The following is a 56683-nucleotide window of genomic DNA, read 5'->3' as shown; positions in this document are numbered from 1 at the left end:
GGAGGTTCAGGAGCTGCCATTGCCGGCGCGTGACGCCATGCTCCTCCAACGAGGCGGCGAACTGCTCGGAAATGAGCGAGTCCACCAGCTTGAGCCAGTATCCGATCGGTCGCTGAGCGTTCATGCCTTTCACCCTAGCCCGGGAGCGTCCGGCTGTCTCGCCTCCGACGCGGACACCGGCCGGGGGTGGCCGCCGCACTAGAATGGGGGCCATGTCCTCGAACAACGACGCCCGCGCCCGCCTGCTCGAACTCATCCAGGAACTTGCCGTGGTGCGCGGCAAGGTCACGCTCTCCTCCGGCAAGGAAGCCGACTACTACGTCGACCTGCGCCGCATCACCCTGCACCATGAAGCCGCGCCGCTGGTCGGTTCGGTCATGCTCGAACTGCTCGACGCGGCGGGCATCGACTTCACCAACGCCGGTGGGCTGACCATGGGCGCCGATCCCGTCGGCACCGCGCTGATGCATGCCGCCGGGCAGGCCGGTCGCGCGGTCGACGCCTTCGTGGTCCGCAAGGCGCAGAAGTCCTACGGCATGGGCCGCCAGGTCGAGGGACCGGACGTGGCCGGACGCAACGTCGTCGTCCTCGAGGACACCTCCACCACCGGCGGATCGGCACTGGCCGCCGTCGAGGGCGTGCGCAACGCCGGCGGCAACGTGGTCGCCGTGGCCGTCATCGTGGACCGTGACACCGGGTCGAAGGAACGCATCGAAGCCGAGGCCGGAGTCCCCTATCTGTTCGCCTTCGGCAAGGACGAACTCGGGCTCTAATCGCGCGAGGGCCCGTTGCCGGAATCGGGCCCGGACGGGTTTGTTTCCGCAGTGTCCTCGTCCGTCTTCGCATCCGTGTGCAGGGTGGTGAACCCGGCTGGATTCGCTGCCCGGATGACCGTCTGCTGCACCAGCGGGATCCGCACCCCGGCGGCGTCGAGGTCGGCCTTCAGCTGGGCACGCATGGCCCGGGCCACGGCCCACTGCTGGAGCGGCTGGGTGCGGAACACGAGCCGGATCTTCATCGACTCGCCGCTCAGGTCCTGCACGCCCCAGATCTCCGGGTCGTCCAGGATCTGGTGGGACCACTGCGGGTCCTTCTGCAGCTTGCGGGCGGAGTCGAGGATCATGTCGCTGACCTGCGAGACGTCGGAATCGTAGGGGACCGGGACGTCCAGCACGGCGCGCGCCCAGCCCTGGGAGAAGTTGCCCACGCGGAGGATCTCGCCGTTGCGCACATGCCACAGCGTCCCGTCCACGTCGCGGACCTGGGTAATGCGCAGTCCCACCGCTTCCACAGTGCCCGCAGCCTCCCCGAGGTCTACATAGTCGCCGATCCCGAACTGGTCCTCGGCCACCAGGAAGATCCCCGACAGGTAGTCCTTCACCAGGGCCTGGGCGCCGAAGCCCAGGGCCACGCCGACGATGCCTGCGCTGGCCAAGATGGGCCCCATGTTGATGCCCACCTGCGAGAGCACGGTGAGCAGCACCACCGTGGTGATCACGATCGTGGTGACCGAGCGCAGCACCGAACCGACGGTCTGCGCGCGCTGGGTCCTGCGGGCGACGGCGATGGGCGACTCCTGTACCAGCCAGCGGCGCCCGCCCTTTTCGGCCTTGCGCCGCTCCTTGGTCAACGCGGCGGCCTCGCCGGCGGCAATGTGGTCGGTCGTGCGGCGGATCAGGCGTCGGACCAGGTAGTTCAGCACGATGGCGACGACGACGATGACGACGATCTTCAGCGGCCGGTCCAACCAGAAGGACCAGTCGAACAGGGGCGAAGCGTCTTGGAGCAGGGGGAGGGAAGCTACCGGGGACATGAGACGAGGTTATGGGCCGCTTCGGGAGAGGGGCAAACTGACGGGACACCTGTGGCCCGTAACGACGCCCCGGGGCCGACCGCGCTGGCGATCGGTCCCCGGGGCACCGCTGGCGGGGCGGCTCAGTAGGTCAGGCCGTACCCGAAGGGGTAGAGCGCGCCATCGGTGGTTTCGCGGTAGCCGGGCAGGTCGCTGAACTGCTCGTCGATGGCCTCCGCCGTGCCGGCCAGGGCAAACGGCATCCGGCCCTGCGGGGCGACCTTGCCGGAGAGGATGTCGAACAGCGCGGTGTCGCCCATGCCGAAGCCGGCGACGATCGCACCGGCATCACGCAGCCCGCTGGCCTCGTCCATGACGAACGGCTGGCGGAAGTAGACGTGGAGGACGACCTTGTCGGGGTCGTCCACCTCGTCCATGACCTGCTGGATGGTGTCCAGCGACGGGCTGACCTCCCACGATTCCGAGGCGGCCATGCCCGTGAAGTCCAGGGTGCCGGCCTCCCAGGGCAGGGCACCGCCATAGGGCAGCCCGTCATCGGTGCACTCCTCGGCTCCCTGGGTGACGCAGGCGTCGGCGGCGCCGTACGGGCTGTTGCCGTCGAGGCCCTCCACGCCCTCGAGCGTGACCGGGTTGGTGTGCTCCGGGCTCATCCCGGAGTCCGAGCCGTTGCTGGTGTAGGTGCTGGTGTTCGTGTTGTTGACCGTGACGTTGATGACGGCGTAGTCGCTGCCCTTCGCACTCGGGCGGTCCGCCGGGTCCTCGGTGTTGCCGTTCACCACGTCGTAGTCGTAGCCGGCGACGGTCTCCTCGTCGGCGTCGCCCAGCAGGTAGATGGTGGAGTCCGGCTTCAGCGGAAGGACTTTCGATCCGTCGTCGGTTTCCTTGTTCTGCAGCAGGACGGCCGACTTGCGCTGCAGGTCCAACCCGACCTCGCGGTGCTCCTGGCTGCCCACCGTCGCGGTGGCGGCTTCCGGGTCGACGTAGGGATTCTCGAACAGGCCCAGTCGGAACATCGGCTTCGTCAGCCTCAGGGCTGCCGTGGTCACGCGCTCCTCGGTGACCAGTCCGTCGGCGACCAGGTCCGTGATCGTCTTGACGTCGTGGAACCCCGAGAGGGTGTCGGTGCCGCCGTTGACCGCTGCTGCGACGCGTTCGGGAACGCTCTTGCCCTCCAGCCCCCAGGCGCGGTCGGTGACGATGCCGGTGTCCGAGTTGACGTAGCCGGCGAAACCGAGCTTGCCGCGCAGCAGGTCGTTGACGATCTGCTGGGAGAAGGCCATGCCCGTCTGGTCGTAGGTGACGCCGTCGTAGGTGAGGTTCACCGGTGCCCCGTAATACGGCATGATCGCCGAGACGCCGGCGTCGATGGCCGCCTCGAACGGCTTGAGGTGCTCGCCAAAGGCGCAGCCGGGGTAGACCTGCGTCTTGCCGAACGAGTAGTGGGCGTCCAGGCCAAGTTCCTGGGGGCCGCCTCCGGGGAAGTGCTTCATGGTCAGGGCCACCGGCGAATCGGGGGTCAGGGAGACGCCGTCGTCGTCCACCGGTCCCTGCAGGGTGCCCACGAGAGCGGACATGATGTTGGCGTCCAGGTCCGCGTCCTCGGTGAAGGTCTCGTGCACGCGGTACCAGCGCGGCTCGGTGGACAGGTCGGCCATGTAGCCGTACATGCCGCGCAGGCCGATGGACTTCCACTCCTCGCCCATCACCCCGGCGAAGTCCTCGACCACGGACATGTCCCCGGTCGTGGGGACCTCGCCGGTGTTCTGCGACTCCTGCCCCAGGGCTGCTGCCGCGATGCCGGCTTCCTTCGGGAAGGCGGTGAAGGCGCCGGCGGATTCGTTGATCCCGGCGCGGGCATTGGGATCGATGTGGTTGCGCGCGTTGGACTTGTAGAGGACCGGGATGCCCAGCCGGGTGGCCTCGGCGAGCTCCTGGATCGAGTTCATGTACCGGGCCGCCTCGCCGGGGGTGAGGGACGTGCTGGCCCGAAATCCGCCGTCGGGTCCACCGCAGACCGCCTGGTCCGGGCTGGTCACGGTGTTGCGGAAGATGAAGCGGTGCATCTTCTGGTCGTTCACGTAGCCGGCGGCCGCCGGATCGAGGGTCCCCCGGGTCCCGGTGTCCTGGTCGCAAACGGCGTTGAGCGTGTCGATCAGCATCAGGCCGGCCTTTTCCTCGAGCGTCATCTGGGAGACCAGGTTCTCCGCCCGCTGCTCGGCCGGAAGCCGCCAGTCCTCGTAGGGGTCCAGGCGCCCATTGCCGTTGAGGTCCTTGAAGGTGCGTCCCTTGACCTTGAGCGTGTTCTTGGAGCGGGCGTCAACGCGGGGAGGCTTGCCGTGGTTGCCCTCGTCGTGGCGGGCAGCTGGGGCCCCTTGGCCCGGGTGGGCTGCCGGGGGCATCGCCGCCGCGGCGGGCAGTCCCAGCACCAGGGCCAGCGGTACGGCGAGGGCGGCCGCTGCGCGGTGTCGTCTCGCGGTGGGCGGGAATTTTCGTGTCAAGGTGTCCTCCATCGGGTAGCGGTGCGGAATCGGTCCGGGCCGGCGGGGATTCCGTCAGCCCGGCCCCACTGTGACCCGGGACACCGGCGGAGGGCCCGTGGTTGCCGTCAATTGCACCGAAGTTGTGAAGCTCCGTCGTGACGCGAAAACCCCCTGCAGGCCGGGCCTGCAGGGGGTTTTCGGGATCGGGGTGCCGGTCCTGCCGCTATGAACCGGCCAGACCCAGCAGTTCCGGAAGCCACATGGACAACTGGGGGATGAAGGTCACCACGAAGAGCATGATGACCAGGGCGATGAAGAACGGGATCAGCGACTTGATCACCGGTTCCACCCGGAGCTTGGCGATCTTCGCCCCGACGAAGAGCACGTTGCCGACGGGCGGGGTGATCGTCCCCAGGCAGAGGTTGAACGTGACCATGATGCCGAAATGGATGGGATCCACGCCGAATTCGGTCACGATCGGCAGGAAGATCGGCACGAAAATCAGGATGGCCGGGGTCGGGTCCATGAAGGTGCCCACGATCAGCAGGATGACCATGATCAGGATGAGGATCACCTCGGGGTTGTCGGTCAGGCCCAACAGTGCGTTCGAGATCGCCCCGGGGATGCCGGAGAAGGCCATGACCCACGACATGATTGTCGAGACGCCCACCAGGAGCATGACGATCGAGGTGGTCCGTGTCGCATCCAGGATGATTCCGGGCAGGTCCCGGACCTTCACGGCGCGGTAGATGAAGCCGAGGACCAGGCAGTACACGACGGCGATGGCGGCCGATTCGGTGGGGGTGAAGATGCCGGCCAGAATGCCGCCGATGACCACGACGATCATCAGGATCGAGGGGACGGCACGCCACAGCGTCAGCAGGGCCAGCTGCAGCGGCACCCGTTCGGTGATGCCGACGCCGGGACGACGGCGCACATAGAGCCAGACGATGAACATGCAGGCCACGGCCCACAGGATGCCGGGGATGTAACCGGCCACGAACAGGGTGGCGATCGAGGTGCTGGAGACCAGCGAGTAGACGATCAGGGTGTTGCTCGGCGGGATCAGCATGCCCGAGGGGGCCGAGGCGACGTTGACCGCCGCGGAGAAGCTCCGGTCGTAGCCTTCCTTGGCCTGGCGGGGGCCGATGACGCCGCCGACCGCTGCGGCCGATGCTACGGCGGCGCCGGAGACGGAGCCGAAGAGCGCATTGGCCACCACGTTGGTCTGGGCCAGCGATCCGGGCATGCGCCCGACGAGGACCTTGGCCGCATCGATGAGGCGCCCGGCGATGCCTCCGTTGTTCATCAGCACGCCGGCCAGGATGAAGAACGGGATGGCCAGCAGGGTGAAGGAGTTCACGCCGGTGAACAGGCGTTGGGCCGCGACGAAGGAGGCCTTTTCCATGCCGATGACGGCCGCGACGGCCGCGAAGGCCGAGAAGCCGACGGCGACGGCGATCGGGATCCGCGCCAGCAGGAGGACGGCGATGCCGACCACCAGGATGATTCCTGCAACGAGTGCTGCATCCATGGTCAGACCGCCTCCCTGATTTCCTCGTCGGCACCGGGCAGGCCGCGTCCGCGGAACGCCTCGGAAATGTGGAACAGCGCGTAGAAGGCCATGATCACGCCCGAGATCGGCAGCGCCAGGTACATGGTGCCGATGTTGACCGGCAGCCCCGACACCTTCTGCGTCCAGGTCAGGTCGACGCCACGGATGCCGCCCCACACGAGGATGAGGACGGCGAAGGCGAGGATGACGACGTTCACGGCGATCTCCATGCCGCGGGTTCCGTTGATCCGGACCAGACGGGTCAGGAAGTCGACGGCGATGTGCTCCTTCTGGGTAAACACCCACGCCGAGCCGAACAGGGCGAGCCAGACGAAGAGGTACTGGGCCACGGACGTCGTCCACGTGGCGGGGGACTGGACGACCTGGCGGCTGAAGACCTGCCAGACGACCACGAGCACGAGCGCGGCGAAAAGGATGATGCAGAGCCAACGCAGGGCGACGTCGAGCGCGTTCTTGACGGGGGTCACTGGTTGGCCTCCTGGATGGCTTCGTACAATTCATGGTCGGCCGGGCTCTTGAGGTATTTCTTGACCACCGGCGCCAGCGCCTTCGTGAAGGCCGCCTCGTCGACGTCGTTGAACTTCGTCCCGGTCGCCTTGGCCTCATCGATGGCCTGGGCCGTCTCCTGCTTCCACAGCTGCGTGTGCATCTTCATCGTCTCGTCCCACTCCGCGTCGAAGATCTTCCGGTCCTCGGGCGTCATGGAGTTGTAGGTTTCGGAATTGATGAGCATGTAGTCCAGGCCCACCAGATGACGGGTCCGGGCCACGTACTTGGCCACCTCGTTGTGGTGCTGGGTCATGTAGGAGATCTCGTTGTTCTCGGCTCCGTCCAGCACGCCCGACTGCAGGGCCGTGTAGACCTCGCCGTAGGACATCGGCGTCGCCGAGCCGCCCATGGCGTTGATCATGTCGATGTGCACATCCGATTCCTGGACGCGGATCTTCAGGCCGTGCAGGTCCGCCGGCTCCTTGATGGGGCCGGTGACCGTGTAGAGGTTGCGGTCGCCCTGCGTGAGCCCGCCGAGGACGGTCAGGTGCTTCGAGTCCTCCAGCGACGTGAACAGCTCGCCCACGATCGACGGGTCCCGAATGACCTTCATCTGGTGGTCGATGCTCTTGAAAGTGGTCGGCAGGTTCAGCACGCCGAAGTGTGGGCTGAGGTTTTCCAACTGGGTGCCGGAGGCGACGGCCATGTCGACGGAGCCGTCGCTGACGAGCTGGATGACCTCCTGCTGCGCACCCAGCGTCTCGTTCGGGTACACCTTGACGTCCCAGCGGCCATCGGTTGCCGCCTTGAGGCGCTCGCCGAAATCCGCCAGCGCGATGTAGGAGGGGTGGTCTTCGGACTGGTTGAGCGAGAGCACCAGCGTCTTGCCGGTCTCCGCCTTTCCGGAGACCCCGGACGTGCAGGCGCTCAGGGGCAGAATCAGTGCCAGCCCGATGGCGCACAGGCGCAGGAAGCGCACTTTCATTCGGATCACTACTTTCTGGGCGGCGGGCTTCACTGCCCACCCCGCGCTGGCCGCACGGCGTCCGGCCCCATTGTCGGTACCTATGCATGATGTCCGCCACACCGGTCTGATGGCGACTAGTTGCCATCAGTTGCCGCGGGTTTCCCGAACGGGGGCCATGCAGCAAGATGGTTCCATGCCCACCACTCCGGACGCCCCCAAGCCGGCGACGATCTACGATGTCGCCCGGCAGGCAGGAGTGTCGGCCTCGACTGTCTCCCGGGCCTTTGCCCGCCCCGGTCGCGTCAGTTTCGCCACGGCGGAAAGGATCCGTGCAGTTGCCGCAGAGCTGGGATACCGGTCGGTGGACGTGCGCCGTCCGATGGCGGAAGGACGCCAGCGGCACGGGACCATCGCACTGGTCATCGCCGACATCTCCAACCCCGTCTTCTTCGACATGATCCGCGGGGCCGAGGAGGAAGCCGCCAAGAACGGATACACCATGCTCCTGGCGCACACCCGGGAATCCGGCGTCGTGGAACGCGAGGCCATCGAACGGGTGATGGGCATCGTCGACGGCATCGTGCTCAGCAGCTCGCGGATGTCCGATGCGGCCATCCGGGCGATGGCCAAGCAGAAGCCGACGCTGGTGATGAACCGCGGCGTCAGCGGCGTGGCGAGCGTGGTCACGGACAACGAGCGGGGGATGCGCCGCGCCGTCGAGCACCTGGGGGAACTGGGGCACCGCGACCTGGCCTACCTTGCCGGACCGGAAGCGTCCTGGGCGCACGGCATGCGCTGGCGCAGCCTGAAGGAGGGAGCGCACGAGCTCGGCCTGCGGGCGAACCTCTTCGAGTGCCCGGCACCGACCCGCGAAGGAGGGGCAGCCGTCGCGGAACGCGTCCTGGACAGCGGCGCGACGGCGGTCCTGGGGTACAACGACCAGCTGGCGGTGGGCTTCATGCGCCGGGCCCAGGCCAGCGGCTACGACGTGCCCGGGGACGTGAGCGTGATGGGGTTCGACAATTCCGCGGTGGCCGAGCTCGCCCCTCCAGGGCTGACCAGCGTGGCGGCCCCGCTGCATGCCCTCGGGGCAGCGGCCGTGCGCAACCTGCTGGTGCTCTCGCAGGGCGGCGTCCAGGTCCCGACGCGGCCGGTGGTCCTGCCGACGCGGCTGGTCGTGCGCGCCTCGACCGGGCGGCCCCGCGGGTGATGCAACCCATGGCAACTTGTTGCCATCGGCGTGCCCGGATTCCACGATGGTGCCATGCCTTCCTCCATCGCCAACCATCCCGACCGGTTGTTGCCGGCAGATCCCGGCGTGCGCGAGGTCGCACGCCGGCTCCACAGTGCCGTGGAGTCGCTGCCCATCATCTCGCCACACGGACATGTGGACGCCGCCGTCATCGCCGACGACGTGCCCTTCCCCGACCCGACCGCCATGCTGATCAGCCCCGACCACTACGTCACGCGGCTGATGCACGCCGCCGGAGTCCCGCTGGAGGACCTGCGCGTAGGTGGTTCCACCGGCGCCTCGGCCCGCGAGGCCTGGCGCACGTTCTGCCGCCACTGGCCGCTCTTCGACGGCACCGCCTCCGGCTACTGGCTGCGCCAGGAATTCGTGGACGTCTTCGGCATCGACGACCTCGAGATCCGCGAGGAGACCGCCGACGCCGTCTACGACGCCCTGCAGCAGAAGATCGGCGAACCCGGTTTCCGGCCCCGGGCGCTCATGGACCAGTTCGGCATCGAGGTCCTGGCCACCACGGACGACCCGCTGGCGGACCTGGCCGCCCACGACGCGCTGGCCGCCGACGCCTCGTTCGCCCCACGCGTGATCCCGACCTTCAGGCCGGACGCCTACACCAAGTTCTGGGTCGACGGCTTCGCCGACAACGCCGACCGGCTGATCCAGGCCGCCGGCAGCGGCGCCTCCGGTTACGACGGCTACCTCGCGGCGATGGCCAGCCGCCGCCGCTACTTTGCCGAGCACGGCGCGGTCTCCTCCGACCACGGGACCCATACCGCCGACACGCTCAAGCTCGGCCACGACGAGGCCGCCACCCTCTTCGCCAAGGGCCTGGCCGGCACGTCGACCTTCGCCGAGGGCCTGGCCTTCGAGGCGCACATGATGTACCAGCAGGCCGCCATGGCGCTGGACGACGGGCTGGTCATGACCATGCACGCCGGCGTCCACCGCAACACGCACCCCGGTACCCTGGCCCGTTTCGGGGCCGACACCGGCCACGACATCCCCTTCGGCGTGGACTTCTCCACCGGCCTGCAGCCGCTGCTGGCAGACTTCGGCACCGCGGAGGGCTTCCACTTCATCCCCTTCACCATCGACGAGACGGTCTTCTCCCGCGAGATCGCCCCGCTGGCCGGCTTCTACCCGGCGGTGTTCATCGGCGCCCCGTGGTGGTTCCTCGACGCCCCGGATGCCATGTTGCGCTTCCGCTCCGCCGTCACGGAGACCTCCGGCTTCTCCCGGTCCTCCGGCTTCATCGATGACACCCGCGCGTTCTGCTCCATCCCCGCCCGGCACGACGCCTCCCGCCGCACCGAAGCAGCCTTCCTGGCCCGGCTGGTCGTCGAGCACCGGATCACCGAGGAGCGCGCCGCCGAGGTCATCGTGGACCTGGTCGACGGCTCCCCGCGACGGGCCTTCAAGCTGTGAGCGCCGCGCAGACGGCACCGCGTCCGCTGAACGCCACCACGTACGACGCCGGGGCCCGCCCCCAGGTGCGCATCGTCCACCTGGGTCTCGGCGCCTTCCACCGGGCCCACCAGGCCTGGTACACCGAGCGCGCCGGCGACGGCTGGGGCATCGCCGCCTTCACGGGGCGCAGCCCCGAGGCCGCCCGGCAACTTGCCGGGCAAGACGGGCTGTACACGCTCGTCGAACGGGCCGCGGACGGCGACCGCCACGCGGTCATCGCCGCGGAGGTCCAGGCCCACGACGGCGCCGACCTCCAGGCCCTGTCCACCTTGCTGGCCCACCCGGACATCGCCGTCGTCACCCTCACGGTCACCGAGGCCGGCTACCGACTGGCCCCCGCCGCGGACGGGCAGCCGGCCCGGCTGGATGCCGAGGACGAGCTCGTCGCCACCGACATCGCCGCGCTGCGCGCCCACTATGAGGGCTCGAACTTCACGCTCGGCACCGGCGGCCTGGACGGCCGCGTGGTGCGGACCACCGCCGGGCGCCTGCTGGTGGGCCTGGCAGCCCGCCGTGCGGCCGACGGCTGGCCGATCGCCGTCGTCTCCTGCGACAACCTGCCCGGCAACGGGGCCGCAGCCCGTGCCTCGGTCCTCGGGCTGGCGGAACGGGTCGACCCGCTGCTGGCGGTGTGGATCGAGGAAAACGTCTCCTTCGTGGACAGCTCGATCGACCGGATCACCCCACGCACCACGGACGCCGACCGCGCCTCCGTGGCCGCGGCCACCGGGTATGACGACGCCGCACCTGTGGTCACCGAACCCTTCTCCTCCTGGGTGCTCGCCGGGGACTTCCCCGCAGGACGCCCGGCCTGGGAGGCGGCCGGCGCCGTGTTCGTCGAGGACCTCGAACCCTACGAGCGGCGCAAGCTGTGGCTGCTCAACGGTGCCCACACGCTCATGGCCTACGCCGGGACCCTGCGCGGGCACGGCACCGTCTCCGAGGCCCTGGCCGACGAGCGCATCTCGGGGTGGGTCGAGGAGTTCTGGGACGCCGCGGCCCGCCACCTGCAGGACGCGCAGCTGGACATCCCCGGCTACCGTGCGGCGCTGCGGGAGCGGTTCGCCAACCCGCGGATCGCCCACCACCTGGCCCAGATCGGCCAGGACGGCTCGCTGAAGCTGGGCGCCCGCGCCGTGCCGGTCTACCGGGCCGAGCGGAACGCCGGACGCGACGGCACCGCGGCCCTGCGCCTGCTGGCCGCCTGGATGGACCGCATCGGCATCCAGCTCGCCGCCGGCGAGGACGTCCACGATCCCGCCGGCGAGCGCATCGCCGCGGCTGCATCCGGCACCGGAACCGCCCAGACGCAGGCCCTGCTGGCCATCGTCGACCCCACCCTGGCCGCCGAGGACCAGGCGGTCTCCGCCGTCCACGCCCTCCGCGGCACCTTCACCGACTGACCACCCGCCGGCGCACCGCCGCGCCATCCCGAAAGGACACCCACCCATGAAGATCACCAAGGCCGACGTGTTCGTGACGAGCCCGTCACGCAACTTCGTCACCCTGCGCGTCGAAACCGACGAGGGCTTCGTCGGGATCGGCGACGCCACGGTCAACGGCCGCGAGCTCGCCGTCGCCAGCTACCTCAAGGACCACGTCGCCCAGCTGCTCATCGGCAAGGACCCGCACCGCATCGAGGACACCTGGCAGTTCCTCTACCGCTCCTCCTACTGGCGCCGCGGCCCGATCACCATGGCCGCCATCGCCGCCGTCGACATGGCCCTGTGGGACATCAAGGGCAAGGTCGCGAACCTGCCGGTCTACCAGCTGCTCGGCGGGGCCTCGCGCCGCGGCCTGCGCGCCTACGGCCACGCCTCGGGCACCGACATCCCGCAGCTGTTCGACTCCATCCGCGAGCACCTGGAGCTCGGCTACAAGTCCATCCGCGTGCAGACCGCCATCCCCGGCATCAAGGCCGTCTACGGCGTCGCCGCCCAGGCCCAGTCCTCGGGCGAACGCTACGACTACGAGCCCGCCGGCCGCGGCGCGTTCCCGCAGGAGGAGGACTGGGACACCCGGGCCTACCTGCGCCACCTGCCCACCGTCTTCGAAGCCGTGCGCAACGAATTTGGCCCCGAGATCCCGCTGCTGCACGATGGCCACCACCGCATGACCCCGATGCAGGCCGCCAAGCTGGGCAAGTCGCTGGAACCCTACGACCTGTTCTGGCTCGAGGACTGCACCCCGGCCGAGAACCAGGAGGGCCTGCGGATCGTCCGCCAGCACACCACCACCCCGCTGGCGATCGGCGAGATCTTCAACACCGTGTGGGACTTCCAGGCCATCATCAAGGAACAGCTGATCGACTACGTGCGTGCCGCCTCCACCCACTTCGGCGGGATCTCCCCCCTGAAGAAGGTCATGGACTACGCCGCCCAGTACCAGATCAAGTCGGGCTTCCACGGCCCCACCGACATCTCCCCGATCGGCTTCGCCGCCCAGCTGCATGTCGGCCTGGCCATCCACAACTACGGCATCCAGGAGTACATGCAGCACTCCGACGCCACCAACGAGGTCTTCCACCAGACGATGACCTTCACCGACGGCTACCTGCACCCGGGCGAGGCGCCGGGAATCGGCGTCGAGTTCGACGTCCAGGCCGCCGCCAAGTTCCCCTACCAGCAGGCCTATCTGCCCTACAATCGGCTCATTGACGGAACGGTCCACGACTGGTGAGCGAGGCGATGGTGGGACCCGAGGAACAAAGCACGACGGCGATGCCCGGGGACCGCGTGGTCGTCATGGGGGTCTCGGGCAGTGGCAAGACCACGGTCGGCGAATTGCTGGCCATCGAGCTCGACGGGGCCTTCGTCGACGGGGACGCCCTGCACCCCGAATCGAACATCGAGAAGATGAGCGCAGGGATCCCGCTGGACGACGACGACCGCGAACCGTGGCTGCGCGAGATCGGCGCCGAACTCGGTGCTGCCGCCGCCGCGGGCCGGACCCTGGTCATCGGCTGCTCCGCGCTCAAGCGCTCCTACCGTGACCTGATCCGTGCAGCGGCACCGGACACGCGGTTCGTGCACCTGCACGGCACGGTCGAGCTGCTGGGCGAGCGCATGCAGGTGCGGCCGGGCCACTTCATGCCGGCCAGCCTGCTGGATTCCCAGCTGGCCACCCTCGAGGACCTCGGCGTCGACGAGTCCGGGAAGGTCTTCGACATCGCCGAGACCCCGGCCGACCTGGCCGCTGCCGCGGCACGGTGGCTGCGCGGCTAGAGCTGTTCCAGCAGCTCGGCCACCGAGGGATAGGTCGCGTCGGGGCGGAAGGGGTAGCGCTCGATGTCGCCGGGCTGCGTGATTCCGGTGTGCACCAGCACCGTGTGCAGGCCTGCCTCCATGCCCGCGATGATGTCGGTGTCCATCCGGTCCCCGATCATCGCCGTCGTCTCCGAGTGCGCCTCGATGCGGTTCATGGCCGAGCGGAACATCATCGGGTTCGGCTTGCCCACCACGTAGGGGCTGCGGTTCGTCGCCGTGGTGATCAGCGCCGCCACGGCCCCGGTGGCCGGCAATGGCCCCTCGGCCGAGGGCCCGGTGGCGTCGGGGTTCGTGGCGATGAAGCGGGCCCCGCTGGTGATCAGGCGGATGGCCTTGGTGATCGCCTCGAAGGAGTAGGTCCGGGTCTCGCCGAGGACCACGAAATGCGGGTCCTGGTCGGTGAGGATGAATCCGGCGTCGTGCAGGGCAGTGGTCAGTCCGGCCTCGCCGATGACGAATGCGCGTCCGCCGGGTTCCTGGTGCCTGAGGAATTCGGCGGTCGCCATGGCCGAGGTCCAGAGGTTCTCCTCGGGGACCACCAGCCCCGAGGCGTTCAGGCGCGCGCAGAGGTCGCGCGGGGTGTAGATCGAGTTGTTCGTCAGGACCAGGAACCGCTTGGAGGTGTCCACCCAGCGTTCGATCAGCTCGGCGGCCCCGGGGATGGCCTGGTTCTCGTGCACCAGCACGCCATCCATGTCCGTGAGCCAGCATTCGATGTCCGCGGGGGTGCGTCCGTCTTCGTTCATGGTCATCCTCTTCTGCGTCCTCTTCTGCGTCGAGCGGCCTGTGGTCCTGGCTTCACGCTATCCCGGCGCGGCCCGCCCTGTCCCGATCCCGGCTCACAGCCATTTGTTGTGCCTGAAGACCGCATACAACCCGACGCTGAGCCCGAGCATGAGCACCAATGCCGCCGGATACCCCCAGGCGAACGCCAGCTCGGGCATGTTCTCGAAGTTCATGCCGTAGATGCTGCCGATCAGGCTCGGCGCGAAGAGGATGGCGGCCCAGGAGGAGATCTTCTTCATCTGTTCGTTCTGCGCGACCCCGGCCTCGGCCGCCTGCTGGGAGACGAGCGTCGAACTCAGCGACAGCGCGTTGGCCAGCAGCGAGCGGAACGAGGCGATGCGCTCGGACACGCGGATGGCGTGGTCCTGGACGTCGACCATCCGGTGGTCCAGCTCGACCGGGCCCTCGTGGTCGGGATCGTACCGCTGGGCCTGTTCGATGCCCTCGACCGGCTGCCCGCCGTTGAGGTCGCGGCGCAGCACCGTCAGGATGCGCTCCAGCGGAAGCGTCGCCCGCTGCAGTTCGATGACCTCGCGGGAGAGCTCGTAGATGCGCCGCGAGACATCGGGGTTGCCGGAGAAGAGCTCGTCGTCGATCTCGTCGATGTCGGTAGCGAGTCCGTCGACCACCGGCTCGTATTCGTCGACGACCTGGTCGACCACCGCATACAGCACGGCGCGCGGCCCCAAGGCCAGAAGGTCAGGTTCCTCCTGCTCCATGCGGTGGCGGACCCTGGACAGGTCAGGGGATTCGGCGTGCCGCACGGTGACGACGAAGTCGTCGCCGATGTAGACGTGGAGCTCGCCGAACTCGACCTTCTCCACATCGTCCAGGTAGCGGGCCGGACGCAGCACCAGCAGCGAATGGTCCCCGTAGTGGTCCAGCTTGGCCCGCTGGTGGCCCTTCAGGGTGTCCTCCACAGCCAGGGCGTGCAGCCCCAGCTCGTCCGCGACGGCCTGCAGTTCCGCCTGGCCGGGCCGGTAGAGCCCCAGCCAGGCCATGCCTGAATGCTCGCGCATCTGCTGCAACGTGTGCCCCAGCTCCGCCGGGTTCTGCACGCGCTGTCCGTTGACGTAGATGCCGTTATCGACAATGGCCATGACCCCACCTCCAGCGCACTAGTCTGCCATTGCCGGCGCGGACCGCGGGCGTCCCGGCCCCCGGGTGTCAGCGGGTCGCTGGCCCGAGTTCGTCGTGGCGCTCGTGGACCGCGGCGACCTGGGCGCGGATCTGGTCCACGTCCTTGGCCTTGTCCCGGTACTTCTGCTCCATGGCCTCGATGCCGCGTTCCTCCTCGACGAGCAGCCGGTAGATCCGCTCGCGCTCCGCGGGGTCCTCCGTATAGCCCAGGTCCAGGTAGTTTTCGGCGTGCCGGCGGGCGTTGTTGATCGCGGTCTGCGCCTTGCCCGTGCGCGAGACCAGGGAGGCGATGACGGTGACGATGATCACCGCCAGCGAGAACCCGGTGCTGATCTCGATGACGTTGACGTGTTCACCGTCGTTGATGAACGGCAGGTTGTTCTCGTGCAGGGCGTGCAGGAACAGCTTGACGCCGATGAACGCCAGGATCCCGGCGAGTCCGACCGAGAGGTAGATCAGCCGGTCCAGCAGCCCGTCGAGCAGGAAGTACAGCTGGCGCAGCCCCATCAGCGAGAACGCGGTGGCGGTGAAGACGATGTACACGTTCTGGGTCAGCCCGTAGATTGCCGGGATCGAATCCAGGGCGAACAGGATGTCCGTGCCGCCGATCGCGACCATGACCAGCAGCATGGGCGTCAGGGCCTTCTTGCCGTTGACCACCGTGAAGAGCTTGTCGCCGTCGTAGTCGTCCGAGGTGTGCATGAAGCGCTTGGCGAGGCGGATGATGAAGTTGTTCGCCTGGTCCTCCTCGTGCCCGCCGGGCTTGAGCAGGTTCCCCGCGGTGAGCAGCAGGATCAACCCGAAGATGTAGAAGATCCACGACCAGGCGTTGATCAGCGCGGCGCCGGCGAAGATGAAGCCCGTGCGGGCGATGAGAGCGAAGACGATGCCGAACAGCAGCACCTTCTGCTGGTCCTCGCGCGGGACCTTGAAGCTGGCGATAATCACCAGGAACACGAAGAGGTTGTCCACCGACAGGGCCTTCTCCGTGATGTAGCCGGCGAAGTACTCCCCGCCCATGGTCCCGCCGCCGAACACCAGCACCAGGATGCCGAAGACGACGGCGATGCTGACATAGATGGAGGACCAGATCGCGGCTTCCTTCAGCTGCGGCACGTGGGCCTTGCGGATGTGGAAGAAGTAGTCGAAGGCGAGCAGGCCGAGGATGACGACGATGGTCGCCAGCCAGATCCAGAGGGGAACGGTCACGGGATGTCCTTTGCGGGTTGGCAACAGGTCCGCGAGTCTCTCCGCCGGCGCCCTGAGGCGCCGTCCGCCGCGGCCGGCGGGGTTGCGGAACCCTGCGTATTGACGGCCTTGGCGCGGGGGGATACTCCCTCACGTTCTGTCCCATCCTACCTAACGTTCCTACCCATCGGCACGACCCAACGTCCTACCCAAAGGCACGACGACGGCGCGAGCGGACTACGCTGGCACGGTGAACGAACCAGCATCCCGGCCCGAAGCCGCAGTTCCGGAACCCGCAGTCCCCGAGGTCGGCCTCGGCCCGTGGGAGGGCGAATGGCCCGAGGGCGACCGCTGGGACCCGGTGCTCCTTCGCGACGGAGACCGCCGCAACGTCGCCGACCAGTACCGCTACTGGCTGCACGAGGCTATCGTGGCCGACCTGGATACTCGCCGCCACGACTTCCACATCGCCATCGAGAACTGGCAGCACGACATGAACATCGGAACCGTCGTGCGCACCGCCAACGCGTTCCTGGCCAAGGAGGTCCACATCATCGGACGACGGCGGTGGAACCGCCGCGGGGCGATGGTCACCGACCGCTACCAGCATGTGCGCCACCACCCGACGGTCGCGGAGTTCGTGGCCTGGGCGCAGGGGGAGGGGCTGGAGGTCATCGGGATCGACATCTTCCCGGACTCCGAGCAGCTGGAGACCTATGACCTGCCGCGCAACTGCGTGCTGGTCTTCGGGCAGGAGGGCCCCGGGCTGAGCGACGAGGTGCACGCGGCGGCGAAGACCACGTTGAGCATCGAGCAGTTCGGCTCCACCCGCTCCATCAACGCCGCCTCCGCCGCTGCCATTGCCATGCACGCCTGGATCCGCCGGCACGTTTTCTCCCAGCCCGTGGGCTGATACGGCACGACGCCGGTGGAGGTGTCCTACGTCGTGGAGTAGACCTGCACGATCGCCGGGCGCGGGGCGCGGACTTCGCCCGCTGCCGGACGGGCCTCGGAGGGCACGTAGTCCGGGAAGTAGGAGCGGATCTCCGTGGCGGAGCCCTCCTCGCCCGGGTGCTGGACGGCGACGTAGACCATCGACTCGTCGTCGTGGATGACCGGGCCACAGGTCTCGGCGTCGCGGGGAACCGAGAGGAACTGCTCGACCTTGCCGCGGTTCCTGCCATCGACGGTGACCTTGAACAGCCCGTCGTTGTAGCCGATGCCATCCGGGGCGCCGTCGGTGGAGATCCACAGGTTGCCCTGGGAGTCGAAGGCGACGTTGTCCGGGCAGGAGATCGGGGAGACCTGGTCGGCGGGGAATCCGCTGAAGTAGGTCGCGTCGCCCTGGGCCGAGTCGCCGCAGAGCATCAGCAGGTCCCAGTTGAACCGCGTCGAGGTGTGGTCGCCGCGGCGTTCGGTGATCTCCACGATGTGCCCGTCGCGGTTTTCGGTGCGCGGGTTGGCCTCGTCGGCCTTCGCGTTGGACCCGACGCCGCGGTTGGAGTTGTTGGTGCAGGCCACGTAGATCTTGCCGGACTTCAGGCTCGGCTCCACGTCCTCGCAGCGGTCCATCTTGGTCGCACCGACCTCGTCGGCGGCCAGGCGGGTGAAGACGAGCACCTGCTCGACGCTCATGCCCTTCACGCGGCTCCTGCCGTCCTGGACCAGGGGGATCCACCGTCCGGAGCCGTCGAACGTGCCGTCGGAGGGGACGTCGCCCGAGCCGTCGATCTCGTCCTCGGACGTGCCGGCGAAACGGGCCACATACAGGTCGCCCTCGGTCAGCAGCGTCATGTTGTGGCGGCGGTCGTGCTTGCGGTACGTGCGCTTGGAAACGAACTTGTAGAGGTAGTCGAACCGCTCATCGTCGCCCATGTAGGCCACCACGTGCCCGTTGTTGGCGACGATGACGTTGGCGCCCTCGTGCTTGAACCGTCCCAGGCTGGTGTGCTTGACCGGCGTCGACTTCGGGTCCTCCGGGTCGATCTCCACGATGTAGCCGAAACGGTGCGGCTCGTTGGCGAAGCCGGCGCCGCGGGCGTCGAAGCGCGGATCCTCGCGCTCCCAGCCCATCCCCGTCGCCTTGTCCTCCAGCCCGTAGCGCTTGTCCTCGGTGGACGTGCCCGCCGTGCGGAAGAAGCCGTTGAAGTTCTCCTCGCCCGAGAGGATGGTGCCCCACGGGGTGGTGCCGCCGGAGCAGTTGCCCAGCGTGCCCTCGACGAAGCGGCCGCGGCGGTCCCGCTTGGTCTTCAGCAGGTCGGAACCGGCGGCCGGACCGGTCAGCTCGAACTCGGTGTCCAGGGTGATCCTGCGGTTCTTGTGGGCCCCGCGGACGTAGTCCCAGGGCTGGCCGCGGTCCTTGCGCTTGAGCTCGACGACGCTCAAACCGACCGCCGCGCGGAAGATGTTGCGCCGCCGTCGTTCCTCGGCGGCGTTGGCCGGGGCTGCGGGGAACATGATCTCCGGGTTCACGTACTCGTGGTTGCACACGAGGACTGCCTTCTTGCCGTTCTGGTGGCGGATGATGTCGGTGTAGTCGTTGTTGTAGCCGAACTGCAGGGCCTGGGCCTTGGGTGTCTGGCGGTCGAAGTCGAACTCCGGGGACTGGTTGAACAGCGGGTCGCCCCAGCGCAGCAGCGGGGCCCATTCAAAGCCCTCGGGGACGTCGAAGATGTCGGCTTCCTTGTCGACGGGCTTGATCGCCTCGAAGGCCAGCTGGCCCGGGCGGCGCCGCTTGGCGGGAACCCCGGCCGCGGCTGCCGTTTCGGTGCCTCCGACGGCGACGACAGCGGCACTCAGCACGCCGGCGGCGCCGACGCCGAGCGCGGAGCGGCGGGAGAACTCGGCAGAGGCGATGTCGCGGAAGTAGCTGTTGGACGAGGTGTTGCAGACCGCCTTGGAGCAGGCGTTGTCGCACTTGAGGGCGCAGGTGACCGGGCTGCGCTTGCCGCGCGTGTGTCCGAGCATGGGCAGGAATGTCTTGGTATTGGTTGTCACGGTGGTCCTTCCAGTGGCGGGCGGGGTCGGAACCACCGTGTCAGGGCCGGCTGAATCGCCGGGGCAGTGGAGTTGAACGGTCCGTGAACTCATGGAGTGCGGCCCACGGGGCGCTGGGCAAGGACGCATTTCTGGACACGAGGGACCTCGCGCACTCCGGCGAGACGTTGGAAACCGCCGTGGCCGACGGACAGTCCAAGGCGGCGACTGGGGACCAGAAGATCGGGAACGGCCGCAAGCCCGTTCTTCCTGGAACAACGGTTCGCGGGAAAGAGACGGCTCTCCAGCTGCTGGCGGATCTACGCGCGTCATCTGCGGGTGTGGCGGTGATCGCATATCGGTAGGATGGGCCCTAGCCAACGATGTCTACTCCCTGCCCAACTCATAAGGAGTCAGCATGCCTCTTGCAACCCCCGAGAAGTACAACGCCATGATCGACGCGGCGAAGGCGGACGGCTACGCCTTCCCCGCAGTGAACGTGACGTCCTCGCAGACGCTGAACGCCGCCATCCGTGGCTTCGCCGAAGCCGAGTCCGACGGCATCATCCAGGTCTCGACCGGCGGCGCCGCCTACTGGTCGGGATCGTCGGTCAAGGACATGGTGGTCGGCTCACTGGGCTTCGCCGCGTTCGCGAAGGAAGTGGCCAAGAGCTACGGCGTGAACATCGCGCTGCACACCGACCACTGCCCGGCGGACAAGCTCGACGGCTTCGTGCTGCCGCTGCTGGCCGCCTCCGAGGCGGAGGTGAAGGCGGGCCGCGACCCGATCTTCAACTCCCACATGTGGGACGGATCGGCCGAGACCCTCGAGGAGAACCTGCGCATCGCCGCCGAGCTGCTGCCGCGCTCCGCAGCCGCCAAGCAGATCCTCGAGGTGGAGATCGGGACCGTCGGCGGTGAAGAGGACGGCGTCGAGAACGCCATCAACGAAAAGCTCTACACCACCGTCGGCGACGCGATGGCCACCATCGAGGCCCTGGGATCCGGGGAGAAGGGCCGCTACATCACGGCCCTGACGTTCGGCAACGTGCACGGGGTCTACAAGCCCGGCGGCGTGAAGCTGCGCCCGGAGATCCTCAAGGACATCCAGGCGGAGGTCGGTGCCAAGCTCGGCAAGGACAAGCCCTTCGACCTGGTCTTCCACGGTGGCTCCGGATCCTCGGAGCAGGAGATCTCCGACGCAGTCTCCTACGGCGTGATCAAGATGAACATCGACACCGATACCCAGTACGCGTTCACCCGTCCGGTCGCAGGGCACATGCTCTCCAACTACGACGGCGTGCTCAAGATCGATGGCGAGGTCGGGAACAAGAAGACCTACGACCCCCGGGTCTGGGGCGCCGCCGCAGAGACCAGCATGGCCGCACGCGTCGTCGAGGCCGCCCAGCGCCTGGGTTCGGCCGGAAAGACGCTGAAGTAGCCATGAGCGACGAACTCGGACGCAACCTGCTCGGCATCCCCGAAACCCTGCTCTCGCCCGACGAGGAGGTGGATACGCGCCTGGCAGCCGGTGACGAGCCGGTCGACGTGGTGGCGCAATTCCCCGCTTCCTCGCTCGCATGGTCGATGCTCGCCGACGAGGCCTACGACGACGGTCGAACCGTCGAGTCCTACGCCTACGCGCGCGTCGGCTACCACCGCGGCCTCGACGCGCTGCGCCACGCCGGCTGGCGCGGCCAGGGCCCGGTCCCGTACTCGCACGAACCCAACCGCGGCTTCCTGCGCTCGCTGTACGCACTCCAGCGGGCCGCCGCCGCCATCGGCGAGGAAAGCGAGGTCGACCGCATCGGCAAGTTCCTCAACGACTCCGATCCGACCGCAGCCGCGCAGATCGCGAACAGGTCGTAGGGCCGGCACCAACGGCTGGTCACCACCCGAGGGGGTCGCGATGGGGAGTTCTCCCCATCGCGGCCCTTTCTTTGGTTCCGTAAGGTGATTGAAGAAATACTTCAGTGCCCGTACCAACCAATAGGGGGAACAGCCGCATGGCGCTTGACGGTTGGAAGATCAACGTTGGTACGGCCACGTCGATCGTCGGCAATGCGCAGGACGACGTCGACATGCTCGAAGGCAAGGAAGTCGCATTGACGACGTCATTCACCGAAGCCGCCACTGCGTGCGACCACATCGAGATCGGCGGGGCCCTCGATGGCCTGCTCAGTGGATTCCTAGGCCCGCTGCTGGCGGCCGGCCGCAATGCCGGGAACTCCATTTGCGGGAACACCCTGGCGACGATCAACGCCTACAACTCCGCTGACGGAATCATGGCAGGGGACGCGGAAAAGGCCATCTACTCCGTCCCGACGCCGCCCAGCGCGAAACAGGATGCCCGATGAGCGTGGACCTGTCGAGCCTGCCCGACAAGCTGCCCAACACGGCGAACATCGACACCGAGGCCTCTGCCGTCCGCAAGATCGGGACGCAAAGCAAGGACATCCGGGACGACGTCCAGAGCGACTGGTAAGGATTGGATGCGGTCTTCGAATCCCCACACCAAGACAAGGTGTTCTCGGCGGTGACCACCGTGATGTCCCCCTACGTCGATGCCGTCGGCACGGTCACCGACGACACCGCGACGGCGCTGGAGGATTTTTCTTCTGCCATCTCCAACCTCAAGGGCCGTTATGACGCGGTCAAGGAGCAGGCGTCCCAGCACAATGCCCTGGAGGGTGAGGACCGACCGGACGACTATTGGACCACCAACGGCGAGATCCAGCGCGAGATCAATGCCGTGAGCCGGTTGTACGACGACGCCGTGGAGACCTGTGCCGACAAGATCTCCAAGCTCAACCCGCTCGTTGCTGACCTCACCAAGCCTGCTGGAACGGTCAACGGACTCTCCGGTCATACCAAGAACGCGCTGGCATCCCTCGGTCTGGCAGGGTCGTCCCTTGAATTCAGGGACCGCAAAATCTTCTTCACCTACAACTCCGAGGCCAACCTCTTCAAGGAGAAGAGCAATCCGGGCAGGTTCTCCATCCAGGAAAGGACGCTGAAAAGGCTCGGGGTTCCGAATTCCTACATCGAGCGCCTGGCGGACAGTCAGAAGGCCACAGACCCCGAGAGGGTCTCCAAGAACGCCGGCAAGGAGATGCTGCACCGGCTCGATTCGAAGTCCCCCTTGGGGGCGTTGGCCGCGAAGTATCCCTGGCTCAAGAACACCAAATACAGCGTGCACGGCCGGAAAGTCGAGCTCAAGACGCAACTGACCCGGGGTGGCGGTACGCCTGGCCGGCATGCTGCCCCGGGGCCTGCCAGGTTGCCGAAGGCCCTCGACAAGGTCAACAAATTCGCCAACGGTCCAGCCGGGAAGGTGCTGAGCGTTGTCGGCGCCGGAGCAACCTTCACCGGAACCTACACCGAAGGCTACAACGACAGCCTCATTCGCAATCCGGATATGACCCCGGCTCAGCACCAGGCCGAGGCCGCCAAGGACGCGGCTGTGGTCACCGCCTCCGAACAAGTCGGTTCCATGGTGGGCACTGCGGTCGGCCGGGGTGCCGGAGCGGCACTGGGACAAGCCGTTATCCCGATTCCGGGCGTGGGGGCAGCCATCGGCGGGTTCGTTGGAGGAATGGCCGGCGGATGGCTGGGCGGTATTGTGGGTGGTGCCGTCGGTTCCACCATCAACGACATCCGGCACGGCGATATTGGCTCGGTCGGCGAGGCTGTCGGGGGCACGCTGAAAGACATCGGCAGTTCACTTAATCCGTTTGACTAGTGCAGGATACGGAGGAAGCCACTCCATGGAGGATCTGCTCCTATTGGCACTGATTATCGGCCTGCCAGCGGTGGCGCTCCTGATCGCCTTCGGGTGCGCATGGACCGGACGATGGCGCACCTGGGCGGAGAAGGGGCCCGGACCGTTCATCTTCACGAAGCGAAACTACGCCCCGATGCACTTGGGGGTCGCGGGACTGGCCCTGCTCTGCATTATCCCCGCGGTTTTGGCCAGCTTGGACCGTTGGGAGCACGCCGAAGCCCTGTGGACCGTGCTGATTGTGGTTTTTGCCCCCATCGGCATCGGCATGCGCTGGTGGTGGCCCAGCGTCGCGACCCCCCGATGGCACAAGGACTGGGTGCGTCGCGGCGGGACCGACGAAACACCCCTCTGGGGGCCCGGAGAATCGGAGCCGATGGGCACGGAGGGAATGGGAAGGAAATGACGAATATGGATACTGCCAACCGGCACGAGGGATTCCACCGAATCCTGTCCTTTGATCTGCCGACCCCTTGGACAGCACAGAAACTACGTCCCGAAGTCGAGCTTTTCGGCAGCATGCCTCCCATAGAAGGGGAATTCACCCCCAACGTCGTCGTGACCGTCAACCCCTTTTCCGGGTCCCTGCGGGACTTCTGCCAGCGGGCGGTCTCGGGGATCGTGGCATCGCTGGTGGAGGGGCGGATCGTGGACGTCGACGACTGGACCTATCGATTCGAACAGCCAGGACAAGACGGCCGGACGCCCGTCGACGGACGAGGACTTCCCCCGGCCCGCCACGCCGGTCGGGTCGTCGAATACACCCACCGGGCCCCAGTTGGACGGACCGTCAGCGGAGTGGACTACCTGGTCCTCATCGAGGGATGGGCAATCCAGATCAGCACCACCACCTCGATCCAGACCCGGCAGCTCTTCGAGGACGACTTCGTCGCCATTGCCCGATCGGTAACTGCATTGCACGCCGCCGAGATCCCGGAATCGTCATCGGAAACCGCCACGGACGCCGCTCCCGCGAACGGCGGCATGCTCGACGCCGTGGCCACGCGGGCCCGCAAAGCCGAATCGGAGGACTACTCGTTCTACCAGGCAGCCGGATCCTGGATCGGCGAAGGAACCTGGATGTCAGGAGCGGCGATTGCCCGGATGGGCGAACTGGAGGATTCCGTCCTGGGACGTCTGGCGACGGGTGGCGACGCCGTGCTGGACGAGTTGCGTGAGCTCGGCGTCCTGGAAGGGGGACGCCTTAGTGAGATCGGCGATGTGATGGCGACAGCCTTGAACAACGCACCGGCCCGGCTGCGGCTCACCGGACGGTTCCTCGACGCCGAGACCACCCTGCAGGCCTTTGCGATCGGGGACCTGGCCTTGGTCGCCGCCGAGCAGGGCTACGGGCCGCGTGTGCTCAACCAGCCGTGGAACGCCGACGACCCGAAGCTGTTCAACGTGCAGCTGATCCCGCTCAGCGAGCTCTCCTCTCGCGCATCACGGTGGGCGGGTGCTGGTCCCGCCTGGAACCTCCACGTGGCACCCTTCCTGTTGGAGCCGGGCCAGCTGGACGAGCGCTTCGCCGGGGAGGCGCCTCTGCCTGGAGGCGCGGATGAGGTCATGGATCAGGTCTGGAACCAGCCCTGGTTCGTCTGGCAGATCGAAGCCGAAGACGAAGTCACGGAGATCGAGCAAATGACCTACGTCAACGCTGGTGTCCGCGGCAACTACCGCATAGGGCTGATGGAGGATCCGGGGACCGGTGCCGATAAGCCGGCAATGTGGGCCACGGATAGCTCGTTCATCCTGCGTCAGCTCGAGGACGTGCTGCAGGCGGTGGTCTTCGGCCGCGAGGTCCAGCTGCGGTGACCGGGCTGTGGCCGCGACGAACCGCATAGAATCGATGCGCACCCCGCAACGAAAAGGAACGCATTGGCCAAGCTCTACTTCCGCTACGGCGCCATGAACTCCGGTAAGTCCACCGGACTGCTGCAAGCCGCCTTCAACTACGAGGAACGCGGACAGCGCGTGCTGTTGGCCAAGCCGGACGTCGACACGAAGGGCGATGACCAGATCATCTCGCGCCTGGGGATGAGCCGGGCGGTCGACTTCCTGATTCCGGCCGGGGCATCGGTGGCCGCGTTGTTCGCCGCACACGCGGCGGGGGACGACCCCGACGCTCTGCTGGAACATGTGGACCAGCAACCCGTCGCCTGCCTCCTGGTCGACGAGGCCCAGTTCCTCTCCGCCGACCAGGTCGATGACCTGTTCCGCATTGCCGTCCAGCAGAACGTCCCCGTCCTTGCCTACGGCATCCGCACCGATTTCCGGACCCGGATGTTCCCCGGAGCCCACCGGCTGATGGAACTGGCCCACACCCTCGAGGAACTCAAGACCATCTGCCGGTGCGGCCGCAAGGCCATCTTCAATACGCGCAGGATCGGCGACGAGGTGGTGTTCGACGGCGACCAGGTGGCCATTGACGGCCAGGACGTCTGGTACGAATCGCTCTGCGGATCCTGCTACCTGGAGGCCTCCGGGGGCCGGCTCGGCAACTGAGGCGCAGGCGCGCCAAACCTGCGCTCACGCAACCGTCGTCTTCACGTGGGCAGCGTAGCGGCGGAAGATGGTTGCATGGGCACCGATGAGACCTTTGGTGAAGGCACCGCCTGCACGGCCAGCGAATTGATCCGCCTGCCGCGGCCGCGCGTGTGGTTCCTGCTGACCGACTTCACCGCCGCGCCGCTGTGGCTGCCCGGGGTGACCGAGATGCATGCCGACGGTCCATTGGCGACCGGGGTCGAGGTGGACGTGCATGTCGGGAACCACGTGCGCACGCATACGGTGTCGAGCTTCATCCCGGAGCACGAACTCTGCATTTCGACAGGTGATGGAGACGTGCACACCACCTATGCGTACCGCCTGGCGGACAGCGGCGACGATACGCGGCTGGAGCTCGCCATCGACGTCGTCGTGTCCGCGGCGCTGGCAGCCGAGGCGGAGGGGATCCGTGCGTCGGTGGCTGCGGACGAGGCCGGCCACTTGGCCCGGTTCCGCGCCTACGCCGAACTGGCGCCCTGACCGGGCCGCCAGGTGTCCGAACACCGGCTATTGGCCGAGGACATCCCGGAAATTGGCCTCGTAGAGGTCATCGAGCGTCGGGGCCCAGTTGACTTCTGTGTCGTGCAGGTGGGTCGCCGCAGCCATTGCGAAATCAGGCTCGGCGAGCTGGTCCGGATCCGGGATGCCATCCTTCTCCTCGGCACCGGCACTGACCAGGAAGCCGCTGCCGATGGCGCCATTCTCGGAACAGGACCAGGCGCCGCGGACGGTGGCGCGGATGGCACCGCCGGGCCCCTTGAACACCGCCACGTCCCCCACGTCCGTGGAGATGCCGTTGGCGTCCTGGTCCCGGTCGGGTGCGCACATGTCGCTGCCGAGCAGGCCGGCCTCGTCCATCGTCTTGCTGCTGTCGTTGGCCAGGTAGAACCGCTTGACCTGCACGGTGGGCGCGGTTCCGGGGTCGCCGGCCGCGGAAAAGGTGCATCCGGCCTCGTGCCTCAGCCCACCGAGGCCGACCGAGGCCACTTCGGGCAGGTAGGTGGCGACGGCGTCAAGCATGGTCTGGTCCAGCAGGGTGTCCAGGCATGCCGTGGATTTCGGGTCGGTGTCATCGACGGCCTGCCGTGCCTGTTTCATCCAGGCTTCGTTGGCCGCACCCGGGACGATGGGCCCCTCCGCGGTGTCGGACGACGCCGGGGACGAGGACGCCGCGGCCGCGGAGGAGGCACTTGCCGTGCCGTTCGTGGGGGAGACCGAAGCCGAACCACCGGTGGCGCCCGCTGGGCTGGCTTCGTCTCCGGTGCTGCATGCCGTCAGGCAGAGCGTTCCGAGGGTGGCCACTGCCACCAGCCGGGCCACCGCGGCAGTACGGGAAGGTGCCGCAGAGCCCGTCGGGGACGCGGCGGAGGCGGTCTGGAACGAGCGGGGCATGGAAGGTCCTTCGGGGCTCGAGGCGGCACGCAGGCCGCGCACGGAATTCGGTCGTGCTGCCCGGCCACCGGGTTCGGGGCGGCTGGGAGGCACCGGGAGGCCCCGGCACCTCCCTCGAACCTACGGAGCCGCGTCCGGGTCCACAATCTCCCCCGCCGAATCGTGATGGTTTTGTCGGGGCAGCGCGCCGTCGAGGATCGCTCCCAGGCCCCACGCAAATGCGTCGGCGCCCAGTGGCGGGCCGCCCGGGATGGCCGGGTCGCCGGCAGCCATCGACTCCAGGCGGGCCCGTTCCTGTTCGGCGGCCACGGACCCCAGGATGTGGTTCAGGACCAGATGCTGGGCCCACGCGGAGTGGCCGGCCCCGACCCCCGCGGATTCGAGCAGGTCGCGCAACCGGGTCAGCGGGGCCAGGGCCGCCGGCTGCATGGATTGGGCGAGCTGGATGACCTCGGCGCTGTCGGGCACCGGGACCAGGGCAGTCCGGATGGCAGTGGCCAGGTCGACGACGGCGGCGCGTGCCGTCGTCGTGTCCTGTTCCGCAGGGGACCCGGTGGGGATGCCTCCCAGCAGCTGGGCGGCGACATCCACCAGAAGTTCCTGCTTGTTCTTCACATGCCAGTACAGGGCGCCGACCTGGACCTCCAGTTCGCGCGCCAACCGGCGCATCGACAGGTCCGCGAGCCCGAAGTCGCGCAGGACCGACACGGCCGTCGTCACCACGTGTTCCCGAGTCAGCGCCATGGGCCCCAGTCTAGGCGAGCGGAGGGGCCGGGCACCGCTGCCACCAGCAACCAGCCGGGACCGGCCGACACCGGAGCCGGCCAATCGTCCGTTCTGTGGAAAAAGTCGCAAGTTCCCGTGCACTTGGGTAAACTCGATGCGTAAGAGCCCCTTTCACTCTTACGCTTCCGCCCGATTCCGGGGCGGGGTACGGAGGACTGGGGCGTTCTTGTGTCCGGCACCGCCGGAACCCGGCGCAAGCCGGCCGCTGACCCACGCAAGGGGGAGGATCCCATGCCAGCAATCGTGATCGTCGGAGCCCAATGGGGCGACGAGGGAAAGGGCAAGGCCACCGATCTGCTCGGTGGCCGTGTCGACTACGTGGTCAAGCCCAACGGCGGCAACAACGCCGGGCACACCGTCGTCGTCGGCGGTGAGAAGTACGAGCTGAAGCTCCTTCCCGCCGGCATCCTGTCCCCGAACGCGACGCCCATCATCGGCAACGGCTGTGTGGTGAACCTGGAGGCCCTGTTCGAGGAGATCGACGGCCTGGAAGCCCGCGGCGCCGACACCTCCAAGCTGCGCATCTCCGCCAACGCCCACCTGGTCGCCCCCTACCACCAGACCATGGACAAGGTCACCGAACGCTTCCTGGGCAAGCGGGCGATCGGCACCACCGGCCGCGGCATCGGCCCCGCCTACATGGACAAGGTCGGACGCCTGGGCATCCGCGTGCAGGACGTTTTCGACGAATCCATCCTGCGCCAGAAGGTCGAGGGCGCCCTGCGGCAGAAGAACGAGCTGCTGGTCAAGATCTACAACCGCCGCTCCGTCGAGGTCGAGGAGATCGTCGAGTACTTCCTGGGCTTCGTCGACCGCCTGCGTCCGCTGGTCATCGACTCCACGTACGTCTTGAACGAGGCGCTGGACGCCGGCAAGGTGGTGCTCATGGAAGGCGGCCAGGCCACCTTCCTGGACGTCGACCACGGCACCTACCCGTTCGTCACCTCATCCAACCCGACCGCCGGCGGCGCGTCCGTCGGCTCGGGCATCGGCCCCACCCGCATCACCCGCACGGTGGGCATCATCAAGGCCTACACCACCCGCGTCGGCGCCGGCCCGTTCCCCACCGAGCTCTTCGACGACATGGGCGTCTACCTGCAGAAGACCGGTGGCGAGTTCGGCGTGAACACCGGCCGGCCGCGCCGGTGCGGCTGGTACGACGCCGTGCTGGCACGCCACGCCTCGCGCGTGAACGGCTTCACCGACTACTTCGTGACCAAGCTCGACGTGCTGACCAACATCGAGCGCATCCCGGTGTGCGTGGCCTACGACGTCGACGGGGTCCGCTACGACGAGATGCCGATGACGCAGACCGACTTCCACCACGCCCAGCCGATCTTCGAGTACTTCGACGGGTGGACCGAGGACATCTCCGGCGCGCGCACGATGGAGGACCTGCCGGAGAACGCCCGGAACTACATCCTGTCGCTGGAGAAGATCTCCGGGACCCGGATCTCCGCCATCGGCGTCGGTCCGGACCGCGACCAGACGATCGTGCGACACGACCTCATCGAGGGCGGGGCGTAGCAGCCTCCCGACCATGATGGCCGATGCCGTCGGAGCCCACCGGGCCCGGCGGCATCGTCACGTCGCGGCAGGGGTCCGGCCCGCGTGTTCGAGGACGGCGACGAAACCGTCGGGGCGGACGATCGCGACCGTCCCATCGGGCAGGTGGCGGCGGACCGAGGCCCCGAAGCTGTACAGCGGCAGCCCGTAATGGGCGGCGGTCCGCGCTCCCGCCGCGGCCGCGCGGGGACCGTAGGCATGGACCTGCCAGGTCGCCGAGGCCAGCGGGACGTGGTTGTCCTCGCCCGGATTGGTGGCGCCGATCCAGGGCAGCCGTCTGCCGAGCACCGGATCCCGGCTCCTGCGGCGGGCCAGCCCGCGCAGGCCTTCGGCGCGGCGTCGCGCACTCTCGGTCATCCAGTAGTGGATGCGCAACTGCGACACGTAGCCAAACATCCGCCGCCCCAGCGGGCCCCGCGGCACCACGCGCACCAGCACCGGCCAGGCCAGCGGCATAACCCGCTCGCGGATGAACCGGGCCCGGGGTGCGGACGAGGTGACCGCCGCAAAGAGCCGGTCCGTCGTGGCGACCAGATGCCCGGCCACGGGATGGCGTTCGGCGGCGTAGCGCCGCAGGTAGTCCGCCGGCATGCGCCCGGCCAGGACGTCGGCGAGCTTGCAGGCGATGTTGTGCGCGTCCTGCAACCCGGTATTCATCCCCTGGGCGCCGACCGGCGAGTGCACATGCCCGGCATCCCCGGCCAGGAACACGCGGCCGGCCTGGAAGGCACCGGCCACCCGGTGATGCACCCGGTAGGTGGCGAACCACCCGGAGCTGTCGTAGGTGACCCCGAAGTCGTGCTCCAGGGCGGTACGCGCCCGGGCCTCGTCGACCGTCACCCGGTCGGCGGCCTCGTCCGGTGCCCCCGGGCCCTGGCCGGGGACGTCGCGCAGGATGCCCAGCAGCCGCACGCGGCTCGGCCGCCCGGGGGCCGACATGGGGAAGGTGAGTAGGAAATCATCCCCGGCGAGCCGGACGTTGATGCCCGAGCCCGTGCCCGCGACGCCTTCGGCGTCGACGACGTAGAAGACCTTGGCGTTGGTCTCCCCGCCAAAGCCGATGTCGAGTTGGCCGCGGGTGGGGGAGGAGGCCCCGTCGGCGGCAATGACGTACCGCGCGGAGACGGTCCCGGTGCCCTCCGGCGTCTCGATGGCGACGTGCACGCGCTCCTTGTCCTGGTGGAGCGAGGTCATCCGGGTGTTCCACTGGACAGGGTGGCCGACCTCCGCGAGGCGATCGGCCAGGATCTGCTCGTTGGCATGCTGTTCCAGGATGTGGATTCCCGGATAGGGGGTCAGCCCCTTCCCGATCTGGGCGAGCGGCACCGGACTCCACGACTGGCGGCCGACTCCCGGCCGCAGCTCATGGGCCGGCACGGCCTGGGCCAGCACCTGGTCGACGACCCCGAGCTGGGCATAGATCTCCATGGTCCGGGCCTGCACGCCCAGCGCGCGGGACTCCCGCGTGGGGCCGGGCTTGCCGTCGACGATCACGGCGTCCACGCCGAGGCGCTGCAGCCAGTTCGCCGCCATCAGCCCGGTGGGGCCGGCCCCGATGACGCAGACATCCACCTCGCGCTGGTTGCTCTCCATGCGGTCAGGTTACGCGCCCGTCCCGCTGCCGTCACCTGTGCGCCGTACCCGGCTTTCCCGCGGCCGCGCCGGCGGCCTGGAGGGACCGGGACACGGCGGCCACGCGCAGGGAGGCCACCAACCCCAGGGCCAGGAAGGCCGCCGCGGCGAACACCGCCCACTGCACCCCGGTGGAGAATCCCGTGGCGAGGGCCGCGTGCACGGCGGATCCGGCGTCGTACGCGGAAATGAGGCCGCCGGCGGAGTCGCTGAGCCGTTGGGCCAGGCCGGTGGCGGCGTCCGCGGAGGTGCCGGCCTCGCGCAGGGCGGCGGTGGTGCCTGCGGTGGTTCCGACGGCCAGGACCGTGCCCGCGATCGCGGAGCCTAGGCCGGCGCCGAGCTGCCGTACGGTGCTCTGGGTGGCCGAACCCTGGCCGGAGGCGGCCGGGGGGATGTCGCGCAGGACAGTGCCGGTCAGCTGGGCCGAGGCCAGGCCCAGGCCCAGCCCGTAGACCACCAGCAGCGGGACCAGCAGCCCGATCGGCAGCTGGCTGGTGGTGGCGGCGCCCAGTGCGAGCACGGCGGCGACCTCCAGGGCCAGTCCGAGCACGACGACGCGTTCGGCGCCCAGCCGCGCGGCGAGGTGGCGCGCCGCCGCGCCGGAGCCGAAGGCGCCCAGGGCCATGGCGGCCAGGATGAACCCGGCACCGAGGACCCCGGTGTCGAGCACGTTGACCAGGAACAGGGGCAGTACCAGCAGCAGCCCGAACTCGCCGACCGCCACGGCAGCGGCCGCGGTGTTGCCCCAGGAGAACGTGCCGATGCGGAACAGGCCCAGGTCCAGCAGTGCCGCCCGGCCGGCGGATCCGCGGCGTACCTCCCACCAGATGAAGGCCCCCACCAGGAGCACGGCTGCGACTGCCAGGCCGACGACCGGGGAACTGCCCGCGGGCCAGGTGAAGGCTCCGATCGCCAGGGGTTCCTTCGGGGTCCACCACCCCAGGGTCGGGCCCTCGATCAGGGCGAAGACGAGCAGGCCGAAGCCGGTGGCGCTGAGCAGCAGGCCGGGCAGGTCGAGTCCGGGGAGCGTGGATGCCCCGCTGGTTTCGGGGACGAAGAGCCAGGTGCCGAGCAGCACCAGAGCCCCCAGCGGGAGGTTGACTAGGAAGATCCACCGCCAGTCGACGCTGGAGGTCAGCCAGCCGCCGAGCAGTGGGCCGACGGCCGCCATGCCGGAGATCACCGCACCCCAGATCCCGAAGGCGGCGGCGCGGTCGCGGCCCCGGAAGGTCGCGTTGACGCTGGAGAGGGTGGAGGGGAGCACGGCGGCCCCGCCGACCCCCTGCAGGGCGCGTCCGGCGATCAGGGCGGACGGGGATCCGGCAACCGCGGCGACCAGGGAGCCCGCGACGAAGAGGACGACGCCGATCACGAACAGCTTGCGCCGGCCCAGGCGGTCGCCGAGGCGTCCTGCGGTCAGCAGCAGTGCCGCCAGGACGACGGAGTAGAGGCTGTTGACCCATTGGGCGTCGCCCAGGTCCAGGCCGAGGTCGGAAATAATTGTCGGCAGCGAGACGCCGACGATGGTCCCGTCCAGCACGATCATCGACAGGCCGGCGGCCAGGACGGCCAGGGCGGCCCACTTGTTGGGTGGTGGTTTCTTCACGTTCCAAACGTTACGGAGAGGTAGCCGGTGGGCCATCCACCATTCGGTCGATCGTGGGTACGCTGGAGGGACCCGCAGCGGAAGGCAGAAGCGATGAAGATCAGTGTTGGACAGTTCTCGCCCAGCGGCGTGCTCGCGGAGAACCTGCAGGTGGTTCGCCGGATCGTGGCGCGTGCCAAGGACGCGGGCGCCGAGCTGGTGCTCTTCCCCGAGGAGACGATGTTCACGGTGCGCAAGGTCGAGGGGGACCTGGCCGCCGCGGTCGAGCGCGAGTGGAGCACGTTCGTCCAGCAGGTCTCGCTGCTGGCCGCCGAATTCGGGGTGGCCATCGTTGCCGGCGGCTATGAGCCCAGCGGCGAACCCCAGCCCTACAACACGCTGGTGGTCGTGGACGGAACCGGGCGGATTCTGGGCACGTACCGCAAGATCCACCTCTACGACGCCTTCTCCTACCAGGAGTCCACCCGGATCAAGGCCGGGGACGTCTCCGCCGTGCCGGTCTTCGAGATCGGCGGGCTGAACGTGGGCATCATGACCTGCTACGACATCCGCTTCCCCGAGATGGCGCGTCGGCTGGCCGTCGCCGGCGCCGATGTGGTCCTGGTGGCAGCCGCCTGGTTCAAGGGCGACCACAAGATCGACCACTGGGAGACGCTGCTGAAGGCGCGCGCCGTGGAGAACACCGTTTGGATCGCCGCCGCCGGGACCAGTTCGACGAACACCGTGGGCCATTCGGCGATCCTGGACCCGCTGGGCATCCCGGTGGACTTCCTCGACGACGAGACCGAGGCCCTGGTCACCGTGGACGTGACCCGGCGCCGCGTCGAGGAGGTGCGCCAGTTCCTGCCCGTGCTGGCCAACCGGCGGATCGGAACCGACGTCAACGCCTGAGCGCTGCCTCGCGGGCGTTGGCCGCGGCGTGGTCCTCCCACCGGTCGGAGGCGGGGATGGCCAGGAGCCGGCGGGTGCAGAACGCCAGGACGACGGCGATGCCACAGATCCCCGCGCACAGGGCCAGGACCCCGGTCCACCCCCAGGCCGCGTAGCCGAAACCGGCGACCAGTGGGGCCAACGGGACCGCGCCCATCGCCAACAGGTCCAGCGCGCTGTTCGCCCGGCCCAGCAGATGCGTGGGCACGGCGACCGTGAAATAGCCGAGCAGGGAGGCGTTGATGGCCGGGGCCGCGAACATGCTCGCACCCAGCACGACGCAGATGGCCGGAACCGTGTGGACGAACGGCAGGACCGCCACGGCACCGGAGCACGCGGCCAACCCCACGGCGCCCAGCCAGCCGGTGGGCACCCGCCGGACCAGCGGCGGGGCCAGCACGGCCCCCGCCAGCATGCCCACCCCGACGCAGGCGGTGGCGACGCCGATGGTCGCCGGTGACTCGCCGCGCTGTTGCAGGCCGAACACGACGGAGGTGACGGCGGCGTTCATGCCGAGGTTCACGATCGTGGAGATGGCCATGACCCCGCGCAACTCGGGGCGGTGCAGCAGCCAGGCGAAGCCCTCCCACGCCTCGCGGAGGTAGCCGGCGCGGGTAGTGGAGGTCCCGCCGTCGTGCCCTGCCGGTTTGCCCGCGCCGCCCGGGCCTGTCGCGCCGGCGGCGTCGGCGGCATCGCGGCGGGGGCGCAGATCGGCGCGGACGCGCAGCACCGAGAGGAGCCCGAACACGTTCAGCAGGGCAGTCGCGGCGAACGGCACCGCATGGCCGATGACCAGCAGGACGCCGCCGACCGGGCCACCGGCCAGGCTCACCACGGCGTCGCGGCCTTGGTTGGCGGACATCGCCGAACCGAGGGAGCGCGGTTCCACGACGGCCTTCAACGCTGCGTTCGGGACGCCGTCGAACAGGCCGCTGCGCACGTTCATGAGCAGGTTCAGTGCGGTGAGCAGCCAGAAGCCGAGTAGCCCGGTGTATTGGAAGGCTGCCAGTGCGGTGGCCACCAGGACACCGCTGGCGGTGCCGAGCAGGATGAGCCGGCGGCGGTCGTGCCGGTCGGCCAGGACGCCGCCGGGAAGGGTGGCGACGAGGCGGCCGACCTGGCCGATGGCCGCGACGATGCCGGCCTGGGCCGGGTCGCCGGTGACGTAGAGGGCCAGCAACGGGACGGCGAAGTTGTGCAGGGCCCGGCCGAGACCGGTCGACGTGTCGGTGGACAGCCACCAGCGGTAGTCGCGGTTGCGCCAGAGTGCCGGGGGGCGCTGGGCCTTCGGGGGCGCGGCCGGTGGGGCGGACGCAGGAGCCGCGGGATCGTTCGGGAGGGGGTCCATGCGTCGAGCATAGATCCGCACGATTAATTGCGCAAGATAAATTGCGCAATTTATGCGGCGGGTTTGTAGACTGTTCCCATGGACAACGACCGCCAGCCCCCGCGCGCACCGGACCTCGACGCGAAGGTCATGACCTCGCCGATGCTCAAGGCCATGGCGCATCCGCTGCGCCGCCGGATCGTAGCCGTGCTCGGCGCCCAGGAATACGCCCGTGCCACGGACCTGGCCCGGCAACTCGGGGTCGCGGCGAACACGCTGAGTTTCCACCTGCGCACGCTCGCCGATGCCGGCTTCGTCCAGGAAGCCCCCGAATTCGCACGCGACCGGCGCGACCGGGTATGGAAAGGCGCCGTGCAGTCCTACAAGGTGGGTTCGCCCGAGACCCCGATCGGCCCGGAGGACGAGGCCCCGCTGGCCGCGTACCTGGACCAGTTGACGCTGGACCAGCAGGAGATGGTCGCCAAGGTGACGGCCTGGGCGCCGAACTTCGCCACCGGCCGCGAAGCCGAGGCGAAGGGGGACCTGAGCTTGGGCACGCTCCGGCTCACCCAGCAGGAGGCGGACCGGGTCTTCGCCGAGGTATGCGAGGTTCTGGATCGTGCCCGCGACCTGCACCGCACCCCCGCGGCTTCCGATGAAGCCGACGGGGTCCGTGCCTGGGACTACACCTTCATGGCGGCGCGCGAGGATCTGTAGCGGGTTCTGCCGCGGACCGTGCGGCGGCTCGAGCCGTGGGGGCGTCCATTGACGACCTGCGTGGTCGGGGATAGCGTTCGCTGTCACGGCTGCCGGACCTCGGCGCCGGGATCACGCGTTCCGGAGGTCGCCATGGCGCAGGGAGCAGCCGATTCAACCGCCCCGCCTGCCCCGATTGCCGGGACACCCCGGGAGCCCAGCGTGGGCCAACTGTCCCTGGCCGGGATCCTGTTGCTGGTTGCCGGCGTAGCCGGTGGGCTGGCCGAGATCCCCCGCTGGGCTCCCTGCCTGGACGAGCTGTACGGTCCAGCGTGCGTGGCCGGCCAGGAGCACGAGCTCTACACCTCGGTGCTGCCGGGCCCGGCCTGGATCGGCGAGCCGGTGGCGGCCCTGCTCCAGGGGGTGGCGTTGCTGTGCATCGCCGCAACGATCGCCCTCTGGAGCGTTGGGAGACTCAATACCGTGTGGCGGGCCGTGCTGGTCTGCTCGACGGCAGGCTTCGGGATGTTGACGGTGGCCCCGGCGCTGCTGGGTCACGGGTTGGCCGTCAATACGGCCGCCGAGATTGTCCTGGTCTTCGCCATGCCCCTGGTCTTTCTGCTGGCCTGCCTCTGGGCCGGACCCGGCGGTTCGCGGCCCACGTCCCGCTGGGTCCTGGTGCTGCTGCTGGTGGCGGTTCTCATGTCGCCGCTGCCGCAGGTACTCATCGGCATTGGCATCACGGGCCACCATGACACGCCCCCGGGCTACGGGTTGGTGCAGGCGGTTCCCCTGGCCGCGCTCGGGGCCGTGGCCCTCATCGGGGCGGCAGGCCGGGTGGCGGTCCGATATCTCCGTAGCGTTTTCGGAAGGGGACCGGTTGTCGCCCTCTGAAATGCCCGGGACGCGCCATGGCCCGCCACCCCGTGCAGGGGTGACGGGCCGCCGTCGTGCTGGGAGCGTCGTGCCGTGGAGCGCGGACACCGGCCAGGATAGTTACGCAAGCACCTGCCGCTTGGAGGAGACCACGCCGGTGTTGAACCCGGCCAGGTGCAGGCCGCCGTGGAAGCGCGCGTGCTCGATCTTCACGCAGCGGTCCATGATCGCGTGCATGCCGTACGACTCGGCCAACCCCGCGGCTTCCTCGTTCCAGATGCCCAGCTGCAGCCATACGGTCTTCGCGCCGGCTTGGTGCGCCTCCTCGACGATGCCGGGGGTGTCCTCGGCCTTGCGGAAGACCTCCACCAGGTCAGGAGCCACGGGCAGGTCCGCCAGCGAGGCGTACACCGGGTGGCCGAGGATCTCGGCGCCCTTCGCCGCGAGGATCGGGTTGATGAAGTAGAGGTCGTACCCCGTGGAGCTGTTCAGGTACGTCGCCACGAAGTAGGACGCGCGGGCCGTCTTGTCGGAGGCGCCCACGATCGCGATCGACCGCGTGGAGCGCAGGATGTTCAGCCGCTCGGGGGCCGAGGGTCCGACCCAGCTGCGCTGCATGGTATCGGTGCTCATTTGCCCGCTCCGATCTGCTCGCCGGCGCCTGCCGGGACTGCGCAGGCGGCCCCATCCCCGGTCGCGGTAGCGGCTGCCTCCGTGCTGCTTGGTGCCTGCTGGGAGGCAGTCAGCGCCTGGTCCAGGTCCCAGATGATGTCCTCCACGTCCTCGAGCCCCACCGAGAGGCGGATCAGGTCCTCCGGCACGCCGGCTGCGGTGAGCTGGTCGGCGCTGAGCTGCTGGTGGGTGGTCGATCCCGGGTGCAGGACCAGGGTGCGGGCGTCGCCGATGTTGGCCAGATGGCTGGCCAGCTGCAGCGCCTCGATGAACCGACCACCGGCCTCCCGGCCGCCGGCGACGCCGAAGCTGAACACGGAGCCGACGCCGCCGGGCAGCAGGTCCCTGGCCCGATCGTGCTGCGGGTGGGAGGGCAGGCCGGCGAAGTTCACGTAGGTCACGCGCGGGTCGGCCTCGAGCCATTCGGCGACGCGGTACGCATTGGCCAGGTGGGCGTCCATGCGCTGGGGCAGCGTCTCGACGCCCTGCAGCAGCTGGAAGGCCGACTGGGCGGGCAGCGAGGGGCCGATGTCGCGCAGCTGTTCGGAGCGCAGCTTCGTCAGGAACCCGTATTCGCCGAAGTTCCCCCACCAGGACACGTTGCCGTAGGAGGGGACCGGCTCGGTCATGGTCGGGAACTTCCCGTTGCCCCAGTTGAACCGGCCGGATTCGACGACGACGCCGCCGAGCGTGGTGCCGTGTCCGCCGAGGAACTTGGTGGCCGAATGGATGACGATGTCCGCCCCGTGCTCGATCGGGCGCAGGATGTACGGCGGGGTCAGCGTGGAGTCGACGATCAGCGGGATGCCGGCCTCGCGGGCGACGGCGGCCAGACCCTTGAGGTCGGCGATGTCCCCGGAGGGGTTGGCCACGACCTCGGTGTACAGCGCCTTGGTCTCCGGGCGCAGCGCGGCGGCGAAGTCGGCGGCCTCGTTGCTGTCCACGAACGTGGTGTCCACACCGAAGCGGCGCAGCGTCACGTCCAGCTGGGTGATGGTGCCACCGTAGAGCTTCGAGGAGGCCACGATGTGGTCGCCGGCCTGGGTCAGCGCGGCGAACGTGATGAACTCCGCGGACATGCCCGAGGCGGTGGCCACGGCCCCGATTCCGCCCTCCAGCGAGGCGATCCGCTCCTCGAACGCGGCGACCGTGGGGTTGCCGATCCGGGAGTAGATGTTGCCGTACTTCTGCAGGGCGAACAGGTTGGCGGCATCGTCGGTGTCCTTGAACACGAACGAGGTCGACTGGTAGATCGGCACCGCGCGGGCGCCGTGCTCGGCATCGGGGGTGCCCCCGGCGTGCAGGGCGCGGGTGCGGAATCCGAACTGGTGATCCGACATCTCGGCGTTGGCTCCTTCGAGGTTGGTTTCCGGCTGGTGCCGATCCCGCCCATGGTGCGGTCCCGCGGAACCGTGCAGCGGTTCGTGCTGCGCTCCATCGGTCCTGGCGGTAGCACCGCGCCGGTGGATTCCGGTGGTTGCTGCGGCGTCGACAAGCCAGGTCTCTCGGCCGCTCGGGATGGTTCCTTCCATGGTGGCAAACCCGTGCCGCCCGGCCAAGAATGTTTCGCCGCGTGGCGTCCTCAGGGGCCGGTAGGGTGGGACCCATGGGAGCACGCATTGCACTGGTACGCCACGGGGAAACCGCGTGGAACGCCCAGAGGCGCCTTCAGGGCCAGACCGACATCGAGTTGAACGACGCCGGACGTGCCCAGGCCCGGGCCGCGGCCGGGGAGCTGGAACGCCTGGGGCACGACGGCGGTGCCTGGGACCTACTGGTCTCCTCGCCCCTGGGGCGGGCCGCCGAGACCGCGGCCATCATCGGCGGGCAGCTTGGACTCGAGGCGATAGCCCCCGTGCAGGACCTGCAGGAACGCCACTACGGCGAAGGGGAGGGCCGGGTCGTGGAGGGAATGGACCGGGCCGAGGTGGCGCGGCTGCTGGCCACCGCCGAACCGGAGGACAAGGTCACCGCCCGGGCGTTGGAGGCCCTGCGCGGGATCATTGCCGCGAACCCGGAAAGCAACATCGTCGTCGTCGCCCACGGGACCCTGATCCGCCTGGTCGTCGGCTCGCTGCTGGACCTGCGCCACCCGCACGTGGAGAACGGTCAGGTCGTGGAGATCGACGCCGACTTGCTCGAGGTGCCCGAACCCGGGGACGTGGCCGGGACCCCCGACGTGCAGGACCTCACCGGGGCGCCGTCCGGTCAGCGGGCCGCCAGCAGGCTTTCGCCGACGTCCGCGCGCCGGTAGAACACCTCGCGCCCGGTCCGCAGCGAGGCGGCCAGCCCACCCGCGGACATCACCTTCAAATGCGTGCTGACCGTCGCCGGGGCGAGGTCCAGCGCACAGGCGAGCTGCGTCGTCGTCATGGGCACGTCCAACTGGGCCAGGATCTGTGCCCGGGTGCGCCCCAGCAGCTTGGCCAGCGGGTCGTCGGGGCAGGACGTGGCGGTTTCCCAGAGGCGGCCGACGCCGCGCGGGGCATAGGTCAGCGTGGGGACGAACGGGGCGACGTTCAGCACCAGCGTCTCCGGCCAGATGAACGCATTCGGGACCAGGATCAGCCCCGAACCGGGCTCGGGAGGCTCGTCCGCATCGCAATCCCGGATGATGTCCAAGCCGGTCGCCGTCGGAACCACGCTGGGGTGCAGTGACTTCAGGACCTCGTGGACCCCGTGCTGGGAGATCTGGGCCAACCGCCAGTCGATGTCCTCGAGCTGCAGGGACCGCAGTCGCGGCCACCAGGGCCGGATGGCCAGGTCCCAGTACCAGGACAGGGCCGAGACGATCATCGGGATGCCCGCGTCGAGATCGCCCAGGAGCAGGTCCGCGGTCTGCACGACGCGCGGCACCGGGTCGAAACGCCGCAGGTACTCCAGGTTGTCCCGCCACATCCCCGGATCCACGGCGGCGACGTCGGCCAGCGAGTCCTCGAAGGAGCCGTGCCGGCTGGGCGTGGGGGTCAGGGCGTCGGCCATGTACCCATGCGGACGCACCACGGTGGCGAGGATGTCGAGGTGCCGAGTTTTGTGCGGTTCCTCCGAGGCGGCCAGCGCGGTACGTGTTGCCTCGATCCACGGCCGGTGGATCGCCGGTCGGCGCTGCAGCGCCCGGATGCTGGCCACCGTTTCCCACAGCGGGGACGACTCGAACCGGATCCGGGTGAGGTCCTCGGACGTCAGGGTGATGTGCATGGAATCAGCGTAGAAGCGACCACCACCGATGGCGAGGATTCGGTGTGGGCCGAATCGTGGCGGGTTTGCCGCGACGTGCGGACGCTTGATGCATGACTACGAACCACGCCTTCACGATCACCACCGACACGACCACCGCCACCAGGTCCGCCACCGGTCGCCGACGGTCCCGGACGAACCGGATCGGAGCCCTGTTGGGCGCCATCGGCCGGTACTACCGGGTCAACTGGCAGCGAGCCGCGGCGCAGGAGTACGAGTACCTCCGGCTACGCGAGGACGCGCTGCGCAAATACTCCGCTGCGTCCGGCGGGCGGATGTGACCGGTTGCCGCGGTCGGGGGAGGCAAGCGGCCATTGCCGGCTCGGTCGGGCGAAGACAATCCGTTGAACATCGGGAAGTGCTTCACGTTCCGCGTCAGGAGCCGCGCTTCAAGTGCGAGGGCAGTGGCTGCGATGGCGAGGTCTGCCGAGTCGATGCCGCGGTTCCCGGGGAGCCATTGCCGCCCGAGGTCCCCGGCGATCTCGGCTATCCCCTCATCGAGCGGATGCCACTGGAAGGCTCCGAACAGCGTCCGCGTGGCGTCCCCCTGCGGAGGCCGCATGTCCGCCAGCACTTCCAGCCGCGCCACTTCGCTCGCATGCAGCCGCCCAGCCAAGCGTGCTCTGCGCAGTGCCTCGACCGCTTCGGGCACGCCGCGGAGTACATCGATGAGGACCGAGGTGTCGACGACGACAGTCCTCGAGTGGGGCCATCGGCGAGCCGGCTGCCGGACCGCAGGCCCTCGACGAAGGCCGCCCCCTCGAGGCGGCGTTCATCCCAGGAACCACAGGCGGCGTCAATCGCCTGGAGGTCGAATTCGGCATCCCGAATGAGCGCCGAGATGGATCGCCCCGTCCGCGCGGCCTCGGCGTCCAGGTTCCGTCGCTCCCCGGCCGTCAAGAAAATCTGCGTGCGTTGCATGACGTGGTCATACATCACCCCCGTGTGGATGTCAGCTGTGGTGAAGCCTCGTGCAACGCGCCCTGGGGCCGCCTGCAGGGCTCTTGCCGGGGCGACGGCCGGAACTGGTTCCCCCTGATCGCGAGGCCCGGCGGGTGTGGAGGTTCCCACACCCATCAAACGGCACAGAAGGAACCATCAGGCCGGCGTGCAGATCCGCTGCAGTTCCGGGATGCAGGGTTCGTTCTGCAGGCTGGTCGTATCGCCCAGCTCCGAGCCCTCGAACAGCTGGGTCAGCAGCCGGCGCATGATCTTCCCCGAACGGGTCTTGGGCACATCCGGGGCGAAAACGACGTCGCGCGGCTTGGCGATCGGGCCGATCTGCGCGGCCACGTGGGCGCGCAGTTCCACTGCAGCGGCCAGCTGTTCGGGCGACGACCCGGCGGCGGTGCCGGCGCCGATGAGCGAACGGTCGTGCGGGACGACGAAGGCGGTGGCTGCCTGCCCGGTCTTCGCATCGGTGGTGGGGCAGACGCCTGCCTCGACGACCGACGGGTGGGAGACGAGCGCGGACTCGATCTCGATCGTGGAGAGCAGGTGGCCCGAGACGTTCAGCGCGTCATCGGTGCGGCCCAGGATCCAGGTGTCCCCGTCGTCGTCGTACTTGGCGCCGTCGCCGGCGAGGAACCAGCCCCGGGCCGCGTACTTCTCCCAGTAGCTGGTGAAGTAGCGTTCGGGGTTGCCCCACACGGTGCGGGCCATCGCCGGGCCGGTGGAAGTGAGCACGATGTTGCCCTGCACGTTGGCCGGGACCCGGGCACCGTCGTCGTCCACGATGTCGGTGGCGAGGCCGGGCAGCGTGCGCGTGCCGCAGCCGGGCTTGAAGGCCGTGTCGGTCTGGCGGGGGGAGAGGACCGTGGCGCCGGTTTCGGATTGCCACCAGGTGTCGACCATCGGGATGCCGGCGTCCGGGTCGCCGGGGACCAGGGAGTCGCGGCCAACCTGGGTGCGCAGCCAGCGCCAGGCCTCGGGGTTCACGGCCTCGCCGACGGTGCCGGCCAGGCGGATCGAGGCGAGGTCGTAGTCGGTCGGGATGCCGTCGGGGAACCAACCCATGAGCGAGCGCACCAGCGTCGGCGCCGTGTAGTAGCTGGTCACGCCGTAGCGCTCGATGATCTCGAAGTGCCGTCCCGGATGCGGGGCGTTGGGCACGCCCTCGTAGATGACCTGGGTGGCGCCGTTGGAGAGCGGGCCGTAGATCTCGTAGGTGTGCGCGGTGACCCAGGCCAGGTCGGCGGTGCACCAGTGGACGTCGTCGCCGCGGCGGGCCGGATCGGGGTGGGAGAAGAGGAACTCATGGCTCCAGGAGGCCTGGGTGAGGTAGCCGCCGGTGGTGTGGACCAGTCCCTTGGGCTTCCCGGTCGTCCCGGAGGTGTACATGATGAACAGCGGGGTCTCGGCGTCGAACGCCTCGGCGGCGTGGGTGCGAGGCTGGGTCTCGACCACGTCGTGCCACCAGAGGTCGCGGCCTTCGGTCCAGGCGATGTCGGAGCCGGTGCGACGGATGACCAGCACGTGCTCGATGGCGTTGTCCCCGGCGACGGCGGCGTCGGCGTTGTCCTTCACCGGGACGGCGGTGCCGCGGCGGTACTGCCCGTCGGTGGTGACCAGCAGTTTGGCGCCGGTGTCCTCGACCCGGAAGCGCAGCGCCTCGGCGGAGAACCCGCCGAACACCAGCGAGTGCACGGCGCCGATGCGGGCGCAGGCCAGGGTGATGACGATCGTCTCGACGAGCACCGGCAGGTAGATGACCACCCGGTCGCCGGCGCCGATGCCCAGGGCGGTCAGGGCGTTGGCGGCCTGGGAGACCAGGGCGGTCAGCTCGGCGTAGGTGACCGTGCGGCGGTCCCCGGGTTCGCCCTCGAAGTGCAGGGCCACTTTCTCGCCGCGGCCTGCGGCGACGTGGCGGTCCGCGCAGTTCACGGCGGCATTCAGCGTCCCGCCCTCGAACCAGCGCAGCTCCGGGCCGCGGCGGGCCGCGGCGTCGACGCCCGTGGAGGAGTGGACGGTGTGCCAGGGGTCGGCCCACTCCAGCCGCGCGGCGGCAGCGGCCCAGAAGTCCAGCCGGTCGGACTCGGTGGCGAAGACCACGTCGGGATCCCAGGCGGCCGGATCGATGCCAGGGGTCGTCGGTGCCGGGGCAGTGCTCATGAAATCAGCTCCATCGGTCCTGGCGGAAGCACCTTCGCGGGGCGTCGGCGGGATGTGCCTGCCGCCCTCCGGCGTGGTTGCTGCGGCGTTGCTGAGCCAGGTCTCTCGGCCGCTCGGGATGGTTACCCTCCCACTGAAGACCACAATCGCCGTCGGGGGCAACTTGGAAGACGCGTTGCGAAATATTTCATGCGCCGCCCAGCGAGGGTGGCCTGGCTGAAGAATTACGGCGAAAAACCCCGAAAACACCGCTATCGTTCGACGCCACGCCCTGGTGCGGATGGCCCGTGCGACGGTTTCGCAGGGGGCGGGTGCCAGGTCATGACTGGCGCGGAAGGGTGGGGATGTGGCCCAATGGAGGCAGTAACCATCCAGAGCGGCCGAGAGATCTGGCTCGATGACGCCGCAGCAACCCCTTCCCGTTCACGGGAGGAAGGTGCTCACGCCGGAACCGATGGAGTGATCTTCTATGTCTGCTGTGCCGATCGATGACGTGGCCCCGCGCCACCTGCTCAAATTGACCCCCGGCGTTCCCGCCGATGACCGCTACGACGAACTGGCCGGGATCTTCCGCCCCGTGTTCGCCCGCATTGCCGAGGGCGCGGCGGAACGGGACGCGGACCGGATCCTGCCGATCGAGCAGGTCGGCTGGCTCAACCAGGTCCGCTTCGGGGCCCTGCGCGTGCCCCGCGAAGCCGGGGGATTCGGCGCATCGCTGGTGGACTCCTTCCGGCTGCTGATCGAGCTGGCGGAGGCCGATTCGCAGATCGCCCAGCTGCTGCGCTCGCACATCGGCTTCGTCGAATCGGTGCTGCTGCTCGAGGACGAAGCGGTCAAGGCCCGCTGGTTTGCCCGTTTCGTGGCCGGCCAGATCGTCGGCAATGCCTACACCGAACGCGCCGGCAACGACCTGGGGAAGCTGAACACCGCCGTCGAGCCCACGGGGACCGGGTGGCTGCTCTCGGGGGAGAAGTACTACTGCACCGGGACCATCTTCGCCGACTGGGTCGCCGTCACCGCCGTCGCCCCGCAGGTTCCCGGCCGCCACGTCGCCGTGGTCTCCACCCGGCATTCGGGAGTGCAGATCTACGACGACTGGGACGGGTTCGGCCAGCAGCTCACGGGCACCGGATCCACCCGTTTCACCCACGTCCCGGTCGACACGCTGCTGGACCCCGCGGTCCTGGACGTCCACCCGGAATCGGCCATCTTCCAACTGGTCCTGCTGGCGGTCCAGGCCGGGATCGCCCGCGCCGTGCTGGCCGATGCCCGCCTCCAGACGCAGGCGCGCACCCGGACGTTCAGCACCGGCACCGGGCAGCCGTCCCGGCGTGAACCGCAGGTGCTGCAGGTGATCGGCGAGATCTCCGCGGCCACCTTCGCCGTGGACGCCATCGTCCTGGCCGCCACCGCCGAGCTCGAGGCCGCCATCGGCCAGCCCGGCCTGAGCAACGCCGAGCAGTACGCGGTCTGCGAGCTGGCGGCCAACCGCGCCCAGGCCGCCGTCCAGCCCCTGGTGCTCCAGGCCGCCACCCAGCTCTTCGACGGGCTCGGCGCCTCCTCGACCTCCACCCGCTGCAACCTCGACCGCCACTGGCGCAATGCGCGCACCGTGGCCACGCACAACCCCGCCATGTACAAGTCCCGCATCGTCGGAGACTACGAGGTCAATGCCACGGTGCCGCGCAAGCTCAGCGCCGTCGGCGACCTCAAGACCCCCAAAGGAGAACAATGAGCACCACACCGGCACGCCGCCACGTCCGCCTCAACGCGTTCGACATGAACTGCGTCGTCCACCAGTCGCCCGGCCTGTGGCGCCACCCGCAGGACCAGGCCTGGCGCTACAAGCAGCTCGGCTACTGGACCGACCTGGCCAAGACGCTCGAGAGGGGCCTGTTCGACGGCCTGTTCATCGCCGACGTGCTGGGCACCTACGACGTCTACGGGTCCACCAACTCCGTGCCGCTCTCCGCCGGCGCCCAGGTCCCGGTCAACGACCCGTTCCTGCTGGTCTCGGCGATGGCCTCGGTTACCGAGAACCTCGGCTTCGGCGTCACCGCCGGCACCGCCTACGAGCACCCGTACCCGTTCGCCCGCCGCCTGGCCACCCTGGACCACCTGACCAACGGCCGCATCGGCTGGAACGTCGTCACCGGCTACCTGCCCTCGGCCGCACGGAACATGGGCCAGGAAGACCAGCTCGAGCACGACGAGCGCTACAACCACGCCGACGAGTACCTCGAGGTCGTCTACAAGCTGCTCGAGGGCTCCTGGGAGGACGACGCGGTGCTCCGCGACCGCGCATCCGGCGTCTACACCGATCCGGCCAAGGTCCACGAGATCGGCCACGAGGGCAAGTACTTCAAGGTCCCGGGCATCGCCGTCACCGAACCCTCGATCCAGCGCACCCCGGTCATCTACCAGGCCGGTGCCTCCAAGCGCGGCCTGAAGTTCGCCGGGGAGAACGCCGAATCCGTGTTCGTGAACAGCCCCACGAAGGAGATCCTCGCCGAGACCGTGCGCAAGATCCGCGACAATGTCGAGGCCGCCGGACGCGACCGCTATGACGTCAGGATCTACACCATGCAGACCATCATCACCGGGGCCACCACCGAGGAGGCCCAGGCCAAGTACGAGGACTACGCCTCCTACACCGACCTGGATGGGGCCCTGGCGCTGCTCTCCGGCTGGACCGGCATCGACATGTCGCAGTACGACCTCGACGACGTGATCGGCGAAGACGTGCAGTCCAACGCGATCCAGTCATCGGTCGAGACGTTCAAGAAGGCCTCCGGCGACGACGGCAAGCCCTGGACCATCCGGCAGCTCGCCGAGTGGATCGGCGTCGGCGGCTTCGGCCCGGTGACCGTGGGCAGCGGCGCGGAGGTCGCGGCCAAGCTCGTCGAGTGGGTCGAGGACACCGACGTCGACGGTTTCAACCTCGCCTACGCCATCACCCCGGGCACCTTCGAGGACGTCGTGGAATACGTCGTCCCCGAACTGCAGGCCCTGGGCGCCTACCCGACCGAATACACCCCCGGGACCCTGCGCCAGAAGCTCTTCGGCGCCGGCGACCGGGTCAAGGAGACCCATCGCGCCGCCAACTACAAGCTGGCGACCGCGGACCTGGCCACCAGCTAGGCACCGCCACCAGCACCAACCACCGCCTTCCCGCACCCGGGAAGGCACCACCGCTCGACCGGGACGGCCGCCAGGCCCTCCCACCACCATCCAGAGCGGCCGAGAGACCTGGCTCGTTGACGCCGCAGCAACCACCCCGCGGGGCAGGTGCTCCTGCCAGGACCGATGGAGAGGCTTCCCCCTGTCCCGGCCGCCCACCTGCGCGCGGCCGGGCCGGTGGTGGGCTCTTCCCCGTACCCCGAGGAGGACCAGACTTGAACACCCCGACCACCACGACGGCGCCACGGGCACCGCGGATGAGGTCCCGCGTCGCCGTCGCCAGCCTGATCGGCACCACCATCGAGGGCTACGACTTCGTGCTCTACGGCCTGGCCGCGGCCACCGTCTTCGGGCCGCTGTTCTTCGCCCCCGCCGACCCGCTGGTCGGCACCATGGCCGCCTTCGCCACCTACGCCGTCGGGTTCATCGCCCGCCCCATCGGCGGGATCCTCGGCGGGCACTACGGCGACCGGATCGGCCGCAAGACCGTCCTGGTGGTCTCCCTGCTGCTCACCGGCCTCGCCACCACGGCCATCGGCCTGCTGCCCACCCACGACACCGCCGGCTGGATCGCCCCCGCCCTGCTGCTGGCCCTGCGCGTCCTGCAGGGCGTCGGCTACGGGGCCGAATGGGCCGGCGCCGCCCTGATGACCGTCGAACACGCCGCCCCCGGAAAGCGCGGCCTGACCAGCAGCGCCACCCAGATCGGCCCGAGCGCCGGAATGCTCCTGGCCACCGGCGTCCTGCTGGCCCTCGAATCGTCCATGCCCGACGACGCCTACCTCGCCTGGGGCTGGCGGATCCCGTTCCTGGCCAGCATCCTGCTCGTCGCCGTCGGGCTCATCGTGCGCCTGAAGATCGAGGACAGCGAGTCCTTCAAGCAGGTCGTCCGGGTCAAACAGGTCGCCGCCCGTCCCGTGCTCGAATCCCTGCGCACCCACCCCCGCCAGGTCGCCCTGACCACCGGACTGCGCCTGGCCCAGAACGCGTTCTACTACGTCTACACCGTCTTCATCCTCACCTACCTCGCCCAGGGCGGGACCAGCCGCGAGACCGGACTGCAGGCCATCCTCATCGCCTCCGCGCTCGGACTGGTCTCCGTGCCGTTCTGGGGCTGGGTCTCGGACCGGATCGGGCGCCGCCGCACCTATCTCTTCGGCGGGATCTTCAGCATTCTGGTGGCCCTGGTGGCCTTCCCGCTGCTGGACACCGGCAGCGTCGTGCTCATCGTGCTCACCGTCGTGCTGGGCATGAATATCGGGCACGACGCCATGTACGGCCCCCAGGCGGCGTTCTTCTCCGAGCTCTTCGACACCCGGGTGCGCTTCAGCGGCGTCTCGCTGGGCTACCAGATCGGTTCAGTCCTCGGTGGGGGCCTGGCACCGCTGATCGCCACCGCGCTGCTTGCCGTCGGCGGCGGCAGCCCGTTCTGGGTCGTCGTCTACTTCGTCGGCGTCGGGGCCATCACCCTGGTCACCACCCTGCTTTCCCCCGAAACCGGGGCCCGGGATCTGGATGCACGGCACGACGCCGATGCCTCCTCCCAGCCCGAGCCCGCCCCCGTCAGCTAGGACATTTCATGAGCGAGACCACCACGCACGAAACCCCCGACGCACTCCGGGCATCCGCCCCGGACGGGTCCGAGGCCCGCTACGCGGCCCTGGCCGCGCGCTTCCGATCCGTCTTCGACAGGATCGCCGCCGGTACCGTCGCCCGAGAACAGGACCACATCCTGCCGTTCGAGCAGATCGGCTGGCTGAAGGATGCCGGCTTCACCACGCTGCGGGTCCCCGCGGAGTACGGCGGCGAACCGGTCTCCCACGAGCACCTCTTCCGCCTCCTCATCGAACTGGCCGAGGCCGACTCCAACGTCTCGCACCTGTTGCGCTCGCATTTCGCCTTCGTGGAGACCATCGCCCTGCAACCGCGCCCCTTCCGCGACACGTGGTTCCCCCGCGTGCTCGCCGGGGAGATCTTCGGCAACGCGGCCACCGAACGCGGTGGCAACGCCCTGGGCGCCACCGCGACGCGGCTTTCGAAGCACGACGGCGGATGGCGGCTCAACGGGGCCAAGTACTACACCACCGGCAGCATCTTTGCCGACTGGATCGTCGTCATGGCCAGCACCGACGGCGTCGAGGGCCGCCAGTACGCCGTCGTGCCCCGCGACGGGGAGGGCGTGGTCATCCATGACGACTGGGACGGGTTCGGCCAACCGCTGACCGGTACCGGGACCGCCCTCTTCGAGAACGTCGCCGTGGAGGAGGCCAACATCATCCACCGCAAGGTCAGCAGCACGCTGGAACCCGCGTTCTTCCAGCTCGTCCTGCTCGCCGTGCTGGCGGGCATCGGCCGGGCCGCCCTGCGCGACGCCTCCGCGCTGGTCGCCGCCCGCACCCGCACCTTCAACACCGGTTCCGGCGGGCTGTTCCGCGACGACGCCCAGATCCAGGAACACGTCGGCAGCCTGGCCGCCCGCGTCTACGCTGCCGAGGCCATCGTCGCCGCCGCGGCCCGCGACCTGGATGCCGCCGTCGACCCCGCCCTGGGGCTCGACACCGAGGCCGCATTCCTCCGCGCCGAACTCGGCGTGGAGAAGGCCCACGTGGCCATCCCGCCGCTCGTCCTCGAGGCCACCACCGCCCTCTTCGACGTCACCGGCGCCTCCGCCACCAGCCGCGGCAAGTCCCTGGACCGGCACTGGCGCAACGCCCGCACCGTCGCCACCCACAACCCCGCGGTCTTCAAGGCCCGCGCCGTCGGCGACTTCCACATCAACGGGACCATCCCCACCGGGCTGAACAGCATCGGCGAGGCCACCACGACCACCCCGAAGGGGGACGCACCCGCATGAGCACCACCGAACGCCCCCGCCTGCTGCTGAGCGCCTTCCTGATGAACACCCCCAGCCACATCCTCGGCGGGCAGTGGCGCCACCCCGAGGCCCAGCAGCACCGCTTCAACGAACTGCAGCTGTGGGTCGACCTGGCCCGCCAGCTCGAGGATGCCAAGTTCGACGCGATGTTCTTCGCCGACGTCGTGGGCCTGTACGGCAACCACGAGGGGGGCTGGGCCTCGCTGGTGGACAAGGGCCTGCAGATCCCCTCCAACGACCCCCTCGTGCTGGCCTCCGCCCTGGCCGCAACGACGTCGCAGATCGGGCTGGCGCTGACCAGCTCCGTCCTGCAGTCCGAGCCGTTCCAGATGGCCCGCCAGTTCTCCACCCTGGACCACCTCTCCGGCGGCCGCGTCGCCTGGAACATCGTGACCAGCGTGCTGGAGAACGCCCACCGGAACTTCGGCGCCAAGGGCCTGGCCGCCCACGAGGACCGCTACGACTGGGCCGACGAATACGTTTCCGCCGTCTACAAGCTCTGGGAGGGCTCCTGGGAGGACGGCGCCCTGCTCGCCGACAAGGCCACCGGGCGTTTCGCCGACCCCGCATTGATCAACAAGATCCACCACGAGGGGACGCGCTACTCCATCGAGGGCCCGCACCTGAGCTCCCCGAGCCCACAGCGCACGCCGTTCCTGTTCCAGGCCGGCAGCTCCCCACGCGGCAAGGCCTTCGCCGCGGCCCATGCCGAGGCGACGTTCCTTTTCGCCCCGCACACCGACTACGTGCGCCAGCAGGCCGCGGCCATCCGCGACCTCGAGGCGCGGGCCGGCCGCACTCCGGGCGACGTGAAGATCTTCGCCGGGCTCTCCTTCGTCGTCGGCAGCACCGAGGAGGAGGCGCGGCGCAAGGAGGCCGAATTCGACGAGTATCTGGACCTTGAGGCAATCATCGCCCATATCGGTGGCGGCATCGGTGTCGATTTCGGCGGACTGGACCACGACACCCCGCTCGGCGACGTCGAGACCGAAGGGGCACGTGGTGTCCTCGAGGCCGCCATCGCCTCCGTGCCCGGCGGCAAGCCGACCATCGGGGACCTGGCCCGCTACCGGGCCAAGGCCCAGCAGATCTCCGGCACCCCTGAGCAGATCGCCGACGAGCTTGAACGCTGGCAGGACGCGGGGATCAACGGCGTGAACATCATCAACCAGGTCCTCCCCGGCTCCTACACCGACTTCATCGCCGGCGTGCTGCCCGAACTGCGGAGCCGCGGGCTCGCGCAAACCGAATATGCTCCCGGCACGCTGCGGGAGAAGGTCTTCGGCCGCTCCGCGACGCTCGAGGACAGCCACCCAGCGGCCTCCTACCGTGGGGCCTTCCGGCAGCACTCGGCTTCGGTCACGAGGGGGGTGCCGGTCGGCGCGGAATGACCCGCCGGGCTGACCTGTCCGGCCTCGGCTTGTATCGTGGGGGCCATGACGGAACCAGCGGCCCAGCACGAACCGTCCGAGGCGGACCTGGCCGGTGTCCCCGACGCGGAGATCCCGGACGTCGACATCCCCGAACCGGATATCTCCGACGTCGAGATCCCCGCCGCACCGGAGGAGGCGCCCGGCGTCGCGGACGGCGGTGTGCCTGCCGGCCTCTTCGGTGAAACCGCCCGACCCGGGGAGATCCCCGAACCGGTCGTCCCGGAGGTCGAGGGGCCGCCGCTGGGCACCACCGACCCCCAGTTGCGCACCGGGGACCCGGCAACGGGCACCACCGAACCGGTCCTGAACGTCGGGGACCCCGTGCTCTCCGAGCCCGTGCTGCGTGAACCCGTCCTCGGTGGCGCGGGAACCGACGGGCCCCAGCTGAACCCGCACCATATCAACGACCCCGACACCATCCGGCGCCTGCTCACCACCCCCGCCCGCTGGGCGATCGTCGGGCTGTCCAACAACCCGATGCGTGCAGCAGTCGGGGTCGCACGCATCGTCCGCGACGAGCTCGGCATGGACATCGTCCCGGTGTCGCTCAAGGGCGACACCGTGCACGGCGAACGCGGCTACACGCGGCTGGACCAGATCCCCGGGACCATCGACGTGGTGGACTGCTTCGTGAACTCCACCAAGGTCGGTGCGATCGTGGACCAGGCCATCGAGATCGGTGCGAAGGCCGTCTGGCTCCAGGTCGGCGTCATCGACGAGGACGCCGCGGTCCGCGCCAAGGCGGCCGGGCTCGATGTGGTGATGGATGCCTGCCCGGCGATCGAACGCCGGAACATCCTCTTCGAGTAGGCCCGGCCTATTCCATCTGGTCGTAGCGCGAGCGCAGGAACAGGAAGACGCCGTAGGCCATCAGCCCCACCGCCACGACGAACAGGGCGGGCGGGCCGAAGGGCTGGTCGCGGATCGACTTCAGGGCTCCGTCGAGCCCGGTGGCATCCTGCGGGTCGTGTTGGAACGTCGCGACGATGAACAACAGGCCCACGGCAACCAGGACCAGGCCCTTGGCGGTGTACCCGACCGTGCCGAAGACGTTCACGATCCGGCGCATGGCCGGGTTCTCCTGCGGGCGCAGGATCTTCTGGAAGCTGCGGGAGAAGCCGCGGTAGACGAAGTAGCCGCCCACGCCGATGACCACCAGGCCGGCGACCACCAGGGCAACGCTGCCGATGGGTGAGGACATCAGCACGCCCGAGGCCGAGCTGCTTTGCCGGGACGAATCCTTCCCGCCGCCCAGGGCGTGGCGGCCGAAGGTGGTTGCCACGGCAAAGAAGACGACGGCGATGCCCGCCTGCTTGATCCGGTAGCGGTTCCCATCACCGCCGGGGAAGATGGCCTGCGCCACGCACCACACGCCCAACAGCAGGGCACCCAGGGTGCAGATCCAGATCAGGACGACACCACCGGGCTGTTTGGCCAGCGTCGCGATGGCGCCCGATTGCTCGGCTTCGGCGCCGGTGGCCCGGGCCACGTTCACCGCCAGCAGCCCCAACGTCAGGTGCAGGACGCCGTTGGCGACGTAGCCCAGCCGGGCGAGGCGTTCGAACCAGTGGCTATGTGCTGCCTCGCGTGCGCCGTCGACGGCATCTTCGGTCGTTCCCATGAGCACAGCATAAGGAGTGACGGGCCCGGATGCCCCATCCAGTGCCGTCTGGCAGCCGTCCGGGATTCAGGGCCGGCGCCGACCCGGCCCGCGTCCCAGGGCCAACGGCAAGGTGGCCAGCGAGAGCCCGGCGGCGACCAGCAGGGCGATCGGGAAGGACAATCCGGCGGCGAGCAGGCCCACCAGGACCGACCCGAGGCCCGTGCCGGCATCGAACCCGATGTTCCACACGGCGCTGGCCGTTCCGTATTCGCGGCGTCGCACGGCGGAGAGGGACAACAGCAGGGTGAGGTTCTGCAGGCCGCCGTAGGCGATGCCGACCAGCGCCATCGCGGCCAGGAACGGCAGCACCCGGGTGGCTGCGGGGTCGCGGATGGCCGCCGCGGCCAGGGCCAGCCCGATGACCGTGAGCAGGACCAGCGGCCAGAGGAACCGGTGGGTGCCGAAGCGGTCGGCCAGGGCCCCGATGCGCCAGCGGCCCAGGGCGGCGGTGGCCGTGAGCAGCACCAGGCCGCCGGAGGTCGCCGCGGGGATGGAGCTGAACTGCGGGGCGAAGGTGATCAGCGCGCCGCCCGCGAGGGTGACGGCCAGCAGCAGGACCATGGGGCGCAGCAGCCCCGGCGGGACGCGACGGGCCGTGGCGTCGTTGGAACCCCCGTCGCCGGGAAGATCGCCGGCGGCGGCTGCCGCAGCGGCGAGGCGGTCGTGGGCTGCCTGGTGCTCGCGCAGGGCACGGCCCAGTCGTGGGGCGGCGATGATCCCCAGCAGCGGCAACGTACCCAAGGCGAACACCGTCCAGAAGCCGAAGGCGTCGGCGAGCCAGGGGGCCGCGGGCAGGATCAGCAGCTGCGGGACGGCAATGGCCGCACCGTACGCGCCGATGGCCGCGCCGTGCCGGGCCGGGGCGACGAGGTGGGCGACCGCGGCGGAACCGGTGACGGTGAGGATGCCGAAGCCGATGCCGCGCACCACGGACCAGGCGAGGATCCACCCGAGCTGGTCGGAGACCAGCAGCAGCAGGCTTGGAGCGCCCAGGAGCAGCAGGCCGATGCCGAGGATGCGGGCGGTGCCGAAGCGATCCAGCAGCCGGGGGACAAGCCCCTGGGTCAGGACAGTTGCCAGCAGCAGGGCGCCGTTGACCAGTCCGGAGCCGGCGGCCCCGGCCCCGCCATGCACGGCCCAGAGCGGGGCGACGGACAGCAGCGCGGAATAGCCGGCGAAACCGGCAGCGGTCAGGCAGAGCAGGGCCGGCATCCCGGCCGCGCTCCAAACGGTGTCGCGCTGCGGCGGGACGGGTCGGCTCACGCCGCCCACCCTAGCAAGCCGCCGCAGTGAACCGCGTACCGGGTCGATCGTCCCGGCAGCACGTTGCGTCATCCACTCTCGGCCTCGCCATCGCGCTCATATGAGTACCAAGAATTGCTCATATGTTATGCTCGCGGTGTTAGCCACATCACGATCGGAGTTTGCCATGACGCGTCTGAACGCCGGGACCCTGTCCTCCCTCGCCGACACGGTCTCCGTGCCCGGTTACCCGCTGGAGAAGCGACGGATCGGGATAGTGCACTTCGGCGTTGGCGGCTTCCACCGCGCCCACCAGGCGATGTACCTCGACGCGCTGATGAACGAGGGCAAGGACTTGGACTGGGCGATCTGCGGCGTCGGCCTCATGCCCTCCGACCAGCGCATGCGCGACGCGCTCGCCGACCAGGACGGCCTCTACACCCTCGTCGCCAAGGCCCCCGACGGCACCCGCGAGGCCCGCGTCATCGGCTCGATCGCCCGCTACCTCTACGCCCCCGACGATCCCGAGGCCGTGCTGGCCCAGCTGGTGGACCCGGCGGTGCGCATCGTCTCGCTGACCGTCACGGAGGGCGGCTACAACTACAACCCCTCCACCGGCGAATTCAACGCCACCACCCCCGCCGTCGCCGCGGACCTGGCCGACGGCGCCGCGCCCACCACGACGTTCGGGTTCGTCACCGAGGCCCTGCGCCGCCGCCGTGCGGCCGGGACCGCACCGTTCACCATCATGAGCTGCGACAACATCCAGGGCAACGGCCACCTCGCCGCCCGCGTCTTCACCGCCTTCGCTACCCTCAAGGACCCGGAACTCGGCGCATGGATGACCGGGAACGTCGCGTTCCCCAACTGCATGGTCGACCGGATCACCCCGGTCACCACCGACGCCGACCGGGCGAGCATCGCCGCCGAATACGGCGTCGAGGACGAGTGGCCGGTCGTCTGCGAGGACTTCGTCCAGTGGGTCCTCGAGGACAACTTCCCCACCGGCCGCCCCGACTGGGGATCCGTCGGCGTCCAGCTCGTCGACGACGTCGAACCCTACGAGCTCATGAAGCTGCGCCTGCTGAACTGCAGCCACCAGGGCATCGCCTACCTCGGGTCCCTGGCCGGCTACCGCTATGCCCATCAGGCCTGCGCCGACCCGCTGTTCATCGACTTCCTGCTTGCCTACATGGAGCGCGAAGCCACCCCGACGCTCAAGCCCGTCCCCGGCATCGACCTTCACGCCTACCGCCACCGGCTCATCGAACGCTTCGCCAACGAGCAGATCCAGGACACCTTGGCCCGACTGGCCGCCGAGTCTTCCGACCGGATCCCCACCTGGCTGGTCCCGGTGATTCGCGCCAACCTCGCCGCCGGCGGTGCGGTCCGCTTGAGCGCCGCCATCGTCGCCTCCTGGGCGCGCTACGCCCGCGGCGTCGACGAGGCCGGCCAGCCCATCGAGGTCGTCGACCGGCTCCGCGACCGCGTGATGGCCGCCGCCGCGGCCCAGGACGAGGACCCGTTGGCCTTCCTGCGCGACCCCGAGCTCTTCGGCGATCTCGCCGAACGCGGCGACTTCACGCGCCCCTACCTGGAGGCGTTGGCCCTTCTGGACGACGGCGGGGCGCTGGCATTGCTGCGCACCCTGCGCGAGGACGGCTGGCGGTAGCGCCTACACCCCGTAGAGGCGGGTCCGCTCGGCGGCGTAGAGCTCCCGGGAGTCGCAGCCCCACGCCGCACCCGAGGGGCTGAGCCGGGCCTCGACCCGTCGTTCGAACGCGGGCAGATCGCCCGTCGCCGCCCACGCCGCTTGGCGTGCCGCGCCGAGGGCCACGTATTCGCCCGCTTCCAGGACGTCGACGTCGATGCCGAACAACTCGGGTGCCGCCGCGCGCAGCGACCGGGAGCGCGCGCCCCCGCCGATGAGCAGGGCGCGCCGGGCCGGAATGGAGACCTCCGAGAGGGCCAGGGCCGCGTCCGCCAGTGAATTCAGCACGGCCAGCACGGAGGCACGGGCCAGGTTCTGCCGGGTCAGCGAGGCGCGGCTCAATCCCGTCAGGCTTCCGGTGGCATGGGGCAGGTTCGGTGTCCGTTCCCCGTCGAGGTACGGCATCAGGTTCAGCCCGCCGGCCAGCGGGTCCCCGGAGGAGGCCAGGGTGTCGAATTCGGGCAACTGCACGCCGAGCAGCTCGGCCGTCGAGGCCATGACGCGGGCGGAGTTGATGACGGCCAGCAGCGGCAGGTAGCCGCCGGCGGCATCGGCGAACCCGGCCACCGCACCGGACGCGTCCGCATCCGGGGTGTCCGGGACCGAGGCGAACACGGTGCCGGAGGTGCCGATCGAGACCGCGATCTCACCGGCCTGCATGCCCAGACCCAGCGCTGCCGCGGCGTTGTCCCCGGCGCCGGCCGAAACGGGCGGCTCCCCGACCCCGAAACGGCTGAGCAGGCGGCCACCCGAAGCCCCGGGTGCGATGACCTCGGGCAGTTCGGGTAGCTTGCCGAAGTACTCCTCCAGGAGTGCATTCCGGTACCCGGTGTCCGGGTGGTAGTACCCCGTACCGCTGGCATCGGAACGGTCGGTGAACCAGCGTCCGGTCAGCACGTGGTTGAGGTAGTCATGCGGCAGGACCACCCGGTGGACGCGCGCCGCTGCCTCGGGCTCGTGCCGGGCCAGCCACGCCAGCTTGGTCAGCGTGAAGGAGGCCACGGGCACGGAGCCGACCTCGCG

51 protein-coding genes, 1 pseudogene and 3 riboswitches (2 of these 55 running past the window's edge) are annotated in these 56683 nt (G+C 69.2%); of the genes and pseudogenes, 29 read left to right on the top strand and 23 right to left on the bottom strand.

Annotated elements, in window-relative coordinates; genetic code table 11:
- On the bottom strand, positions 1 to 124 hold the start of the coding sequence (locus AB8M85_RS11790; protein WP_372699009.1) for a MarR family winged helix-turn-helix transcriptional regulator. Its footprint begins 320 nt before the window's first position; the window shows 124 of its 444 coding nt (coding positions 1–124); its start codon is at positions 122 to 124; its stop codon lies beyond the left edge, outside the window.
- Positions 125 to 212: 88 nt separating this feature from the next.
- Between AB8M85_RS11790 and pyrE the strand changes: the two genes are divergently transcribed.
- Positions 213 to 773, top strand: a complete 561-nt coding sequence (pyrE, locus tag AB8M85_RS11785; protein ID WP_372699008.1) for an orotate phosphoribosyltransferase — start codon at positions 213 to 215, stop codon at positions 771 to 773.
- Here pyrE and AB8M85_RS11780 read toward each other — a convergent pair.
- The 5 genes from AB8M85_RS11780 to AB8M85_RS11760 form a co-directional block, all read right to left on the bottom strand.
- Positions 770 to 1813 (bottom strand): mechanosensitive ion channel family protein, encoded by a 1044-nt coding sequence (locus AB8M85_RS11780; protein ID WP_372699007.1) that lies wholly within the window; start codon positions 1811 to 1813, stop codon positions 770 to 772. The two genes, pyrE and AB8M85_RS11780, sit on opposite strands and share 4 nt — an antisense overlap.
- Positions 1814 to 1935: 122 nt before the next feature.
- Positions 1936 to 4311 (bottom strand): glycoside hydrolase family 3 N-terminal domain-containing protein, encoded by a 2376-nt coding sequence (locus tag AB8M85_RS11775; protein ID WP_372699006.1) that lies wholly within the window; start codon positions 4309 to 4311, stop codon positions 1936 to 1938.
- 205 nt (positions 4312 to 4516) lie between these two features.
- Positions 4517 to 5827 (bottom strand): TRAP transporter large permease, encoded by a 1311-nt coding sequence (locus tag AB8M85_RS11770; RefSeq protein ID WP_372699005.1) that lies wholly within the window; start codon positions 5825 to 5827, stop codon positions 4517 to 4519.
- Between the two features lie 2 nt (positions 5828 to 5829).
- Positions 5830 to 6336, bottom strand: a complete 507-nt coding sequence (locus AB8M85_RS11765) for a TRAP transporter small permease (RefSeq protein ID WP_372699004.1) — start codon at positions 6334 to 6336, stop codon at positions 5830 to 5832.
- On the bottom strand, positions 6333 to 7343 hold the full coding sequence (locus tag AB8M85_RS11760; protein WP_372699003.1) for a TRAP transporter substrate-binding protein: 1011 nt from the start codon (positions 7341 to 7343) through the stop codon (positions 6333 to 6335). Before AB8M85_RS11760 ends, AB8M85_RS11765 begins: the two co-directional genes overlap by 4 nt.
- A gap of 175 nt (positions 7344 to 7518) precedes the next feature.
- Between AB8M85_RS11760 and AB8M85_RS11755 the strand changes: the two genes are divergently transcribed.
- From AB8M85_RS11755 to AB8M85_RS11735, 5 genes are read left to right on the top strand one after another with little or no spacing between them, the layout of a single operon-like run.
- Positions 7519 to 8535, top strand: a complete 1017-nt coding sequence (locus AB8M85_RS11755; protein ID WP_372699002.1) for a LacI family DNA-binding transcriptional regulator — start codon at positions 7519 to 7521, stop codon at positions 8533 to 8535.
- 54 nt (positions 8536 to 8589) lie between these two features.
- Positions 8590 to 9999 (top strand): glucuronate isomerase, encoded by a 1410-nt coding sequence (uxaC, locus tag AB8M85_RS11750; protein WP_372699001.1) that lies wholly within the window; start codon positions 8590 to 8592, stop codon positions 9997 to 9999.
- Entirely contained in the window at positions 9996 to 11444 is a 1449-nt protein-coding gene (locus AB8M85_RS11745; RefSeq protein WP_372699000.1) for a mannitol dehydrogenase family protein, read from the top strand. The genes uxaC and AB8M85_RS11745 overlap by 4 nt, the downstream gene beginning before the upstream one ends.
- Positions 11445 to 11490: 46 nt before the next feature.
- Positions 11491 to 12720, top strand: coding sequence for a D-mannonate dehydratase ManD (gene manD / locus AB8M85_RS11740; protein ID WP_372698999.1), 1230 nt, complete (start codon positions 11491 to 11493; stop codon positions 12718 to 12720).
- The gene (locus AB8M85_RS11735; protein WP_372698998.1) at positions 12717 to 13265 is read left to right on the top strand and encodes a gluconokinase; all 549 of its coding nucleotides are present in this window, start codon (positions 12717 to 12719) and stop codon (positions 13263 to 13265) included. The genes manD and AB8M85_RS11735 overlap by 4 nt, the downstream gene beginning before the upstream one ends.
- On the opposite strand, the gene AB8M85_RS11730 is transcribed toward AB8M85_RS11735, so the two are convergent.
- From AB8M85_RS11730 to AB8M85_RS11720, 3 genes are all read right to left on the bottom strand, one after another.
- Positions 13262 to 14053 (bottom strand): HAD-IIA family hydrolase, encoded by a 792-nt coding sequence (locus AB8M85_RS11730; protein WP_372698997.1) that lies wholly within the window; start codon positions 14051 to 14053, stop codon positions 13262 to 13264. The two genes, AB8M85_RS11735 and AB8M85_RS11730, sit on opposite strands and share 4 nt — an antisense overlap.
- Positions 14054 to 14146: 93 nt before the next feature.
- A complete protein-coding gene (locus AB8M85_RS11725) occupies positions 14147 to 15193 on the bottom strand; it encodes a magnesium and cobalt transport protein CorA (protein ID WP_372698996.1) in 1047 nt (348 codons plus the stop codon).
- Positions 15194 to 15260: 67 nt separating this feature from the next.
- On the bottom strand, positions 15261 to 16442 hold the full coding sequence (locus AB8M85_RS11720) for a TerC family protein (RefSeq protein ID WP_372698995.1): 1182 nt from the start codon (positions 16440 to 16442) through the stop codon (positions 15261 to 15263).
- Between the two features lie 229 nt (positions 16443 to 16671).
- Between AB8M85_RS11720 and AB8M85_RS11715 the strand changes: the two genes are divergently transcribed.
- Positions 16672 to 17334 carry a TrmH family RNA methyltransferase gene (locus AB8M85_RS11715; protein ID WP_372698994.1) on the top strand — a complete coding sequence of 221 codons (663 nt, stop codon included), beginning with the start codon at positions 16672 to 16674 and terminating at the stop codon, positions 17332 to 17334.
- A gap of 26 nt (positions 17335 to 17360) precedes the next feature.
- Here AB8M85_RS11715 and AB8M85_RS11710 read toward each other — a convergent pair whose 3' ends face one another.
- Entirely contained in the window at positions 17361 to 19388 is a 2028-nt protein-coding gene (locus AB8M85_RS11710) for a PhoX family phosphatase (RefSeq protein ID WP_372699089.1), read from the bottom strand.
- A 427-nt stretch (positions 19389 to 19815) separates the two neighbouring features.
- On the opposite strand from AB8M85_RS11710, the gene fbaA reads away from it, so the two are divergent.
- The 9 genes from fbaA (at position 19816) to AB8M85_RS11665 (ending at position 26205) form a co-directional block, all read left to right on the top strand.
- Complete coding sequence (fbaA, locus tag AB8M85_RS11705) at positions 19816 to 20838, top strand: class II fructose-bisphosphate aldolase (RefSeq protein ID WP_372698993.1); 1023 nt, start codon at positions 19816 to 19818, stop codon at positions 20836 to 20838.
- Positions 20839 to 20840: 2 nt separating this feature from the next.
- Complete coding sequence (locus tag AB8M85_RS11700; protein ID WP_372698992.1) at positions 20841 to 21266, top strand: DUF3151 domain-containing protein; 426 nt, start codon at positions 20841 to 20843, stop codon at positions 21264 to 21266.
- A gap of 137 nt (positions 21267 to 21403) precedes the next feature.
- Positions 21404 to 21754 (top strand): DUF6507 family protein, encoded by a 351-nt coding sequence (locus tag AB8M85_RS11695; RefSeq protein WP_372698991.1) that lies wholly within the window; start codon positions 21404 to 21406, stop codon positions 21752 to 21754.
- Positions 21751 to 21882 (top strand): hypothetical protein, encoded by a 132-nt coding sequence (locus AB8M85_RS11690; RefSeq protein ID WP_372698990.1) that lies wholly within the window; start codon positions 21751 to 21753, stop codon positions 21880 to 21882. Before AB8M85_RS11695 ends, AB8M85_RS11690 begins: the two co-directional genes overlap by 4 nt.
- Positions 21883 to 21933: 51 nt before the next feature.
- Positions 21934 to 23139 (top strand): hypothetical protein, encoded by a 1206-nt coding sequence (locus tag AB8M85_RS11685; protein WP_372698989.1) that lies wholly within the window; start codon positions 21934 to 21936, stop codon positions 23137 to 23139.
- Positions 23140 to 23164: 25 nt separating this feature from the next.
- Positions 23165 to 23584: a hypothetical protein gene (locus AB8M85_RS11680; RefSeq protein WP_372698988.1), complete on the top strand. Its 420-nt coding sequence runs from the start codon at positions 23165 to 23167 to the stop codon at positions 23582 to 23584.
- Between the two features lie 113 nt (positions 23585 to 23697).
- On the top strand, positions 23698 to 24993 hold the full coding sequence (locus AB8M85_RS11675) for a hypothetical protein (protein ID WP_372698987.1): 1296 nt from the start codon (positions 23698 to 23700) through the stop codon (positions 24991 to 24993).
- A gap of 63 nt (positions 24994 to 25056) precedes the next feature.
- Entirely contained in the window at positions 25057 to 25683 is a 627-nt protein-coding gene (locus tag AB8M85_RS11670) for a thymidine kinase (RefSeq protein WP_372698986.1), read from the top strand.
- A gap of 75 nt (positions 25684 to 25758) precedes the next feature.
- Positions 25759 to 26205, top strand: coding sequence for an SRPBCC family protein (locus AB8M85_RS11665; RefSeq protein ID WP_372698985.1), 447 nt, complete (start codon positions 25759 to 25761; stop codon positions 26203 to 26205).
- 27 nt (positions 26206 to 26232) lie between these two features.
- On the opposite strand, the gene AB8M85_RS11660 is transcribed toward AB8M85_RS11665, so the two are convergent.
- Positions 26233 to 27117, bottom strand: a complete 885-nt coding sequence (locus AB8M85_RS11660) for a hypothetical protein (protein WP_372698984.1) — start codon at positions 27115 to 27117, stop codon at positions 26233 to 26235.
- Between the two features lie 120 nt (positions 27118 to 27237).
- Entirely contained in the window at positions 27238 to 27861 is a 624-nt protein-coding gene (locus AB8M85_RS11655) for a TetR/AcrR family transcriptional regulator (RefSeq protein WP_372698983.1), read from the bottom strand.
- A 273-nt stretch (positions 27862 to 28134) separates the two neighbouring features.
- Here AB8M85_RS11655 and AB8M85_RS11650 point away from each other — a divergent pair, with 273 nt between their 5' ends.
- Positions 28135 to 29430: an adenylosuccinate synthase gene (locus AB8M85_RS11650; RefSeq protein ID WP_372698982.1), complete on the top strand. Its 1296-nt coding sequence runs from the start codon at positions 28135 to 28137 to the stop codon at positions 29428 to 29430.
- A gap of 57 nt (positions 29431 to 29487) precedes the next feature.
- Here AB8M85_RS11650 and AB8M85_RS11645 read toward each other — a convergent pair whose 3' ends face one another.
- Entirely contained in the window at positions 29488 to 31062 is a 1575-nt protein-coding gene (locus tag AB8M85_RS11645; RefSeq protein WP_372698981.1) for an FAD-dependent monooxygenase, read from the bottom strand.
- Between the two features lie 31 nt (positions 31063 to 31093).
- Complete coding sequence (locus tag AB8M85_RS11640) at positions 31094 to 32743, bottom strand: MFS transporter (protein ID WP_372698980.1); 1650 nt, start codon at positions 32741 to 32743, stop codon at positions 31094 to 31096.
- Between the two features lie 57 nt (positions 32744 to 32800).
- On the opposite strand from AB8M85_RS11640, the gene AB8M85_RS11635 reads away from it, so the two are divergent.
- Positions 32801 to 33598 (top strand): carbon-nitrogen hydrolase family protein, encoded by a 798-nt coding sequence (locus tag AB8M85_RS11635; RefSeq protein WP_372698979.1) that lies wholly within the window; start codon positions 32801 to 32803, stop codon positions 33596 to 33598.
- Here the strand turns inward: AB8M85_RS11635 and AB8M85_RS11630 are convergent.
- Entirely contained in the window at positions 33588 to 34985 is a 1398-nt protein-coding gene (locus AB8M85_RS11630; RefSeq protein WP_372698978.1) for an MFS transporter, read from the bottom strand. The two genes, AB8M85_RS11635 and AB8M85_RS11630, sit on opposite strands and share 11 nt — an antisense overlap.
- A gap of 78 nt (positions 34986 to 35063) precedes the next feature.
- On the opposite strand from AB8M85_RS11630, the gene AB8M85_RS11625 reads away from it, so the two are divergent.
- The gene (locus AB8M85_RS11625) at positions 35064 to 35681 is read left to right on the top strand and encodes an ArsR/SmtB family transcription factor (protein ID WP_372698977.1); all 618 of its coding nucleotides are present in this window, start codon (positions 35064 to 35066) and stop codon (positions 35679 to 35681) included.
- A 201-nt stretch (positions 35682 to 35882) separates the two neighbouring features.
- Entirely contained in the window at positions 35883 to 36554 is a 672-nt protein-coding gene (locus AB8M85_RS11620; RefSeq protein WP_372698976.1) for a hypothetical protein, read from the top strand.
- Positions 36555 to 36656: 102 nt separating this feature from the next.
- Here the strand turns inward: AB8M85_RS11620 and AB8M85_RS11615 are convergent, their stop codons facing one another.
- Positions 36657 to 37169: a CoA-binding protein gene (locus AB8M85_RS11615; RefSeq protein WP_372698975.1), complete on the bottom strand. Its 513-nt coding sequence runs from the start codon at positions 37167 to 37169 to the stop codon at positions 36657 to 36659.
- Entirely contained in the window at positions 37166 to 38548 is a 1383-nt protein-coding gene (locus tag AB8M85_RS11610; protein ID WP_372698974.1) for an O-acetylhomoserine aminocarboxypropyltransferase/cysteine synthase family protein, read from the bottom strand. The genes AB8M85_RS11615 and AB8M85_RS11610 overlap by 4 nt, the downstream gene beginning before the upstream one ends.
- Before the next feature lie 91 nt (positions 38549 to 38639).
- Positions 38640 to 38733, bottom strand: a riboswitch (SAM riboswitch).
- A gap of 81 nt (positions 38734 to 38814) precedes the next feature.
- On the opposite strand from AB8M85_RS11610, the gene AB8M85_RS11605 reads away from it, so the two are divergent.
- The gene (locus AB8M85_RS11605; protein ID WP_372698973.1) at positions 38815 to 39462 is read left to right on the top strand and encodes a histidine phosphatase family protein; all 648 of its coding nucleotides are present in this window, start codon (positions 38815 to 38817) and stop codon (positions 39460 to 39462) included.
- On the opposite strand, the gene AB8M85_RS11600 is transcribed toward AB8M85_RS11605, so the two are convergent.
- Positions 39417 to 40406 carry an ArsR/SmtB family transcription factor gene (locus tag AB8M85_RS11600; RefSeq protein ID WP_372698972.1) on the bottom strand — a complete coding sequence of 330 codons (990 nt, stop codon included), beginning with the start codon at positions 40404 to 40406 and terminating at the stop codon, positions 39417 to 39419. The two genes, AB8M85_RS11605 and AB8M85_RS11600, sit on opposite strands and share 46 nt — an antisense overlap.
- A 92-nt stretch (positions 40407 to 40498) precedes the next feature.
- Between AB8M85_RS11600 and AB8M85_RS11595 the strand changes: the two genes are divergently transcribed.
- Positions 40499 to 40726, top strand: a complete 228-nt coding sequence (locus tag AB8M85_RS11595; RefSeq protein WP_372698971.1) for a hypothetical protein — start codon at positions 40499 to 40501, stop codon at positions 40724 to 40726.
- Here AB8M85_RS11595 and AB8M85_RS11590 read toward each other — a convergent pair.
- A pseudogene (locus AB8M85_RS11590) lies at positions 40621 to 41127 on the bottom strand (PIN domain-containing protein); the annotation flags it as partial. The gene AB8M85_RS11595 and the pseudogene AB8M85_RS11590 overlap by 106 nt on opposite strands.
- A gap of 416 nt (positions 41128 to 41543) precedes the next feature.
- On the bottom strand, positions 41544 to 43556 hold the full coding sequence (gene acs / locus AB8M85_RS11585; protein WP_372698970.1) for an acetate--CoA ligase: 2013 nt from the start codon (positions 43554 to 43556) through the stop codon (positions 41544 to 41546).
- 364 nt (positions 43557 to 43920) lie between these two features.
- A riboswitch (SAM riboswitch) is annotated at positions 43921 to 44017 on the top strand.
- An 8-nt stretch (positions 44018 to 44025) separates the two neighbouring features.
- Here acs and AB8M85_RS11580 point away from each other — a divergent pair.
- From AB8M85_RS11580 to AB8M85_RS11555, 6 genes are all read left to right on the top strand, one after another.
- Positions 44026 to 45291 carry an acyl-CoA dehydrogenase family protein gene (locus AB8M85_RS11580; protein WP_372698969.1) on the top strand — a complete coding sequence of 422 codons (1266 nt, stop codon included), beginning with the start codon at positions 44026 to 44028 and terminating at the stop codon, positions 45289 to 45291.
- On the top strand, positions 45288 to 46697 hold the full coding sequence (locus tag AB8M85_RS11575) for an LLM class flavin-dependent oxidoreductase (RefSeq protein WP_372698968.1): 1410 nt from the start codon (positions 45288 to 45290) through the stop codon (positions 46695 to 46697). The genes AB8M85_RS11580 and AB8M85_RS11575 overlap by 4 nt, the downstream gene beginning before the upstream one ends.
- A gap of 83 nt (positions 46698 to 46780) precedes the next feature.
- Positions 46781 to 46869: riboswitch (SAM riboswitch) on the top strand.
- A gap of 82 nt (positions 46870 to 46951) precedes the next feature.
- On the top strand, positions 46952 to 48307 hold the full coding sequence (locus AB8M85_RS11570) for an MFS transporter (RefSeq protein WP_372698967.1): 1356 nt from the start codon (positions 46952 to 46954) through the stop codon (positions 48305 to 48307).
- 8 nt (positions 48308 to 48315) lie between these two features.
- The gene (locus tag AB8M85_RS11565) at positions 48316 to 49590 is read left to right on the top strand and encodes an acyl-CoA dehydrogenase family protein (RefSeq protein ID WP_372698966.1); all 1275 of its coding nucleotides are present in this window, start codon (positions 48316 to 48318) and stop codon (positions 49588 to 49590) included.
- Positions 49587 to 51002, top strand: coding sequence for an NtaA/DmoA family FMN-dependent monooxygenase (locus AB8M85_RS11560; protein WP_372698965.1), 1416 nt, complete (start codon positions 49587 to 49589; stop codon positions 51000 to 51002). The genes AB8M85_RS11565 and AB8M85_RS11560 overlap by 4 nt, the downstream gene beginning before the upstream one ends.
- Before the next feature lie 426 nt (positions 51003 to 51428).
- Entirely contained in the window at positions 51429 to 51854 is a 426-nt protein-coding gene (locus AB8M85_RS11555; protein WP_372699088.1) for a CoA-binding protein, read from the top strand.
- 7 nt (positions 51855 to 51861) lie between these two features.
- On the opposite strand, the gene AB8M85_RS11550 is transcribed toward AB8M85_RS11555, so the two are convergent.
- Both AB8M85_RS11550 and AB8M85_RS11545 read right to left on the bottom strand, forming a co-directional pair.
- Positions 51862 to 52665 carry a DUF1206 domain-containing protein gene (locus tag AB8M85_RS11550; RefSeq protein ID WP_372698964.1) on the bottom strand — a complete coding sequence of 268 codons (804 nt, stop codon included), beginning with the start codon at positions 52663 to 52665 and terminating at the stop codon, positions 51862 to 51864.
- Positions 52666 to 52731: 66 nt separating this feature from the next.
- A complete protein-coding gene (locus tag AB8M85_RS11545; RefSeq protein ID WP_372698963.1) occupies positions 52732 to 53970 on the bottom strand; it encodes an MFS transporter in 1239 nt (412 codons plus the stop codon).
- Between the two features lie 166 nt (positions 53971 to 54136).
- Here AB8M85_RS11545 and AB8M85_RS11540 point away from each other — a divergent pair, with 166 nt between their 5' ends.
- A complete protein-coding gene (locus tag AB8M85_RS11540) occupies positions 54137 to 55621 on the top strand; it encodes a mannitol dehydrogenase family protein (protein WP_372698962.1) in 1485 nt (494 codons plus the stop codon).
- A 3-nt stretch (positions 55622 to 55624) separates the two neighbouring features.
- On the opposite strand, the gene AB8M85_RS11535 is transcribed toward AB8M85_RS11540, so the two are convergent.
- A protein-coding gene (locus AB8M85_RS11535; protein ID WP_372698961.1) for an FGGY family carbohydrate kinase crosses the window boundary here: on the bottom strand, positions 55625 to 56683 show its 3' portion. The gene runs 345 nt beyond the window's last position; the window shows 1059 of its 1404 coding nt (coding positions 346–1404); its start codon lies off the right edge, out of view; the stop codon is at positions 55625 to 55627.

The organism is Arthrobacter sp. JSM 101049, from assembly GCF_041679245.1.
In the GTDB taxonomy this organism is placed as follows: domain Bacteria; phylum Actinomycetota; class Actinomycetes; order Actinomycetales; family Micrococcaceae; genus Arthrobacter_H.
The sequence above is the reverse complement of the archived record's forward strand: the minus strand, read 5'-3'. Positions and strand labels throughout refer to the sequence as shown.

Excerpts from the sequence above, each read along its gene's own strand:
- AB8M85_RS11610 (WP_372698974.1), bottom strand. The coding sequence starts at position 38,548 with ATGTCGGATCACCAGTTCGGATTCCGCACCCGCGCCCTGCACGCCGGG.
- AB8M85_RS11580 (WP_372698969.1), top strand. The coding sequence starts at position 44,026 with ATGTCTGCTGTGCCGATCGATGACGTGGCCCCGCGCCACCTGCTCAAA.
- pyrE (WP_372699008.1), top strand. The coding sequence starts at position 213 with ATGTCCTCGAACAACGACGCCCGCGCCCGCCTGCTCGAACTCATCCAG.
- AB8M85_RS11630 (WP_372698978.1), bottom strand. The coding sequence starts at position 34,985 with ATGGACCCCCTCCCGAACGATCCCGCGGCTCCTGCGTCCGCCCCACCG.
- uxaC (WP_372699001.1), top strand. The coding sequence starts at position 8,590 with ATGCCTTCCTCCATCGCCAACCATCCCGACCGGTTGTTGCCGGCAGAT.
- AB8M85_RS11575 (WP_372698968.1), top strand. The coding sequence starts at position 45,288 with ATGAGCACCACACCGGCACGCCGCCACGTCCGCCTCAACGCGTTCGAC.
- AB8M85_RS11690 (WP_372698990.1), top strand. The coding sequence starts at position 21,751 with ATGAGCGTGGACCTGTCGAGCCTGCCCGACAAGCTGCCCAACACGGCG.
- AB8M85_RS11660 (WP_372698984.1), bottom strand. The coding sequence starts at position 27,117 with ATGCCCCGCTCGTTCCAGACCGCCTCCGCCGCGTCCCCGACGGGCTCT.
- AB8M85_RS11650 (WP_372698982.1), top strand. The coding sequence starts at position 28,135 with ATGCCAGCAATCGTGATCGTCGGAGCCCAATGGGGCGACGAGGGAAAG.
- AB8M85_RS11540 (WP_372698962.1), top strand. The coding sequence starts at position 54,137 with ATGACGCGTCTGAACGCCGGGACCCTGTCCTCCCTCGCCGACACGGTC.
- AB8M85_RS11710 (WP_372699089.1), bottom strand. The coding sequence starts at position 19,388 with ATGCTCGGACACACGCGCGGCAAGCGCAGCCCGGTCACCTGCGCCCTC.
- AB8M85_RS11725 (WP_372698996.1), bottom strand. The coding sequence starts at position 15,193 with ATGGCCATTGTCGATAACGGCATCTACGTCAACGGACAGCGCGTGCAG.
- AB8M85_RS11600 (WP_372698972.1), bottom strand. The coding sequence starts at position 40,406 with ATGCACATCACCCTGACGTCCGAGGACCTCACCCGGATCCGGTTCGAG.
- AB8M85_RS11625 (WP_372698977.1), top strand. The coding sequence starts at position 35,064 with ATGGACAACGACCGCCAGCCCCCGCGCGCACCGGACCTCGACGCGAAG.
- AB8M85_RS11760 (WP_372699003.1), bottom strand. The coding sequence starts at position 7,343 with ATGAAAGTGCGCTTCCTGCGCCTGTGCGCCATCGGGCTGGCACTGATT.
- AB8M85_RS11665 (WP_372698985.1), top strand. The coding sequence starts at position 25,759 with ATGGGCACCGATGAGACCTTTGGTGAAGGCACCGCCTGCACGGCCAGC.
- AB8M85_RS11755 (WP_372699002.1), top strand. The coding sequence starts at position 7,519 with ATGCCCACCACTCCGGACGCCCCCAAGCCGGCGACGATCTACGATGTC.
- AB8M85_RS11770 (WP_372699005.1), bottom strand. The coding sequence starts at position 5,827 with ATGGATGCAGCACTCGTTGCAGGAATCATCCTGGTGGTCGGCATCGCC.
- acs (WP_372698970.1), bottom strand. The coding sequence starts at position 43,556 with ATGAGCACTGCCCCGGCACCGACGACCCCTGGCATCGATCCGGCCGCC.
- fbaA (WP_372698993.1), top strand. The coding sequence starts at position 19,816 with ATGCCTCTTGCAACCCCCGAGAAGTACAACGCCATGATCGACGCGGCG.
- AB8M85_RS11560 (WP_372698965.1), top strand. The coding sequence starts at position 49,587 with ATGAGCACCACCGAACGCCCCCGCCTGCTGCTGAGCGCCTTCCTGATG.
- AB8M85_RS11640 (WP_372698980.1), bottom strand. The coding sequence starts at position 32,743 with ATGGCCCACCGGCTACCTCTCCGTAACGTTTGGAACGTGAAGAAACCA.
- AB8M85_RS11645 (WP_372698981.1), bottom strand. The coding sequence starts at position 31,062 with ATGGAGAGCAACCAGCGCGAGGTGGATGTCTGCGTCATCGGGGCCGGC.
- AB8M85_RS11550 (WP_372698964.1), bottom strand. The coding sequence starts at position 52,665 with ATGGGAACGACCGAAGATGCCGTCGACGGCGCACGCGAGGCAGCACAT.
- AB8M85_RS11615 (WP_372698975.1), bottom strand. The coding sequence starts at position 37,169 with ATGAGCACCGATACCATGCAGCGCAGCTGGGTCGGACCCTCGGCCCCC.
- AB8M85_RS11605 (WP_372698973.1), top strand. The coding sequence starts at position 38,815 with ATGGGAGCACGCATTGCACTGGTACGCCACGGGGAAACCGCGTGGAAC.
- AB8M85_RS11780 (WP_372699007.1), bottom strand. The coding sequence starts at position 1,813 with ATGTCCCCGGTAGCTTCCCTCCCCCTGCTCCAAGACGCTTCGCCCCTG.
- AB8M85_RS11595 (WP_372698971.1), top strand. The coding sequence starts at position 40,499 with ATGACTACGAACCACGCCTTCACGATCACCACCGACACGACCACCGCC.
- manD (WP_372698999.1), top strand. The coding sequence starts at position 11,491 with ATGAAGATCACCAAGGCCGACGTGTTCGTGACGAGCCCGTCACGCAAC.
- AB8M85_RS11675 (WP_372698987.1), top strand. The coding sequence starts at position 23,698 with ATGCCTCCCATAGAAGGGGAATTCACCCCCAACGTCGTCGTGACCGTC.
- AB8M85_RS11700 (WP_372698992.1), top strand. The coding sequence starts at position 20,841 with ATGAGCGACGAACTCGGACGCAACCTGCTCGGCATCCCCGAAACCCTG.
- AB8M85_RS11565 (WP_372698966.1), top strand. The coding sequence starts at position 48,316 with ATGAGCGAGACCACCACGCACGAAACCCCCGACGCACTCCGGGCATCC.
- AB8M85_RS11695 (WP_372698991.1), top strand. The coding sequence starts at position 21,404 with ATGGCGCTTGACGGTTGGAAGATCAACGTTGGTACGGCCACGTCGATC.
- AB8M85_RS11635 (WP_372698979.1), top strand. The coding sequence starts at position 32,801 with ATGAAGATCAGTGTTGGACAGTTCTCGCCCAGCGGCGTGCTCGCGGAG.
- AB8M85_RS11680 (WP_372698988.1), top strand. The coding sequence starts at position 23,165 with ATGGAGGATCTGCTCCTATTGGCACTGATTATCGGCCTGCCAGCGGTG.
- AB8M85_RS11655 (WP_372698983.1), bottom strand. The coding sequence starts at position 27,861 with ATGGCGCTGACTCGGGAACACGTGGTGACGACGGCCGTGTCGGTCCTG.
- AB8M85_RS11730 (WP_372698997.1), bottom strand. The coding sequence starts at position 14,053 with ATGAACGAAGACGGACGCACCCCCGCGGACATCGAATGCTGGCTCACG.